Raw genomic sequence first — 57,671 nt, forward strand, 5'->3', positions numbered from 1 at the left:
TGTCCGGGGATGTATTTTCCAGGCGAATAAACAGGTCATCCATGTGCTTTTCCAGCACGTTACCTTTACTGGTGTTTGGAACCAGAGATAACCTGGCACAGCATACCATTACTCCCCAGAGAGACATCAATATTACCTGCTGAGAGAGCTGAGAGTTTTGACTGATTCGGTGGACAAGAGATTTGAACGTGGATTTAACCACGTTTAGCTCAACGAGCTCACCCAGTTTCGCAATGGCCCACAGCAGGTTGGTGATTTCCTGGGTATTAAATCGGTCTTTCTGTGCGTTCACGTGGGGCAACAGGGCGGCCACGGCCCTGTTGAGCCCTGGTGTTCGCTCCTGCCCGCTATCTACCAATTTCGCCATAGCCCACAGCAGGTTGGCGATTTCCTGTGGTTTAAAGTTAGCCTTCTGTGCGCTAACAAAGGGCAGCAGTGCGGCCACGGCCTCTTTGAGCTGTGGTATCCGCTCCAGCCCGTTGTCCCCCAGTTTCGCCATGGCCCACAGCAGGTTGGCGATATGCTGAGGAATAAATTGGCCTTTCTGTGCGTTCACGTAGGGCAACAGCGCGGCTACGGCCTCTTTGAGCCCTGGTGTCCGTTCCTGCCCGTTGTCTACCAGTTTCGCCATGGCCCATAGCAGGTTGGTGATACCCTGTGGTTCGAAGTTAGCTTTCTGTGTGTTCACGTAAGGCAACAGCGCGGTCACGACCTCTTTGAATTCTGGTGTCCGCTCCTGTCCATTGTCCACCAGTTTTGTCATGGCCCACAGCAGGTTGGCGATTTCCTGGGTATTAAATCGGTCTTTCTGTGCGTTCACGTGGGGCAACAGGGCGGCGACGGCCTCTTTGAGTCTTGGTGTTTGCTCCAGCCCGTTGTCCACCAGTTTTGCCATGGCCCATAGCAGGTTGGCGATATGCTGAGGAATAAATTGGTTTTTCTGTGCGTTCACGTGGGGCAAGAGCGCGGCCAGGGTCTCTTTGAGCCCTGGTGTCTGCTCCTGGCCGTTGTCCACCAGTTTCGCCATGGCCCACAGCAGGTTGGCGACACCCTGAGGAATAAATTGGTCTTTCTGTACGTTCACCTGGGGCAACAGCGCGGCCACGGCCTTGTTGAGCTCTGGTGTCTGCTCCTGGCCGTTGTCCACCAGTTTCGCCATGGCCCACAGCAGGTTGGCGATTCCCTGGGCATTAAATTGGTCTTTCTGTGCGTTCACGTGAGGCAACAGGGCGGCGACGGCCTCTTTGAGTCTTGGTATTTGCTCCAGCCCGTTGTCCACCAGTTTCGCCATGGCCCACAGCAGGTTAGGGATACCCTGGGCATTAAATTGGTCTTTCTGTACGTGCACGTAGGGTAACAGCGCGGCCACGGCCTTGTTGAGCCTTGGTGCCTGCTCCAGCCTGTTATCCACCAGTTTCGCCATGGCCCACAGCAGGGCGGCGATACCCTGTGGTTTAAAGTTAGCTTTCTGTGCGTTCACGTGGGGCAACAGCATGGCCACGGCCTCGTTGAGCCCTGGAGTTTGCTTTTGCCCGTTGTCCACCAGTTTCGCTATGGCCCACAGCAGGTTGGCGATTTCCTGTGGTTTAAAGTTAGCTTTCTGTACGTTCACGCAGGGCAACAGCGTGGCCACGACCTCGTTGAGCTCTGATGTCTGCTCCTGCCCGTTGTCCACCAGTTTTGCTATGGCCCACAGCAGGTTGGCGATTTCCTGCGGTTTAAAGTTCGTTATTTGTGCGTTTACGCGGGGTAACAGCGCGGCCACAGCTCCATTAAGCTCTGCTGACCACTCCCCGTTGTGCATGAGTTTCGCCAGGGCCCACAGCAGGTTGGCGATATGCTGAGGAATAAATTGGTCTTTCTGTACTTTTACGTGGGGCAACAGCGCGGCCACGGCCTCTTTTAACTCTGGTGTCAGCTCCTGTCCGTTATCCACCAGTTTCGCCATGGCCCACAGGAGGTTGGAGATTTCCTGAGCATCAATATCCCTGGCTTCAGGTTTTTGGTTGCAGTTAAATATTATTGCATCAAGTAGTGTTGATAATAATGCAGCTTGAGTAAGCTTAACACGCTCATCCATTGGGTTATGAGGGGTAAAAACACCCGCTGAAGTAAATGAATGAAGTGTTGTTGTCAGGCTTCGCCAATTCCAGCTCCGCGTTGCTGTGAAATTTTTCAGCAAACGCATCAGCTGGCTTTGTTCCGCTCGATTTAACGGTCTTTTAGCAGCTGATGTGTATTTTTTAATTGAGCTGGCATATTGACCGTGATTTCTCCCGTCATAGCGATGACCGAAACGATCCGATTTACTCACCAGACCAGCCATTATTTCCCGTTTGATGAGAGCATTAAAATCTTGAGCAGAGTTTACAGAACGCTGCAGTAGATATTGAGAAGAGCGTGCAGTAGAAGATTGGTGAAATTCATTGCGCTCCGGGATAGTGCGGCGGGGATTATCCCTTTGTCTGACTGGGCCATGTCTATATTGTACACGCCTTGAAGAAGGGCTATGGCCATTCGGTCGCTTGTAATCATTATCTGATCTTGTGTATTGACTACTGATACCAGCAGAGGTTCTGTGCATAATTATATTTCATTAATTCATGGAAATATAAAAAGCAGACTGTGGTTCTTTTCAGAAGTTCATTTTGCTGGAATGTTGATAAAGGTCAGCGATTGGGGAAACACGTCTACTCCTGACGCCACCCATCCATTATTTTCAAATCATTCGGGGCGGGATGTATGGGCAACAGGTGTTCAACACTGGCATTCCTTCCCGGAATGTGAAAACGGTTCTTGAGTCATGATGGGATGAAGGCGATTACTGGCTGTTTGTTTTCTTCCTCTTTGCTGGTTTACCGCCTTGCTCATCTGAATGTTCTTCGGCGGTCAAGTAACCGTGATCTGAGGGTTGCCTGCCTTTATCAGCAGTAACGTATGCCTCATCTGACCACTTTCTTTTAAGTGATACAGAGCCATGACCCTGTGGTGGGATGTCTATCCTGGTCTTTATTTGATCAATACATCGTTTCATTGAATCGCAGTTCCAAAGCATGTTAACCGGGATTTCCATGACCTCAAATCCTGCTTTTTGCAACAGTGCGATTTTCAGCAGAGTCGAACCCTTCCTGGTTTTGAAATCACCACCCACGTAATGAGACGGTCCCTGAACTTCAATCACCATGTTGTGATCTGGCAGTAGCAGGTCAACCGGAGGTAATGAATTCAGACTCTTTTCTTCTTCAATCCTCAAAGATGGAATGCATGATTGGAGTTGATTGCGGAATTCGGATTGACGTTTTGAAACGATTGTCTGGTAATGGGGTACGACCGGACACGGTCTCCCTAGCCAACTTGCGGCCATCGCAATGATGCGTTGGTCCTCTTCATTGTCCGGGGATGTATTTTCCAGGCGAATAAACAGGTCATCCATGTGCTTTTCCAGCACGTTACCTTTACTGGTATTGGGAACCAGAGATAACCTGGCACAGCATACCATTACTCCCCAGAGGGACATCAATATCGCTTGCTGAGAGAACTGAGGGTTGTCACTGATTCGGTCGACAAGCGATTTGAACGTGGAGGTTACCACGTTCAGCTCAATGAGTTCGCCCAGTTTCGCCATGGCCCACAGCAGGTTGGCAATATCCTGGGCATTACACTGGTTTTTCTGTGCCTTCACGTGAGGCAACAGCGCAGTCACGGCCTCATTGAACTCTGGTGTCTGCTCCTGCCCGTGGTCCACCAGTTTCGCCATGGCCCACAGCAGGTTGGCGATATGCTGAGGAATAAATTGGTCTTTCTGTACGTTCACGCGGGGCAACAGCGTGGCCACGGCCTCTTTGATTTCTGGTGTTTGCTCCTGCCCGTTATCCACCAGCTTTGCCATGGCCCACAGCAGGCTGGCGATATGCTGAGGAATAAACTGCTCTTTCTGAGTATTCACGTGGGGCAACAGTGCGGTCACGGCTTCTTCGATCTCTGGTGTCCGCTCCTGCTCATTGTCCACCAGCTTAGCCATGGCCCATAGCAGGTTGGAAATACCCTGGGCATTAAATTGCTCTATTTCCTTGTTTACCCGGTGCAACAACGCTGCCACGGTCTCTTTGAACTCCGGTGTCTGTCGCTGGCCATTGTCCACCAGTTTCGCCATGGCCCAAAGCAGGCTGGTGATATGCCGGGGAATGAATTGGGTTTTCTGTGTGTTCACGTGGGGCAACAGCGCGGCCGCGGCCTCTCTGAGCTCTGGTATCTGCTCCTGCCTGGTGTCCACCAGTTTCGCCATGGCCCATAGCAGGTTGGTGACAGCCTGGGCTTTAAATTGGTCTTTCTGTGCGTTCACGTGAGGCAACAGCGCGGCCACGGCCTCGTTGAAAACCGGTGTCCGCTGCAGGCCGTTGTCCACCAATTTCGCCATGGCCCACAGCAGGTTGGTGATACCCTGTGCATTAAATCGGTCTTTATAGGCGTTTACCCGGGGCAACAGCACGGCCACGGCCTCGTTGAACCCTGGTGTCCGCTGCAGGCCGTTGTCCACCAATTTCGCCATGGCCCACAGCAGGTTGACGATATGCTGAGGGTTAAATTGGTTTTTTTGCGCGTTTACGTGGGGCAACAGCGCGGCCACGGCCTCGTTGAAAACCGGTGTCCGCTGCTGGCCGTTGTCCACCAATTTCGCCATGGCCCACAGCAGGTTGGCGATATGCTGAGGATTAAATTGGTTTTTTTGTGCGTTCACTTGGGGCAATAGCGCGGCCACGGCCTCATTGAACTCTGGTGTCTGCTCCTGTCCGTTGTCCACCAGTTTCGCCATGGCCCACAGCAGGTTGGCGACATCCTGAGGCTTAAATCGGTCTTTCTGTGCTATCGCGTGGGGTAACAGCACGGCCACGGCCTCTTCGAGCTCTGGTATTTGCTCCTGCCCGTTGCCTGCCAGTTTCGCCATAGCCCACAGCAAGTTGTTGATTTCCTGAGGAATAAATTGGTTTTTCTGTGCCTCCACGTGGGGCAACAGCGCGGCCACAGTTACTTTGAGCCCGGGTGTCAACTCCTGCCCGTAGTCCACCAGCTTCGCCATGGCCCACAGCAGGTTGGCAATATGCTGAGGAATAAATTGGTCTTTATGTGCGTTCACGTGGGGCAACAGCGCGGCCACGGCCATGTTGAACTCGGGTGTCCGCTCCTGCCCATTGTCCACCAGTTTCGCCATGGCCCACAGCAGGTTGGCAACACCCTGGGCATCAATATCCCTGGCTTGAGGTTTTTGGTTGCACTTGAATATGATTGCATCAAGTAGCGTTGACAATAAGGCTGCTTGAGTAAGCTTGACACGCTCATCCATGGGTTTATGAGGGGTAAAAACACCCGCTGAAGTCAATGAATGAAGTGTTGTCGTCAGGCTTCGCCAATTCCAGCTCCGTGTTGCTTTAAAGTTTTGCAGTAGACGTATCAGCTGGCTTTGTTCCGCTCGATTTAACGGTCTTTTAGCAGCTGACGTGTATTTTTTAATTGAACTGGCATATTTACCGTGATTTCTCCCATCATAGCGATGACCGAAACGATCCGATTTACTCACCAGACCATCCATAATTTCCTGTTTGATGAGAGCATTAAAATCTTGAGCAGGGTTCACTGATCGGAACATTAGATTTTGAGAAGAGCATGCGTCAGAAAAGTGGTAAAATTCGTTACGCCCCGGGATAGTACGGAAGGGATTATCCCACTGTTCGACTGTGCCATGTCTATATTGCACACGCCTTGAAGAAGCGGCATGGTCATCCTGTCGGTTGAAATCATTATTTGATCTTGTGTATTGACCACTGATACCAGCAGAGTTTCTATCCATATTTATATTTCTTTAATTCATGAAAGTATAAAAAGCAGACTGCGGTTCTTTTCAGAAGTTCATTTTGCTGGAATGTGTGTAAACGTAACCGGTTGGGGAAACACATCTACTCCTGATGTCATCAATCCGTTATTTTCAAATTATCCGGGGCAACAGGTGTTTAACACTGGCATTTCTTTCCGGCATATGAAAACGGATCTTGAGTCATGATAGGAGGAAGGCAATTACTGGCTGGTTGTTTTCTTCCTCTTTGCGGGTTTACCGATTTGCTCATCTGAATGTTCTTCGGCAGTTAAGTAACCGTGATCTGAGGGTTGCCTGTCTTTATCAGCAGTAACGTATGCCGCATCTGCCCACCTTCTTTTAAGTGATACAGAGCCATGCACCTGTGCCGGGCAGCCTATCCTGGTCTTTATTTGATCAATGTATGGTTTCATTAAATACTGACTCAAGAGCATGTTAACCGGAATTTCAATGACCTCAAATCCTGATTTTCTCAGCAGTGCGATTTTCAGCAGAGTCGAACCCTTCCTGGTTTTGAAATCACCACCCACGTAATGATAGGGACCCTGAATTTCAATTACCATGTTGTGATCTGGCAGTAGCAGGTCAACCGGAGGTAATAAATTCAGACTCTTTTCTTCTTCAATCCTCAAAGATGGAATGCATGAGTGGAGTTGATTGCGGAAGTCGGATTGACGTTTTGAAACGATTGTCTGGTAATGGGGTACGACCGGACACGGTCTCCCAAGCCAACTTGCGGCCATCGCAATGATGCGTTGGTCCTCTTCATTGTCCGGGGATGTATTTTCCAGGCGAATAAACAGGTCATCCATGTGCTTTTCCAGCACGTTACCTTTACTGGTATTTGGAAACAGAGATAACCTGGCACAGCCTACCATTACTCCCCAGAGGGACATCAATATCGCTTGCTCAGAGAACTGAGGGTTGTCACTGATTCGGTCGACAAGCGATTTGAACGTGGAGGTTACCACGTTCAGCTCAATGAGTTCGCCCAGTTTCGCCATGGCCCACAGCAGGTTGGCAATATCCTGGGCATTACACTGGTTTTTCTGTGCCTTCACGTGAGGCAACAGCGCAGTCACGGCCTCATTGAACTCTGGTGTCTGCTCCTGCCCGTGGTCCACCAGTTTCGCCATGGCCCACAGCAGGTTGGCGATATGCTGAGGAATAAATTGGTCTTTCTGTACGTTCACGCGGGGCAACAGCGTGGCCACGGCCTCTTTGATTTCTGGTGTTTGCTCCTGCCCGTTATCCACCAGCTTTGCCATGGCCCACAGCAGGCTGGCGATATGCTGAGGAATAAACTGCTCTTTCTGAGTATTCACGTGGGGCAACAGTGCGGTCACGGCTTCTTCGATCTCTGGTGTCCGCTCCTGCTCATTGTCCACCAGCTTAGCCATGGCCCATAGCAGGTTGGAAATATCCTGGGCATTAAATTGGTCTTTCTGTACTTTCACGTGGTGCAACAGCGCTGCCACGGTCTCTTTGAGCCATGGTGACCACTCCTGCCCATTGTCCACCATTTTTGCCAAGGCCCACAGCAGATTGGCGATATGCTGAGGAAGAAATTGGTCTTTCTGTGCGTTCACGTGGGGCAATAGCGTGGCCACGGTCTCTTTGAGCCCTGGTGTCTGCTCCTGCCCGTTGTTCACCAGTTTCGCCATGGCCCACAGCAGGTTGGCGATACCCTGTGGTTTAAAGTGAGCTTTCTGTGTGTTCACGAGGAGCAACAGCCTGACAACGGCCTCGTTGAGTTCTGGTGTCTGCTCCTGCCCGCTGTCCACCAGTTTCACTATGGCCCACAGCAGGTTGGCGATTTCCTGTGGTTTAAAGTGAGCTTTCTGTGCGTTCACGCAGGTCAACAGCGCAGCCACCGTTTCGTTGAACTCTGGTGTCTGCTCGTACCCCTTGTCCACCAGTTTCGCCATGGCCCACAGCAAGTTGGCGACACCCTGAGGAATAAATTGGTCTTTCTGTACGTTCACGTGGGGTAACAGCGTGGCCACGGCCTCTTTGATTTCTGGTGTTTGCTCCTGCCCGTTATCCACCAGCTTTGCCATGGCCCAAAGCAGGTTGGCGATTTCCTGTGGTTTAAAGTTAGCTGTCTGTGCGTTCACGAGGAGCAACAGCGCGGCCACAGCCTCGTTGAGTTCTGGTGTCCGCTCCTGCCCGCTGTCCACCAGTTTCACTATGGCCCACAGCAGGTTGGCGATTTCCTGTGGTTTAAAGTGGGCTTTCTGTGCGTTCACGTGGGGCAACAGCGCGGCCACAGCCTCTTTGAGCTCTGGTGTCCGCTCCTGCCCGCTGTCCACCAGTTTCGCTGTGGCCCACAGCAGGTTGGCAATTCCCTGGGCATCAATATCCCTGGCTTGAGATTTTTGGTTGCACTTGACTATTATTGGATCAAACAGAGTGGACAATAAGGCAGCTTGAGTGAGCTGAACACGCTCATCAATGGGCTTATACGGGGTAAAAACACCCGCTGAAGTAAATGAATGAAGTGTTGTCGTCAGGCTTCGCCAATTCCAGCTCCGCGTTGCGGTAAAATTTTGCAGCAAACGAATCAGCTGGCTTTGTTCCGCTCGATTTAACGGTCTTTTAGCAGTTGACGTGTATTTTTTAATTGAACTGGCATATTGCCCGTGATTTCTCCCATCATAGCGATGACCGAAACGATCCGATTTACTCACCAGACCAGCCATTATTTCCCGTTTGATGAGAGCATTAAAATCTTGAGCAGAGTTTACAGAACGCCGCAGTAGATATTGAGAAGAGCGTGCAGTAGAAGAATGGTAAAATTCATTGCGCCCCGGGGTAGTGCGGAGGGGGTTATCCATCTGTCTGACCAGGCCATGTCTATATTGCATACGCCCTGAAGAAGAAGTGACATGGCCATCTGGTCGGTTGTAATAATTACCTGATCTTGTGTATTGACCGCTGATACCAGCAGAGCTTCTATCCATAATTATATTTCATTAATTCATGGAAATATGAAAAGCAGACTGCTGTTCTGTTCAAAAGTTCATTTTGCTGAAATATCTATAAACGTAAACGGTTGGGGAAACACATCTACTCCTGATGTCACCCATCCGTTATTGCCAAATCACCAGGGGCAAGATTCATGGGTAACAGGTGTTCAACGCTGGCACTCCTTCCCTGGAATGTGAATAAGGTTATTGAGTCATGATGGGAGGAAGGCGATTACTGGCTGTTTGTTTTCTTCCTCTTTGCCGGTTTACCGGTTTGCTCCTCCGAATGTTCTTCGGCAGTCAAGCAACCGTGATCTGAGGGTTGCCTGCCTTTATCAGCAGTAACGTATGCCTCATCTGTCCAGCCTCTTTTAAGTGATACAGAGTCATGACCCTGTGGCGGGATGCTTACCCTGATCTTTATTTGATCAATACATCGTTTCATTACATCTTTGTTCCAAAGCTGGTTAACCGGGATTTCAATAACCTCAAATCCTGATTTTTGCAGCAATGCGATTTTAAGCAGAGTCGAACCATTTCGGTTTTTGAAATCATTACTTAGGTAATGAGAGGGGCCCTGAATTTCAATAACAATGTTGTGATCTGGCAGTAGCAGGTCAACCGGAGGTAATGAATTCAGACTCTTTTCTTCTTCAATCCTCAAAGATGGAATGCATGATTGGAGTTGATCGCGGAAGTCGGATTGAAGTTTTGAAATGATGGTCTGGTAATGGGGGACGACCGGACATGCTCTCCCAAGCCAACTGGCGGCCATGGCAATGATGGATTGATTCTCTTTAGTACCTGGGGATGTATTATCCAGGCGGGTAAACAGGTCATGCATGTGCTTTTCAAGATTTTTACTGGCATTGGAGACCAGAGACAACCTGGCACAGCATACCATTACTCCCCAGAGAGACATCAATATTACTTGCTGAGAGAGCTGAGAGTTTTGACTGATTCTGTGGACAAGAGATTCGAACGTGGATTTAACCACGTTTAGCTCAACGAGCTCACCCAGTTTTGCCATGGCCCACAGCAGGTTGGCGATTTGCTGAGGAATAAATTGGTCTTTCATTGCGTTCACGTGGGGCAACAGCACGGCCACGGTCTCGTTGAGCCCCGGTGTCTGTTCCTGTCCGTTGTCCACCAGTTTTGCCATGGCCCAAAGCAGGTTGGCGATTTCCTGTGGTCCAAAGTTAGCTTTCTGTGCGTTCACGTGTGGCAATAGCGCGGTCAAGGCCTCTTTGAGCTCTGGTGTCCCCTCATGCCCTTTGTCCGCCAGTTTTGCCATGGCCCACAGCAAGTTGGCAATAGCCTGTGTCTTAAATTGGTCTTTCTGTGCGTTCACGTGGGGCAACAGCGCGGCCACGGCCTCGTTGAGCCCTGGTGCCTGCTCCAGCCCGTTATCCACCAGTTTCGCCATGGCCCACAGCAGGTTGGCGATACCCTGTGGTTTAAAGTGAGCTTTCTGTGCGTTCACATGGGGCAACAGCGCGGCCACGGCCTTGTTGAGCCCTGGTGTTCGCTCCTGCCCACTATCGACCAGTTTCGCAATGGCCCACAGCAGGTTGGTGGTTTCCTGTGGTTTAAAGTGAGCTTTCTGTGCGTTCACGTGGGGCAACAGCGCGGCCACGGCCTCGTTGAGCCCTGGTGTCTGCTCCTGCCCGTTGTCCACGAGTTTCGCAATGGCCCACAGCAGGTTGGTGGTTTCCTGTGGTTTAAAGTGAGCTTTATGTGCGTTCACGTGGGGCAACAGCGCGGCCACAGCCTCGTTGAGCCCTGGTGTCTGCTCCTGCCCGTTGTCCACGAGTTTCGCAATGGCCCACAGCAGGTTGGCAACACCCTGGGCATTAAATTGGTTTTTCTGCGCGTTCACTTGGGGTAACAGTGCGGCCACGGCTTCTTTAAGCTCTGGTGTCCACTCCTGTCCATTGTCCACGAGTTTCGCCATGGTCCACAGTAGGCTGGTGATTTCCTGAGGTTTAAAGTGAGCTTTCTGTACGTTCACGTCTGGCAACAGCACGGCCACGGTCTCGTTGAGCCCTGGTGTTTGCTTTTGCCCGTTGTCCACCAGTTTCGCCATGGCCCACAGCAGGTTGGCAATACCCTGTGTCTTGAATTGGTCTTTCTGTGCGTTCACGTGGGGCAACAGCGCGGCCACGGCATCGCTGAGTTCTGCTGTTCGGTTCTGCCCGTTGTCGACCAGTTTCGCCATGGCCCACAGCAGGTTGGCGATTTCCCGTGGGCTAAAGTTAGCTTTCTGTGCGATCACCCGGGGCAACAGCGCAGCCACGGTCTCTTTGAGCTCTGGTGTCAACTCCTGCACGTTGTCCACCAGTTTCGCCATGGCCCACAGCAGGTTGACGATCCCCTGTGGTTTAAAGTTAGCTTTCTGAGCGTTCACGTGGGGCAATAGTTCGGCCACTGCCTCGTTGAGCTCTTGTGTCTGCCCCTGCCCGTTGTCCACCAGTTTCGCCATGGCCCACAGCAGGTTGGCGATTTCCTGGGGGTTAAAGTTAGCTTTCAGTGTTTTTACGTGGGGCAACAGCGCGGCCATGGCCTCTTTGATCTCTGGTGTCCGCTCCTGCCCGTTGTCCACCAGTTTCGTCATGGCCCACAGTATGTTGGCGATATGTTGAGGAATAAATTGGTCTTTCTGAGCGTTCACATGGGGCAACAGGGCGGCCACGGCCTCGTTAAGCTCTGGCGTCCACTCTTGCCCTTTGTCCGCCAGTTTCGCCATGGCCCACAGCAGGTTGGCAATATGCTGGGGAATAAATTGGTCTTTATGTGCGTTCACGTGTGACATCAGCGCGGCCACGGCTATGTTGAGTTCTGGTGTCCGCTCCTGCCCATTGTCCACCAGTTTCGCCATGGCCCACAGCAGGTTGGCGACACCCTGGGCATCAATATCCCTGGCTTGTGGTTTTTGGTTGCACTTGAATATTATTGCATCAAGTAGCGTTGACAATAAGGCAGCCTGAGTACGCTTAACACGCTCGTCCATGGGTTTATGAGGAGTAAAAACACCGGCTGAAGTCAATGAATGAAGTGATGTCGTCAGGCTTCGCCAATTCCAACTCCGTGTTGCTGTGAAATGTTGCAGCAAACGCATCAGCTGGCTTTGTTCCGCTCGATTTAACGGTCTTTTAGCAGCTGACGTGTATTTTTTAATTGAACTGGCATATTGCCCGTGATTTCTCCCATCATAGCGATGACCGAAACGGTCCGATCTACTCAGCAGACCTTCCATTATTTCCTGTTGGGTGAGCCCATTAAAATCTTGAGCAGGATTTACTGAACGGCGCAGTAGATATTGAGAAGAGTGTGCGGCAGAAGAATGGTGAAATTCATTACGCCTTGGGGCTGTCCTGGAGGGAGGATCCCATTGTCTGACTGTGGTTTGTCTATATCGTCCGCGCCTTGAAGAAGCGGCATGGTCATTCGGTTGGTTGTAATCATTATTTGATCTTGTGTATTGACCACTGATACCAGCAGAGCTTATATCCATAATTATATTTCATTAATTCATGAAAATATAAAAAGCAGACTGCTGTTTTGTTCAAAAGTTCATTTTGCTGCAACGTCTATAAACGTAAACGGTTGGGGAAACACATCTACTCCTGATGCCATCAACCCGTTATTTTCAAATCATCCGGGGCAACAGGTGTACAACACTGGCATTCCTTTCCGGCATGTGAAAACGGATCTTGAGTCTTGATAGGAGGAAGGCAATTACTGGCTGTTTGTTTTCTTCCTTTTAGCGGGTTTACCGGTTTGATCCTCTGAATGTTCTTCTGCAGTCAGGTAACCATGATCTGAGGGTTGCCTGCCGTTATCAGCAGTAACGTATGCCGCATCTGCCCACCTTCTTTTCAGCGATACAGAGCCATGCTCCTGTGGCGGGAAGCCTGTCCTGGTCTTTATTTGATTAATGTATGGTTTCATTAAATCCTGATTACAAAGCCTGTTAACCGGAATTTCAATGACCTCAAATCCTGCTTTTTGCAACAGTGCGATTTTAAGCAGAGTCGAACCATTCCTGGTGTTGAAATCACCACCCACGTAATGAGAGGGCCCCTGAATTTCAATTACCATGTTGTGATCTGGCAGTAGCAGGTCAACCGGAGGCAGTGAATTCAGACTCTTTTCTTCTTCAATCTGCAAAGAGGGAAAGCATGATTGGAGTTGATCGCGAAAGTCGGATTGACGTTTTGACCTGGTAGTCTGGTAATGGGGGACGACCGGACACGCTCTGCCAAGCCAACTTGCGGCCTGGGCAATGATGCGTTGATCCTCTTCATTGTGCAGGAATGTAATTTCCGGACGGGTAAACAGGTCATCCATGTGCTTTTCAAGCCAGTTATTGTAATTGGAGTCCAGAGACAATCTGGCACAGCAAACCAGTACTCCCCAGAGAGACATCAATATGTCTTTCTGTGAGAGCTGAGGGTTTTCACTGATTCGGTTAACAAGCGATTCGAACACAGAGGTCACCAGGTTCAGCTCAACGAACTCACCCAGTTTCGCCGTGGCCCACAGCAGATTGGCGATTTCCTGTGGTTTAAAGTTAGCTTTCTGTGTGTTCACGTGGCGCAACAGCGCGGCCACGACCTCGTTGAGTTCTGATGTCCACTCCCCGTTCTCCATCAGTTTCGCCATGGCCCACAGAAGGTTGGCGATTCCCTGTGGTTTAAAGTTAGCTTTCGCTGCGTTCACGTGAGGCAACAGCGCAGCCACGGCCTCGTTAAACACTGATGTCCGCTCCTGCCCGTTATCCACCAGTTTCGCCATGGTCCACAGCAGGTTGGCGATACCCTGTGGTGTAAAGTTATCTTTCTGTGCGTTCACGTGTGGCAACAGCGAGGCCACGGCCTCTTTAAGCCCTGGTGTCCTATACTCCCCGTTGTCCAGCAGTTTCGTCATGGCCCACAGCAAGTTGGCGCTTTCTTGTGGTTTAAAGTCAGCTTTCGCTGCGCTCACTTGAGGCAACAGCGCGGCCACGGCCTCGTTGAGCTGTGGTGTCCGAACCAGTCCGTTGTCCACCAGTTTCGCCGTGGCCCATAGCAGGTTGGCGATTTCTTGTGGATTAAAGTTAGCTTTCGCTGTGTTGACGAGTGGCAACAGGGCGGACACGGTCTCTTTGAGCAGCGGTGTCCGCTCCAGCCCGTTGTCCACCAGTTTCGCCATGGCGCATAGCAGGTTGGCGATTTCCTGTGGTTTAAAGTTAGCTTTCTGTGCGTTCACGAATGGCAACAGCGCGGCCACGCCCTTGTTGAGCCCCGGTGTCTGCTCCAGCCCCTTGTCCACCAGTTTTGCCATGGCCCACAGCAGGTTGGCGATATGCTGAGGAATAAATTGGTTTTTTTTTGCGTTCACGTAGGGCAACAGTGTGGCCACAGCCTCTTTGAGCCCTGGTGTCCGCTCCTGCCCGTTGTCCATCAGTTTTGACATGGCCCACAGCAGGTTGGCGATACCCTGTGGTTTAAAGTTAGCTTTCGCTGCGCTCACGTGGGGCAACAGCGCAGCCAACGCCTCGTTGAACTCTGGTGTTCGCTTTTGCCCGTTGTCCACCAGTTTCGCCATGGCCCACAGAAGGTTGGCGATACCCTGTGGTGTAAAGTTAGCTTTCTGTGCGCTCACATGGGGCAACAGCGCGGCCACGGTTTCGTTAAACCCTGGCATCCTCTGTGGCCCGTTGTCCACCAGTTTCGCCATGGCCCATAGCAGGTTGGCGATACCCTGGGCATTAGATTGGTCTTTCTGCGCGTTAATATGGGGCAACAACACGGCCACGGCCTTTTTGAACTCTGGTGTTCGCTCCTGCCCGTTGTCCACCAGTTTCGCCATGGCCCACAGCAGGTTGGCGACACCCTGGGCATCAATATCCATGACGTGAGGTTTTTGGTTGCACTTGAATATGATTGCCTCAAGTAGCGTTGACAGTATGGCAGCCTGAGTTTGCTTAACACGCTCATCCATGGGTTGATGAGAAGTAAAAACACCGGCTGAAGTCAATGAATGAAGTGTTGTGGTCAGGCTTAGCCAATTCCAGCTCGGCGTTGCGGTAAAATTTTGCATCAAACGCATCAGCTGGCTTTGTTCTGTTCGATTTAACGGTCTTTTAGACGCTGACGTGTATTTTTTAATTGAACTGGCATATAGACCGTGATCTCTCCCATCATAGCGATGACCGAAACGATCCGATTTACTCACCAGACCATCCATGATCTCCTGTTTGATGAGACCATTAAAATCTCGAGCATTGTTTATTGAACGACACAGTAGATATTTAGAAGGGCGTGCAGCTGAAGAATGGTAAAATTCATTGCGCCCCGGGGTAGCGCGGAGGGGATTATCCCTCTGTCTGACTGGACCATGTCTATATTGAACACACCTTGAAGGAGAAATGGGATGGCCATCCTGTCGGTTGTAGTAATTATCTGGTCTTGTGTATTGACCACTGCTACCCGCAGAGCTTCTATCCATAATTATATTTCATTAGTTCATGGAAATATAAAAAGCAGACTGCGGTTCTTTTCAGAAGTTCATTTTGCTGAAATATCTATAAACGTAAAAGTAACAGAGATCTTGCCATCCTTTATCGGCAGTAAAATATGGGTGATCTGTGCCGTGTTTAAGTAATTGATACAAAGCCATGCCCCTGTGGCGGGATATCTGCCCTGGTCTTTATTTGATCAATACATCGTTTAATCGAATTCTGGCTCAAAAGCTGGTTAACCGGAATTTCAATGACCTCAAATCCTGCTTTTTGCAGCAGTGCGATTTTCAGCAGAGTAGAACCATTCCTGGTTTTGAAATCACCACCCACGTAATGAGACGATCCCTGAACTTCAATCACCATGTTGTAATCTGGCAGTATCAGGTCCACCGGAGGTAATGAGTTCAGACTCTTTTCTTCTTCAATTTTCAAAGAGGGAATGCATGATTGAAGTTGATTGCGGAAGTCGGATTGAGGTTTTGAAATGATGTTCTGGTAATGGGGGACGACCGGACAGGCTCTGCCAAGCCAACTTGCGGCCATGGCAATGATGCGTTGATCATCTACATTGTCCGGGGAGGTATTTTCCAGACGAGCAAACAGGTCATCCATGTACATTTCAAGCCTGTTATTTTTATTGTCATGGGAGACCAGAGACAACCTGGCACAGCATACCATTATTCCCCAGAGCGACATCAATATGTCTTTCTGAGAGAGCTGAGGATTTTCACTGATTCGGTAAACAAGCGATTCGAACGTAGAGGTAACCACCTTCAGCGCAACGAGTTCTCCCAGTTTCGCCACGGCCCACAGCAGGTTAGCAATTTCCTGTGGTTTAAAGTTAGCTTTCTGTGTGTTTATGTGGGGCAACAGCGCGGTGACGGCCTCTTCGAATTCTGGTGTCCGCTCCTGCCCGTTATTCACCAGTTTTGCCATGACCCATAGCAGGTTGGCGATATGCTGAGGAATGAACTGGTCTTTTTGTGTGTTTACGTGTGGCAACAGGGCAGTCACGGCCTCTTTAAGCTCTGGTGTCCACCCTTGTCCGTTGTCCACCAGTTTTGCCATGGCCCACAGGAGGTTGGTGATTTCCTGTAGTTTAAAGTTTGCTTTCTGTCTGTTCACGTGGGGCAATAGCACGGCCACGGCCTCGTTGAGCTTGAGTGTCCGCTCCTGCCCGTTGTCCACCAGTTTTGCCATGGCCCACAGCAGGTTGGCGATTTCCTGTGGTTTAAAGTTAGCTTTCTGTGCGTTCACCTGGGGCAACAGCATGGCCACGGCTTTTTTGATGTCTGGTGTCTGCGCCTGCCCGTTGTCCACCAGTTTCGCCACGGCCCACAGCAGGTTGGCGATATGCTGAGGCATAAATTGGTCTTTCTGTTCGTTCACGTGGGGCAACAGCGCGGCCACGGCCTTTTTGAGGCTTGGTGTCAAGTTCAGCCTGTTGTCCACCAGTTTTGCCATGGCCCAAATCAGGTTGGCGATTTCCTGGGGTTTAAAGTTAGTTTTCTTAGCGCTCACACGGGGCAAAAGCAGGGCCACGGCCTTGTTGAGCCCTGGTGTCCACTTCTGCCCGTTGTCCACCAGTTTCGCGATGGCCCACAGCAGGTTGGCGATGCCCTGGGTAATAAATTGGTCTATCTGTATGTTCACGCGGGGCAAAAGTAAAGCCAGGGTCTCTTTGAGCTCCGGTGTCAGTTTCTGCCCGCTGTCTACCAGTTTCGCCATGGCCCACAGCAGGTTGGCGATATGCTGGGGAATAAATTGGTCTTTCTGTGCGTTCACGTGAGGCAACAGGGCAGTTACGGTCCCATTGAGCCCTGGTGTCCAATCCTGCACGTTGTCTGCCAGTTTTGCCATGGCCCACAACACACAGGTGATACCCTGGGTATTAAATTGGTGTTTCTGCCTGTTCACGAGGGGCAACAGCGTGGCTGTGGCGTCGTTGATCTCTGGTGTCCGCTCCAGTCCGTTGTCTAGAAATTTCGCCATGGCCCACAGCAGGTTGGCGATATGCTGAGGAATAAATTGGTCTTTTTGTGTATTCATCTGGGGCAACAGTGCAGCCACTGCCGCTTTGAGCTCTGGCGTCAGCTCCTGCCCGTTGTCCACTAGTTTCGCCATGGCCCACAGCAGGTTGGTGATACCCTGTGGTGCAAAGTTGGCTTTCTGTGTATTCACGAGGAGCAACAGTGCGGCCACGGTCTGTTTGAGCCTTTGTGTTCGCTGCAGTCCGTTGTCCACCATTTTTGCAATGGCCCACAGCTGGTTGGCAATTTCCTGCGGTTTTTTAGCTTTCTGTGCGTTTACGTGGGGTAACAGCGCGGCTATGGCCTCTTTAAGCACTGGTGTCCATTCCTGCCCTTTTTCCACCAGTTTCGCCATAGCCCACAGAAGGTTGGTAATATGCTGGGCATTCAATTGGTCTTTCTGTGCGTTCACGTGGTGTAACAAAGCGACCACGGCCTGGTTGAACTCTGGTGTCCGTTCCTGCCCGTTGTCCAACAGTTTTGCCATGGCCCACAGCAGGTTGGCGACACCCTGGGCATCAATATCCCTGGCTGGAGGTTTTTGCCTGCACTTGGATATTATTGGATCAAGTAGCGTTGACAATAAGGCAGCTTGAGTACGCTTAACAACTTCATTCATGGGTTTATGAGGGATAAAAACGCCCGCTGACGTCAATGAATGAAGTGTTGTCGTCAGGCTCCGCCAATTCCAGCTCCGTGTTGCTGTGAAATTTTGCAGCAAACGCATCAGCTGGCTTTGTTCCGCTCGATTTAACGGTCTTTTAGCTGCTGATGAGTATTTTTTTATTGAACTGGCATACTGACCGTGATTTCTCCCATCATAGCGATGACCGAAACGTTCCGATTTACTCACCAGGTCAGCCACTATTTCCTGTTTGAGGAGGGCATTAAAATCCGGGGCCGGGTTTACAGAACGGCGCAGTAGATATTGAGAAGAGCGTGTGCCAGAAGACTGATAAAATTCATTGCGACCCGGTGCAGTGCGGGGGAGGGTATCCCATTGTCTGACTGTGGTATGTCTGTATCGCCCACGCCTTGAAGAAGGGGCATGGCCATTCGGTTGGTTGTAACCGTTATCTGGAGTTGTGTATTTGCCACTGATACCAGCAGAACTTCTATCCATAATTATATTTCATTAATTCATGAAAATATAAAAAGCAGACTGCTGTTCTGCCCAGAAGTTCATTGTGCGGAAAAGTTTACTTGAGTAATGGTGGGAGGAAGGCGATTACTGGCTGCTTGTTTTCTTCTTCTTTGCTGGGTTGGTTTGCTCTGCTAAATGTTCTTCGGCAGTAACGTGTGCAGCACCTGTCCACCTTTTTTTAAGTGGTACAGAGCCATGCTCCTGTGGCGTGATGCCTATCCTGGTCTTTATTTGATCAATGTATGGTTTCATTAAATCGTTGTTAAAAAGCTGGTTAGCCGGGATTTCAATGACCTCAAATCCTGCTTTTTGCAGCAGTGCGATTTTAAGCAGAGTCGAACCCTTCCAGGTTTTGAAATCACCACCTACGTAATGAGACGATCCCTGAACTTCAATAACCATGTTGTGATCTGGCAGAAGCAGGTCAACCGGAGGTAATGAGTTCAGACTCTTTTCCTCTTCGATCTTCAAAGATGGAATAGATGATTTGAGTTGATCGCGGAAGTCGGCTTGTGTTTTTGAAATGGTTGTCTGGTAATGGGGGACGACCGGACATGCTCTGCCAAGCCAACTTGCGGCCAGGGCAATGATGGATTGTTCCTCTTCATTGTCTGGGGAGGTATTTTCCAGGCGAGTGAACAGGTCATCCATGTGCGTTTCAAGCACACTATTTTTATTGGTATTACAGTCCATAGACAACCTGGCACAGCATACCATTACTCCCCAGAGGGACATCAATATCGTTTGCTGAGAAAGCTGAGGGTTGTCACTGATCCGGTAGACAAGTGATTCGAACGTAGAGGTAACCATGTTCAGCTCAACGAGTTCGCCCAATTTCGCCATGGCCCACAGCAAGTTGGCGATATTCTGAGGAATAAATTGATCTTTCTGTGCGTTCACAAGGGGCAACAGCGCGGCCACGGCCTCGTTGAACTCTGGTGTCTGCTCCTGCCCGTTGTCCATCAGTTTCGCCATGGCCCACAGCAGGTTGGCGATATGCTGAGGAATAAATTGGTCTTTCTGTGCGTTCACGTGAGGTAAAAGCGCGGCCAGGGTCTCGTTGAGTTTTGGTGTCTGCTCCTGCCCGCTGTCAACCAGTTTCGCAATGGCCCACAGCAGGTTGGCGATTTCCTGTGGTTTAAAGTGAGCTTTCTGTGTGTTCACGTGAGGCAACAGCGCGGCCACGGCCTCTTTGAACTCTGGTGTTTTCTTCAGCCCTTTGTCCACCAGTTTCGCCATGGCCCACAGCAGGTTGGCGATTTCCTGTGGTTTAAAGTTAGCTTTCTGTGTATTCACTTGGGGCAACAGCACGGCCACGGTTTTGTTAAGACCTGGTGACCGCTCCAGTCCTTTGTCCACCAGTTTCGCTATGGCCCACAGCAGGTTGGCGATATGCTGAGGAATAAACTGGTCTTTCTGTGCATTCACGTGGGGCAATAGCGCGGCCATGGCCTCGTTGAGCCCTGGTGTCCGCTCCTGCCTGTTGTCCACCAGTTTCGCCATGGCCCACAGCAGGTTGGCGATAGCCTGGGCATCAAATTGGTCTTTCTGTGTGTTCACATGGGGCAACAGGGCAGCCACGGCCTCGTTGAGCTCTGGTGTCGGCTCCAGCCCGTTGTCCACCAGTTTCGCCATGGCCCACAGCAGGTTGGCGATTCCCTGGGCATTAAACTGGTCTGTTTGTGCACTCACGCGGGGTAACAGCGCGGCTACAGTCTCTTTGAGTTCTGGTGTCCGCTGCTGGCCGTTGTCCACCAGTTTCGCCATGGCCCACAGCAGGTTGGCGATATGCTGAGGAATAAACTGGTCTTTCTCTGCGTTCACGTGGGGCAACATTACGGCCACAGCCTCTTTGAGCCCTGATGCCCACTTCTGCCCGTTGTCCACCAGTTTCGCCATGGCCCATAGCAGGTTATTGATTTCCTGTGGTTTAAATTCAGTTTTCTGTGCGTTCACGCTGGGCAACAGCGTGGACACGGTCTCGTTGAGCTCTGGTGTCCGCTCCTGCCCGATGTCCACCAGTTTTGCCATGGCCCACAGCAGGTTGGCGATTCCCTGAGGAATAAATTGTTTTTTCTGTGCGCTCACATGGGGCAACAACACGGCCACGGCATCTTTGAGTTTTGGTATCCGGTTCTGCCCGCTGTCCACCAGTTTCGCCATGGCCCACATCAGGTTGGCGATTCCCTGGGCATCAATATCCCTGGCGGGAGGCTTTTGGTTGCACTTGAATATTATTGCATCCAGTAGCGTCGACAATAAGGCGGCTTGAGTACGCTTAACACGCTCATCCATGGGTTTATGAGGGGTAAAAACACCCGCTGAAGTCAATGAGTGCAGTGTTGTCGTCAGGCTTCGCCAATTCCAGCTCCGCGTTGCTGTGAAATTTTGCAGTAAACGCATCAGCTGGCTTTGTTCCGCTCGATTTAAAGGCCTTTTAGACGCTGACGTGTATTTTTTAATTGAACTGGCATATAGGCCGTGATCTCTCCCATCATAGCGATGACCGAAACGATCCGATTTACTAACCAGACTATCCATTATTTCTGGTTTGATGAGGGCATTAAAATTTTGAGCAGGGTTTACTGAACGCCGCAGTAGATATTGAGAAGGTCCTGCGGCAGAAGAAAGGTAAAATTTATTACGCCCCGGGGTTGTGCGTGGGGTATTATCCCGCTGTCTGACTGTGGCTTGTCTATATCGCCCAAGCCTGGAAGCGGCATGGCCATTCGGTTGGTTGTAACCGTTATGAGATCTTGTGTATTTACCACTGATACCAGCAGAACTTCTATCCATAATTATATTTCATTAATGCATGAAAATTTAAAAAGCAGACTGCTGTTCTGCCCAGAAGTTCATTTTGCGGAAAAGTTTACTTGAGTCATGATGGGAGGAAGGCGATTACTGGCTGCTTGTTTTCTTCCTCTTTGCTGGGTTGGTTTGCTATTCTGAATGTTCTTCGGCAGTAATGTATGCAGCACCTGCCCACCCTCTTTTAAGTGATACACAGTCATGACCTTGTGACGCGATGCTTACCCTGATCTTTATTTGATCAATATATGGTTTCATTAAATCTTTGTTCAAAAGCTGGTTAGCCGGGATTTCAATGACCTCAAATCCTGCTTTTTGCAGCAGTGCGATTTTAAGCAGAGTCGAACCATTCCTGGTTTTGAAATCACCACCCACGTAATGAGAGGGGCCCTGAACTTCAATCACCATGTTGTGATCGGGCAGTAGCAGGTCAACCGGAGGTAATGAGTTGAGGCTCTTTTCTTCTTCGATCTTCAAAGATGGAATAGATAATTGGAGTTGATCGTGGAAGTCGGCCTGTTTTTTTGAAATGGCTGTCTGGTAATGGGGGACGACCGGACAGGCTCTGCCAAGCCAACTTGCGGCCTGGGCAATGGTGCGTTGATCCTCTTCATTGTGCAGGAATGTATTTTCCAGACGGGTAAACAGGTCATCCATGTGCTTTTCAAGCACGTTATTTTTATTGGCATTGGAGTCTAGAGCCAACCTGGCACAGCATACCATGACTCCCCAGAGAGACATCAATATCTCTTTCTGAGAAAACTGCTGGTTCTCACTGATTTGATAGACGAGCGATTCGAACGTAGAGGTAGCCACGTTCAGCTCAACGAGTTCACCCAGTTTGGCCGTGGCCCACAGCAGGTTGGCGATTTCCTGTGGTATAAAATTAGCTTTCTGTGCGTTTACGTGGAGCAACAGCGCGGCCACAGCCTCTTTAAACTCTGGTGTCCACTCTTGCCAGTTGTCCACCAGTTTCGCCATGGCCCACAGCAGGTTGGCGATGCCCTGGGCATTAAATTGGTCTTTCTGTGCGTTCACGAGGGGCAATAGCGCGGCAAGGGCCTCGTTGAGCCCTAGAGTCTGCTCCTGCCCGTTGTCCACCAGTTTCGCCATGGCCCACAGCAGGTTGGCGATGCCCTGGGCATTAAATTGGTCTTTCTGTGCGTTCACGAGGGGCAACAGCGCGGCCACAGCATCTTTGAGCTCTGGTGTTTTTTCCAGCCCGTTGTCCACCAGTTTCGCCATGGCCCACAGCAGGTTGGCGATACCCTGAGGAATAAATTGGTCTTTCTGTACGTTCACGTGAGGCAGCAGCACGGCTACGGCCTCATTGAACTCTGGTGTCCGCTTCTGCCCGTTGTCCACCAGTTTCGCCATGGCCCACAGCAGGTTGGCAATATTCTGGTTATCAAATTGGTCTTTCTTTGCGTTCACGTGAGGCAGCAGCACGGCTACGGCCTCATTGAGCTCTGGTGTCCGCTTCTGCCCATTGTCCACCAGTTTCGCCATGGCCCAAAGCAGGTTGGTGATACCCCGTGGTTTAAAGTTGGTTTTCTGTGCGTTCACTTGGGGTAACAGCGCGGCCACAGCCTCTTTGAGCTCTGGTGTCCGCTCCAGCCCATTATCCACCAGTTTCGCTATGGCCCACAGCAGGTTAGCAATTTCCTGAGCACCAATATCACTGGCTTCAGGTTTTTGGTTGCACTTGAATATTATTGCATCCAGTAGCGTCGATAATAAGGCAGCTTGAGTGTGCTGAACACGCTCATCTATGGGTCTATGAGGGGTAAAAACACCCGCTGAAGTAAATGAGTGCAGTGTTGTTGTCAGGCTTCGCCAATTCCAGCTCCGCGTTGCTGTGAAATTTTGCAGTAAACGCATCAGCTGGCTTTGTTCCCCTCGATTTAAAGGTCGATTAGACGCTGACGTGTATTTTTTAACTGAACTGGCATATAGGCCGTGATCTCTCCCATCATAGCGATGACCGAAACGATCCGATTTACTCACCAGACCAGCCATTATTTTCTGTTTGGTGAGAGCATGAAAATTTTGAGCAGGGTTTACTGAACGGTGCAGTAGATATTGAGAAGGGCCTGCGGCAGAAGAATGGTAAAATTTATTACGCCCCGGGGGTGTGCGTGGGGTATTATCCCACTGTCTGACTGTGGCTTGTTTATATAGCCCACGCCTGGAAGCGGCATGATCATTCGGTTGGTTGTAACCGTTATCTGATCTTGTGTATTGACCACTAATACCTGCAGAACTTCTATCCATAATTATATTTCATTAATTCATGAAAATATAAAAAGCAGACTGCTGTTCTGCTCAGAAGTTCATTTTGCGGAAAAGTTTACTTGAGTCATGATGGGAGGAAGGCGATTACTGACTGTTTGTTTTCTTCTTCTTTGCCGGGTTGGTTTGCTCTTCTAGATGTTCTTCGGCAGTCACGTATGCAGCATCTGTCCACCCTCTTTTAAGTGAAACAGAGCCATGACCCTGTGGCGGGATGCTTACCCTGATCTTTATTTGATCAATATATAGTTTCATTAAATCGTTGTTCAAAAGCTGGTTAGCCGGGATTTCAATGACCTCAAATCCTGCTTTTTGCAACAGTGCGGTTTTAAGCAGAGTCGAACCATTCCTGGTGTTGAAATCACCACCCACGTAATGAGAAGGTCCCTGAACTTCAATCACCATGTTGTGATCTGGCAGCAGCAGGTCAACCGGAGGTAATGAGTTCAAGCTCTTTTCTTCTTCAATCCTCAAATATGGAATGCATGATTGGAGTTGATCGCGGAAGTCGGCCTGGTTTTTTGAAATGGTTGTCCGGTAATGGCGGACGAACGGACACGCTCTGCCAAGCCAACTTGCAGCCATGATCATGTTGGATTGTTCTTCTTCATTATCTGGCGATGTATTTTCCAGGCGAGTGAACAAGTCATCCATATGCTTTTCAAACACGTTATTTTTATTGGCATTGGAGCCTGGAGCCAACCTGGCACAGCATACCATGACTCCCCAGAGAGACATCGATATCTCTTCCTTAGAAAACTGAAGGTTCTCACCGATTCGATAGACAAGCGATTCGAACGTAGAGGTAGCCACGTTCAGCTCAACGAGTTCACCCAGTTTGGCCGTGGCCCACAGCAGGTTGGCAATACCCTGGGCATTAAATTGGCCTTTCTGTGCGTTCACCCGGGACAACAACGCGGCCACGGCCTCGTTGAGCCCCTGCGCATTGTCCACCAGTTTCGCCATAGCCCACAGCAGGTTGGTGACACACTGGGCATTAAATTGGTCTTTCTGTTCGTTCACGCAGGTCAATAGCGCAGCCACCGCTTCGTTGAACTCCGGTGTCAGCTCGTACCTGTTGTCCACCAGTTTTGCCATGGCCCACAGCAGGTTGGTGATAGCCTGAGGAATAAATTGGTCTTTCTGTACGTTTACGTGGGGCAACAACACGGCCACAGCCTGTTTGAGCTCTGCTGTCCGCTCCTGACCGTTGTCCACCAGTTTCGCCATGGCCCACAGCAGGTTGGCGATTTCCTGGGCATTAAATTGGTCTTTGTGTGCATTTACGTGTGGCAACAGTGCGGCCACGGCCTCGTTGAGCCCGGGTGTTCGTTCCTGCCCGTTGTCCACCAGTTTCGCCATGGCCCACAGCAGGTTGGCGATTTCCTGGGCATTAAATTGGTTTTTCTGTGCGTTCACGCGGGGCAACAGCGCGGCCACAGCCTCTTTGAACTCTGGTGTCTGCTCCTGGCCGCTATCCACCAGTTTCGCCATGGCCCACAGCAGGTTGGCAATAGCCAGGGCATTAAATTGTTCTTTCTGTGCGTCCACGAGGGGTAACAGCGCGACCACGGCCCCATTGAGCTCTGGTGTCCGGTCTTGTCTGTTGTCCACCAGTTTCGCCATGGTCCACAGCAGGCTGGCGATATGCTGAGGAATAAATTGGCCTTTATGTGCGTTCACGTGGGGCAGCAGTGCGGCCATGGCCTCTTTGAACCCAGGTGTCTGCTCCATCCCGTTGTACAAAAGTTTCGCCATGGCCCACAGCAGGTTGGCGATTCCCTGTGGTTTAAAGTCAGCTTTCTGTACTTTCACGTGGGGCAACAGCGCGGCCACGGCCTTGTTGAAATCTGGTGTCTTCTCCTGCCCGTTATCCACCAGTTTCGCCATGGTCCACAGCAGGTTGGCGACACCCTGGGCATTAAATTGTTTTTTCTGTGTGTTCACCTGGGGCAACAGTGCGGTCACGGCCTCTTTGAGCTCTGGTGTTCGCTCATGCCCGTTGTCTATCAGTTTCGCCATGGCCCACAGCAGGTTGGCGATATGCTGAGGAATAAATTGGTCTTTCTGTGCGTTCACCCGGGGCAGCAGTGCGGCCACGGCCTCTTTGAGCTCTGGTGTCTGCTTCTGCCCATTGTCCACCAGTTTCGCCATGGCCCACAGCAGGTTGGCGATAGCCTGGGCATTAACATGGTCTTTCTGTGTGTTAATATGGGGCAACAGCGCGGCCACAGCCTCGTTGAGCTCTAGTCTCTGCTCCTGCCGGTTGTCCGCCAGTTTTGCCATGGCCCACAGCAGGTTGGCGATTCCCCGGGCATCGATATCCCTGTCTTCAGGCGTTTGGTTGCATTTAAATATTATTGCATCAAGTAGCGTTGACAATAAGGCAGCTTGAGTGAGCTTAACATGCTCATTCTTGGGTTTATGAGGGGTAAAAACACCTGCAGAAGTCAATGAATGAAGTGTTGTCGTCAGGCTTCGCCAATTCCAACTCCGTGTTATTGTGAAATTTTGCAGCAAACGTATCAGCTGGCTTTGTTCAGCTCGATTTAACGGTCTTTGAACAGCTGACGTGTATTTTTTAATTGAACTGGCATATTGCCCGTGATTTCGCCCATTATAGCGATGACCAAAACGATCCGATTGACTCACCAGATCATCCATTATTTCCTGTTTGATGAGGGCATTAAAATCTTGAGCAGAGTTTATTGAACGGCACTGTAGATGTTGAGTAGAGCGTGTGCCAGAAGACTGGTAAAATTCATTGTGACCCGGTGCAGTGCGGGAGGGATTATCCCATTGTCTGACTGTGGCATGCCTGTATCGCCCACGCCTTGAAGAAGGGGCATGGCCATTCGGTTGGTTGTAACTGTTATCTGATCTTGTGTATTGACCACTGATACCGGCAGAGCTTCTGTCCATAATTATATTTCATTAATTCATGAAAATATGAAAAGCAGACTACTGTTCTGCTCAGAAGTTCATTTTGCAAAAAAGTTTACTTGAGTCATGATGGGAGGAAGGCGATTACTGACTGTTTGTTTTCTTCTTCTTTGCCGGGTTGGTTTGCTCTTCTAAATGTTCTTCGGCAGTAACGTTGCAGCATCTGTCCGACCTCTTTTAGGTGATACAGAGTCATGACCCTGTGGCGGGATGCTTACCCTGATCTTTATTTGATCAATATATGGTTTCATTAAATCTTTGTTTAAAAGCTGGTTAGCCGGGATTTCAATGACCTCAAATCCTGATTTTTGCAGCAGTGCGATTTTAAGCAGAGTCGAACCATTCCTGGTGTTGAAATCACCACCCACGTAATGAGAGGGGCCCTGAACTTCAATCACAACGTTGTGATCTGGCAGTAGCAGGTCAACCGGAGGTAATGAGTTCAGACTCTTTTCTTCTTCGATCTGCAAAGATGGAATAGATAATTGGAGTTGATCGCGGAAGTCGGCCTGGTTTTTTGAAATGGTTGTCCGGTAATGGCGGACCACCGGACAGGCTCTGCCACGCCAGCTTGCGGCCATGATCATGATGGATTGATACTCTTCATTATCTGGCGATGTATATTTCAGTCGTGTCAACAGGTCATCCATGTACTTCTCAAGCACATTATTTTTATTGGCATTGGAGTCTAGAGCCAACCTGGCACAGCATACCATTACGGCCCAGAGAGACATCGATATCTCTTTCTGAGAAAACTGAAGCTTCTCACTGATTCGATAGACAAGCGATTCGAACGTAGAGGTCGCCACGTTCAGCTCAACGAGTTCACCCAGTTTGGCCGTGGCCCACAGCAGGTTGGCAATACCCTGGGCATTAAATCGGTCTTTCTGTGCGTTAACGTGGGGCAACAGCGAGGTCACAACCTCGTTGAGCCCTGGTGTCTGCTCCTGCCCGTTATCCACCAGTTTCGCCATAGCCCACAGCAGGTTGGCGATTTCCTGTGGTTTAAAGTTTGCTTTTTGTACGATTACGCAGGTCAACAGCACAGCCACCGCTTCGTTGAACTTTGGTGTCTGCTCGTGCCCGTTGTCCACCAGTTTCGCCATGGCCCACAGCAGGTTGGCAATACCCTGGGCATTAAATTGGTCTTTCTGTGCGTTAACGTGGAGCAACAACACGGCCACAGCTTCGATGAGCCCTGGACTCTGCTCCTGCCCGTTATCCACCAGTTTCGCCATGGCCCACAGCAGGTTGGTGATTTCCTGTGGTTTAAAGTGAGCTTCCTGTGCGTTCAGGTGGCGCAACAGCGCGGACACGATTTCTTTAAGCTCTGGTGTCAGCTCCTGCCCGCTGTTCACCAGTTTTGCCATGACCCACAGCAGGTTGGTGATTGCCTGTGGTGTAAAGTCAGCTTTCTGTGCGTTCACGTGGGGCAACAGCACGGCCGCGGCCTCCAAGAGCCCTGGTATCTTCTCCTGCCCGCTGTCCACCAGTTTCGCCATGGCCCATAGCAGGTTGGCGATTTCCTGTGGTTTAAAGTTAGCTTTCTGTAAGTGCACTTGGGGCAATAGCGCGGCCACAGCCTCGTTGAGCTCTGGTGTCCACTCCTGACCGTTGTCAATCAGTTTTGCCATGGCCCACAGCAGGTTGGCGATATGCTGAGGAATAAATTGGTTTTGCTGTGCGTTCACATAGGGCAACAGCGCGGCCACGGCCTCGTTGAGCCCTGGTGTCTGCTGCTGCATATTTTCCACCAGTTTCGCCATGGCCCACAGCAGGTTGGCGATGCCCTGAGGAATAAATTGGTCTTTCTGTGCGTTCACGTGGTGCAACAGCGCGGACACGACTTCTTTAAGCTCTGGTGTCAGCTCCTGCCCGCTGTTCACCAGCTTGGCCGTGGCCCACAGCAGGTTGGCAATACCCTGGGTATTAAATTGGTCTTTGTTTGCGTTCACGAGGGGCAACAGCGCGACCACAGCCTCGTTGAGCCCTGGTGTCTGCTCCTGCCCGTTATCCACCAGTTTCGCCATGGCCCACAGCAGGTTGGCGATATGCTGAGGAATAAATTGGTCTTTCTGTGTGTTCACGCAGGGCAACAGCGCGGCCACAGCCTCGTTGAGCTCTGGTGTCTGCTCCTGCCCGTTGTCCACCAGTTTCGCCATGGCCCACAGCAGATTGGCGATATGCTGAGGAATAAATTGGTCTTTTTGTGCATTAACGTGGGGCAACAACGCCGCCACGGCCTCTTTGAATTCTGGTGTCTGCTCCTGGCCGTTGTCCATCAGTTTTGCCATGGCCCACATCAGGTTGGCGATTTCCTGGGCATTAAATTGGTTTTTCTCTGCGTTCACGCGGGGTAACAGCGCGGCCACGGCCTCTTTGAACTCTGGTGTCCGCTTCTGGCCGCTATCCACCAGTTTCGCCATGGCCCACAGCAGGTTGGCAATGCCCTGGGCATTAAGTTGGTTTTTCTGTGCGTTCACGTGGGGCAACAGCGCGGCCACGGCCTCTTTGAGCTCTGGTGTCAGCTCCTGCCCGTTGTCCACCAGTTTCGCCATGGCCCACAGCAGGTTGGCGACAGCCTGATGAATAAATTGGTCTTTCATTGCGTTCACGTGGGGTAACAGCGCGGCCACGGTCTCATTAAGCTCTGGTATCTGCTCCAGCCATTTGTCCAGCAGTTTCGCCATGGCCCACAGCAGGTTGGTGATACCCTGTGGTTTAAAGTTAGTTTTCTGTGCGTTCACCTGGGGCAACAGCGTGGCCACAGCCTCTTTGAGCTCTGGTGTCCGCTCCAGCCCATTGTCCACCAGTTTCGCCATGGACCACAGCAGGTTGGCAATGCCCTGGGCATTAAGTTGGTTTTTCTGTGCGTTCACGAGGGGCAACAGCGTGACCACGGCCTCTTTGAGCCCTGGTGTCCACTCCAGCCCGTTGCCCACCAGTTTCGCCATGGCCCACAGCAGGTTGGCAATGGCCTGGGCATTAAATTGGTTTTTCTGTGCGTTGACGAGGGGCAACAGGGCGGCCACAGCCTCTTTGAGCTCTGCTGTACGCTCCTGCCCGTTGTCCAGCAGTTTTGCCATGGCCCACACCAGGTTGGTGACTTCCTGTGGTTTAAAGTGAGCTTTCTGTGCATTCACGAGGGGCAACAGCGCGGCCACGGCCACGTTGAATTCTGGTGTCTGATCCTGCTGCCCGTTGTCCACCAGTTTCGCCATGGCCCACAGCTGGTTGGCGATTCCCCGGGCATCAATGTCCCTGGCTTGAGGTTTTTGGTTGCACTTGAATATTATTGCATTAAGTAGTGTTGACAATAAGGAAGCTTGAGTTAGCTTGACACGCTCCTCCATGGGTTTGTGAGGGGTAAAAAAACCCGCTGAAGTCAATGAATGTAGTGTTGTCGTAAGGCTTCGCCAGTCCCAACGCCGTGTTACGGTAAAATTTTGCAGAAAACGTATCAGCTGGCTTTGTTCAGCTCGATTTAACGGTCTTTTAGCAGCTGATGTGTATCTTTTAATTGAATCAGCATACAGACCGTGATTTCTCCCATCATAGCGATCACCGAAACGATCCGATTTACTCACCAGATCATCCATTATTTCCTGTTTGATGAGCGAATTAAAATCTTGAGCAGGGTTTACTGAACGGCGCTGTAGATGTTGAGAAGGGCATGCGTCAGAAGAACGGTAAAATGTATTACGCCCCGGGTTAGTGTGTGGGGTGTAATCCCACTGCCTGACCGTGGAATGTCTGTATCGTCCACGCCTTGAAGAAGGAGCATGGCCATCCGGTCGGTTATAGTTATTATCTGATCTTGCGTATTGACCACTGATACCGGCAGAGCTTGTATCCATAATTATATTTCATTAATTCATGAAAATATCAAAAAGTAGACTGCTGTTTTGTTCAGAAGTTCATTTTGCAGAAAAGTTTACTTGAGTCATGATGGGAGGAAGGTGATTACTGGCTGCTTGTTTTCTTCCTCTTTGCTGGTTGACAGGTTTGCTCTTCGAACTGTTCTTCGGCAGTCACGTATGCAGCACCTGCCCACCCTCTTTTAAGTGATACAGAGCCATGACCCTGTGGCGGGGTGTTTACCCTGATCTTTATTTGATCAATATATGGTTTCATTAAATCGTTGTTCAAAAGCTGGTTAGTCGGGATTTCAATGACCTCAAATCCTGCTTTTTGCAACAGTGCGATTTTAAGCAGAGTCGAACCATTCCTGGTGTTGAAATCACCACCCACGTAATGAGAGGGTCCCTGAACTTCAATCACTATGTTGTGATCTGGCAGAAGCAGGTCAACCGGAGGTAATGAGTTCAAGCTCTTTTCTTCTTCAATCCTCAAAGATGGAATGCATGATTGGAGTTGATTGCAGAAGTTGGATTGACGTTTTGAAACGATTGTCTGGTAATGGGGAACGATCGGGCACTCTCTGCCAAGCCAACTTGCGGCCATGGCAATGATGCGTTGATCAACTTCATTGTCTGGGAATGTATTTTCCAGGTGAGTAAACAGGTCATCCATATGTTTTTCAAGCAAGTTATTTTTATTGGCATTGGAGTCTAGAGCCAACCTGGCACAGCATACCATGACTCCCCAGAGAGACATCGATATCTCTTCCTTAGAAAACTGAATGTGCTCACTGATTCGATAGACAAGCGATTCGAACGTAGAGGTAGCCAGGTTCAGCTCAATGAGTTCACCCAGTTTGGCCGTGGCCCACAGCAGGTTGGCAATACCCTGGGCATTAAATTGGTCTTTCTGTGCGTTCACGAGGGGCAACAGCGAGATCACAACCTCGTTGAGCCCTGGTGTCTGCTCCTGCCCGTTATCCACCAGTTTCGCCATAGCCCACAGCAGGTTGGCGATTTCCTGTGGTTTAAAGTTAGCTTTTTGTACGATTACACAGGTCAACAGCGCAGCCACCGCTTCGTTGAACTCTGGTGTCTGCCCGTGCCCGTTGTCCACCAGTTTCGCCATGGCCCACAGCAGGTTGGCAATACCCTGGGCATTAAATTGGTCTTTCTGTGCGTTAACGTGGAGCAACAACGCGGCCACAGCCTTGATGAGCCCTGGAGTCTGCTCCTGCCCATTATCCACCAGTTTCGCCATGGCCCACAGCAGGTTGGTAATTTCCTGTGGTTTAAAGTGAGCTTCCTGTGCATTCACGTGGCGCAACAGCGCGGACACGACTTCTTTGAGCTCTGGTGTCAGCTCCTGCCCGCTGTTCACCAGTTTTGCCATGACCCACAGCAGGTTGGTGATTGTCTGTGGTGTAAAGTCAGCTTTCTGTGCGTTCACGTGGGGCAACAGCGCGGCCGCGGCCTCCATGAGCCCTGGTATCTTCTCCTGCCCGTTGTCCACCAGTTTCGCCATGGTCCACAGCAGGTTGGCGATGTGCTGAGGAATAAATTGGTCTTGCTGTGCGTTCACGTGGGGCAACAGCGCGGCCACAGCCTCGTTGAGCTCTGGTGTCTGCTCCTGTCCGTTGTCCACCAGTTTCGCCATGGCCCACAGCAGGTTGGTGATTTCCTGTGGGTTAAAGTTGGCTTTCTGTGCGTTCATGTGGCGCAGCAGCGCGGTCACTGCTTCTTTGAGCTCTGGTGTTCGCTCCTGCCCGCTGTTCACCAGTTTCGCCATAGCCCACAGCAGGTTGGCGATTTCCTGTGGTTTATAGTTAGCTTTCTGTGCGTTCACTTGGGGCAACAGCACGGCCACTGCCTTGTTGAGACCTGGTATCCGCTCCAGCCCTTTGTCCACCAGTTTCGCCATGGCCCATAGCAGGTTGGCGATATGCTGAGGAATAAATTGATCTTTCTGTGCGTTCACGTGGGGCAACAGTGCGGCCACAGAATCTTTGAGCTCTGGTGTTTGCTCCAGCCCGCTGTCCACCAGTTTCGCCATGGCCCACAGCAGGTTGGCGATTTCCTGTGGTTTATAGTTAGCTTTCTGTGCGTTCACTTGGGGCAACAGCACGCCCACTGCCTTGTTGAGACTTGGTATCCGCTCCAGCTCTGTGCCCACCAGTTTCGCCATGGCCCATGACAGGTTGGCGATATGCTGAGGAATAAATTGGTCTTTCTGTGCGTTCACGTGGGGCAACAGCGCAGCCAAGGCCTCGTTGAACTCTGGCGTCTGCTCCTGCCCGTTGTCCACCAGTTTCGCCATGGCCCACAGCAGGTTGGCGGTTTCCTGTGGTTTAAAGTCAGCTTTCTCTGGGTTCACTTGTGGCAACAGCACGGCCACGGCCTCTTTGAGCTGCGGTGTCTGCTCTTGCCCGTTGTCCACCAGTTTCGCCATGGCCCACAGCAGGTTGGTGATATGTTGAGGAGTAAATCGGTTTTTTTGTGCGTTCACGAGGGGTAACAGGGCGGCCACGGCCTCGTTGAGCCCTGGTGTCCGCTCCAGCCGGTTGTCCACCAATTTCGCCATGGCCCACAGCAGGTTGGCAATGCCCTGGGCATCAAGTTGGTTTTTCTGTGTGCTCACGTGGGGCAGCAGGACGGCCACAGCCTCTTTGAGCCCTGGTGTCCGCTCCAGCCCATTGTCCACCAGTTTCGCCATGGACCACAGCAGGTTGACAATGCCCTGGGCATTAAGTTGGTTTTTCTGTGCGTTCACGAGGGGCAACACCGTGACCACGGTCTCTTTGAGCCCTGGTGTCCACTCCAGCCCGTTGCCCACCAGTTTCGCCATGGCCCACAGCAGGTTGGCAATGGCCTGGGCATTAAATTGGTTTTTCTGTGCGTTGACGAGGGGCAACAGGGCGGCCACAGCCTCTTTAAGCTCTGCTGTACGCTCCTGCCCGTTGTCCACCAGTTTCGCCATGGCCCACACCAGGTTGGTGACTTCCTGTGGATTGAAGTGAGCTTTCTGTGTGTTCACGTGGGGCAACAGCGCGGCCACGGTCTCGTTAAATTCTGGTGTCCGCCTCAGCCCGTTGTCCACCAGTTTCGCCATGGCCCACAGCAGGTTGGCGATTCCCCGGGCATCAATGTCCCTGGCTTGAGGTTTTTGGTTGCACTTGAATATTATTGCATCAAGTAGCGTTGACAATAAGGCAGCTTGAGTAAGCTTGACACGTTCATCCATGGGTTTATGAGGGGTAAAAACACCTGCAGAAGTCAACGAATGAAGTGTTGTCGTCAGGCTTCGCCAGTCCCAACGCCGTGTTATGGTAAAATTTTGCAGCAGACCTGTCAGCTGGCTTTGTTCAGCTCGATTTAACGGTCTTTTAGCAGCTGATGTGTATTGTTTAATTGAATTGGCATACAGGGCGTGATTTCTCCCATCATAGCGATGACCGAATCGCTCCGATTTACTCACCAGATCATCCATTACTTCCTGTTTGATTAGCGCATTAAAATCTTGGGCAGGGTTTACTGAACGGCGCTGTAGATGTTGAGAAGGGCATGCGTCAGAAGAACGGTAAAATTTATTACGTCCCGGGTTAGTGCGTGGGGTATCATCCCACTGCCTGACCGTGCTATGTCTGTATCGACCACGCCTGGAAGAAGTAGCATGGCCACCTGGTCGTTTATAATTATTATCTGATCTTGCGTATTGACCACTGATACCGGTAGAGCTTCTGTCCATAATTATATTTCATTAATTCATGAAAATATAAAAAGCAGACTGCTGTTTTGCTCAGAAGTTCATTTTGCGGAAAAGTTTACTTGAGTCATGATGGGAGGAAGGCGATTACTGGCTGCTTGTTTTCTTCCTCTTTGCTGGTTGACAGGTTTGCTCTCCGAACTGTTCTTCGGCAGTCACGTATGCAGCACCTGCCCACCCTCTTTTAAGTGATACAGAGCCATGACCCTGTGGCGGGGTGTTTACCCTGATCTTTATTTGATCAATATATGGTTTCATTAAATCGTTGTTCAAAAGCTGGTTAGTCGGGATTTCAATGACCTCAAATCCTGCTTTTTGCAACAGTGCGGTTTTCAGCAGAGTCGAACCCTTCCTGGTGTTGAAATCACCACCCACATAATGAGAGGGGCCCTGAACTTCAATCACCATGTTGTGATCTGGCAATAGCAGGTCAACCGGAGGTAATGAGTTCAGACACTTTTCTTCTTCAATCTTCAAAGAGGGAATGCATGATTGGAGTTGATCGCGGAAGTCAGTTTGAAGTTTTGATACGAAGGTCTTGTAACGGGGGACGATCGGACACGGTCTCCCAAGCCAACTTGCGGCCAGGGCAATGATGGATTGTTCATCTTCATTGTTTGGGGATGTATTTTCCAGGCGAGTAAACAGGTCATACAGGTTCTTTTCTAACACGCTACTTTTATTAGCATTGGAGGAATCTAGAGACAACCTGGCACAGCATACCATGACTCCCCAGAGAGACATTGATATCTCTTCCTGAGAAAACGGAGGGTTCTCACTGAATCGATTGACGAGCGATTCGAACGTAGAGGTAACCACGTTCAGCTCAACGAGTTCACCCAGTTTGGCCGTGGCCCACAGCAGGTTGGCGATTTCCTGTGGTTTAAAGTTAGCTTTTTTTACGATCACGCAGTTCAACAGAGCAGCCACCGTTTCGTTGAACTCTGGTGTCTGCTCGTGCCCGTTGTCCACCAGTTTCGCCATGGCCCACAGCAGGTTGGCAATCCCCTGAGGAACTAATTGGGCTTCCTGTACGTTTACGTGGGGCAACAACACGGCCACAGCCTCTTTGAGCTTTGCGGTCCGCTCCTGCCCGCTGTCCACCAGTTTTGCCATGGCCCACAGCAGGTTAGCGATAGCCTGAGGAATAAATTGGTCTTTCTGTGCGTTCACGTGGAGCAACAGGGCGGCCACGGTCTCGTTGAGCTCTGGTGTCCGCTCCTGGCCTTTGTCCACCAGTTTCGCTATGGCCCACAGCAGGTTGGCGATATGCTGGGGAATAAATTGGTCTTTCTGTGCATTCACGTGGGGCAACAGCGCAGCCACGGCCTCTTTGAGCTCCGGTGTTCGCTCCAACCCGCTGTCCACCAGTTTCGCCATGGCCCACAGCAGGATGGTGATTTCCTGTGGTTTAAAGTGAGCTTTCTGTGCGTTCACGTGGCGCAACAGTGCGGTCACTGCTTCTTTGAGCTCTGGTGTTCGCTCCTGCCCGCTGTTCACCAGTTTCGCCATGGCCCACAGCAGGTTGGCGATTTCCTGTGGTCTAAAGTGAGTTTTCTCTGCATTAACGTGGGGCAACAACGTGGCCACGGCCTCGTTGAGTTCTGGTGTTTGCTCCTGCCATTTGTCCACCAGTTTTGCCATGGCCCACAGCAGGTTGGCGATATGCTGAGGAATAAATTGGTCTTTCTGTTCATTCACGCGGGGCAGCAGCGCAGCCACGGCCTCGTTGAGCTCTGTTGTCCGCCTCAGCCCGTTGTCCACCAGTTTCGCCATGGCCCACAGCAGGTTGGCGATACCCTGGGCATTAAATTGGGCTTTCTGTGCGTTCACGTGGTGCAATAGCGCGGCCACGGCCTCTTTGAACTCTGGTGTCCGCTCCAGCCCGTTGTCCACCAGTTTCGCCATGGCCCACAGCAGGTTGACGATACCCTGAGGTTTAAAGTTAGCTTTTTGTACGTTCACGAGGGGCAACAGGGCGGCCACGGCCTTGTTGAGCTCTGGCGTTTGTTTCTGCCCGTTGTCCACCAGTTTCGCCATGGCCCACAGCAGGTTAGCGATTTCCTGGGCATTAAATTGATCTTTCTGTACGTTCACATGGGGCAACAGCGCGGCCACTGCCTCGTTGAGCCCTGGTGTTTGCTTCTGCCCATTGTCCACCAGTTTCGCCATGGCCCACAGCAGGTTGGCGATATGCTGAGGAATAAATTGGTCTTTCTGTGCGTTCACGCGGGGCAACAGGGCGGCCACAGCCTCTTTGAGTTCTGGTGCCTGCTCCTGCCCGTTGTCCATCAGTTTCGCCATGGCCCACAGCAGGTTAGCGATAGCCTGAGGAATAAATTGGTCTTTCTGTGCGTTCACGTGGGGCAACAGGGCAGCCACGGTCTCGTTGAGCTCTGGTGTCCGCTCCTGGCCGTTGTCCACCAGTTTCGCTATGGCCCACAGCAGGTTGGCGATCCCCTGGGTATTAAATTGGTCTTTCTGTGCGTTCACGCGGGGCAACAGCGCAGCCACGGCCGCGTTGAGCCTTGGTGTATGCTCCTGCCCGTTCTCCTGCTCGTTGTCTGCCATTTTCGCCATGGCCCACAGCAGGTTGGTGATAGCCTGAGGAATAAATTGTTGTTTCTGTTCATTCACGCGGGGCAGCAGCGCAGCCACGGCCTCGTTGAGCCCTGACGTTCGCTCCTGCCCGTTGTCCACCAGTTTCGCCATGGCCCACAGCAGGATGGCGATTTCCTGGACATTAAACTGGTCTCTTTGTGCCTTCACGCGGGGTAACAGTGCGGCTACGGTCTCTTTGAGTTCTGGTGTCCGCTCCTGGCCGTTGTCCATCAGTTTCGCCATGGCCCACAGCAGGTTGGTGATTCCCCGGGCATCAATATCCCTGGCTTCAGATTTTTGGTTGCACTTGAATATTATTGCATCAAGCAGAGTAAACAATAAGGCAGCCTGAGTAAGCTTAACACGCTCATCCACGGGCGTATGAAGGGTAAAAACACCCGCTATAGTAAATGAGTGAAGTGTTGTCGTCAGGCTTAGCCAATTCCAGCTCCGCGTTGCTGTGAAATTTTTCAGCAAACGCATCAGCTGGCTTTGTTCCGCTCGATTTAAAGGCCTTTTAGACGCTGACGTGTATTTTTTAATTGAACTGGCATACAGGCCGTGATCTCTACCATCATAGCGATGACCGAAACGATCCGATTTACTCACCAGACCAGCCACTATTTCCTGTTTGGTGAGGGCATTAAAATCTTGAGCACAGTTTACTGAACGGTGAATTAAATATTGAGAAGGACGTGTGCCAGAAGAATGGTAAAATTTATTGCGCCCCGGGGTTGTGCGTCGTGTATTATCCCACTGTCTGACTTGTCTATAACGCCCACGCCTGGAAGCGCCATGGTCATTCGGTTGACTGTAATCATTACCTGATCTTGCGTATTGACCACTGATGCCAGCAGAACTTCTGTCCATAATTATATTTCATTAATTCATGAATATATAAAAAGCAGACTGCTGTTCTGTTCAGAAGTTCATTTTGCAAAAAAGTTTACTTGAGTCATGATGGGAGGAAGGCGATTACTAACTGTTTGTTTTTTTCCTCTTTGCCGGGTTGGTTTGCTCTGCTAAATGTCCTTTGGCAGTAACGTTGCTGCATATGTCCGACCTCTTTCAGGTGATACAGAGTCATGACCCTGTGGCGGGATGCTTACCCTGATCTTTATTTGATCAATATATGGTTTCATTAAATCTTTGTTTAAAAGCTGGTTAGCCGGGATTTCAATGACCTCAAATCCTGATTTTTGCAGCAGTGCGATTTTAAGCAGAGTCGAACCATTCCTGGTGTTGAAATCACCACCCACGTAATGAGAGGGGCCCTGAACTTCAATCACAACGTTGTGATCTGGCAGTAGCAGGTCAACCGGAGGTAATGAGTTCAGACTCTTTTCTTCTTCGATCTGCAAAGATGGAATAGATAATTGGAGTTGATCGCGGAAGTCGGCCTGGTTTTTTGAAATGGTTGTCCGGTAATGGCGGACCACCGGACAGGCTCTGCCACGCCAGCTTGCGGCCATGATCATGATGGATTGATACTCTTCATTATCTGGCGATGTATACTTCAGTCGTGTCAACAGGTCATCCATGTACTTCTCAAGCACATTATTTTTATTGGCATTGGAGTCTAGAGCCAACCTGGCACAGCATACCATTATTCCCCAGATAGACATTGATATCTCTTCCTGAGAAAACTGAAGGTTCTCACTGATTCGATAGACAAGCGATTCGAACGCAGAGGTAGCCACGCTCAGCTCAACGAGTTCACCCAGTTTGGCCGTGGCCCACAGCAGGTTAGCAATACCCTGGGCATTAAATTGGTTTTTTTGTGCGTTCACGAGGGGCAACAGTGTGACCACAGCCTCGTTGAGCCCCGGTGTCTGTTCCTGCCCGTTGTCCACCAGTTTCGCCATGGCCCACAGCAGATTGACGATTTGCTGTGGTTTAAAATTAGCTTTTTTTACGATCACACAGGTCAACAGCGTAGCCACCGTTTCGTTGAACTCTGGTGTCCGTTCGTACCCGTTGTCCACCAGTTTTGCCATGGCCCACAGCAGGTTGGCGATACCCTGCGGTTGAAAGTTAGCTTTTTGTACGTTCACGAGAGGCAACAGGGCGGCCACGGCCTGGTTGAGCTCTGGCGTCCGCTCCTGCCCATTGTCCACCAGTTTTGCCATGGCCCACAGCTGGTTGGCGATTTCCTGAGGTTTAAAGTTACCTTTCTGCGTGTTCACGTGGCGCAACAGCGCGGCTACTGCTTCTTTGAGCACTGGTGTCCGCTCCTGCCAGTTGTCCACCAGTTTTGCCATGGCCCACAGCAGGTTGGCAATGTCCTGGGCATTAAGTCGGTTTTTCTGTGCGTTCAGGAGGGGCAACAAGGAGGTCACGGCCTCTTTGAGCCCTGGTGTCCGTTCCAGCCCGTTGTCCACCAGTTTTGCCATGGCCCACAGCAGGTTGGCGATAGCCTGAGGAATAAACTGGTCTTTCTGTACGTTTACGTGGGGCAACAACACGACCACAGCCTCTTTGAACTCTGCTGTGCGCTCCAGCCCGTTGTCCACCAGTTTTGCCATGGCCCACAGCAGGTTGGCGATATGCTGAGGACTAAATTGGTCTTTCTGTGCGTTCACGTGGGGCAACAGTGCGGCCACGGCCTCTTTGAGCCCTGGTGTCCGCTCCAGCCCGTTGTCCACCAGTTTTGCCATGGTCCATAGCAGGTTGGCAATACTCTGGGCATTAAGTTGGTTTTTCTGTGCGTTCACGAGGGGCAACAGGGCAGCTACGGCCTCGTTGAGTTCTGGTGTCTGCTCCTGCCCATTGTCCACCAGTTTCGCCATGGCCCACAGCAGGTTGGCGATATGCTGAAGAATATATTGGTCTTTCTGTGCGCTCACTAAGGGCAACAGGGCGGCCACGGCCTTGTTCAGTCCTGGTGTCCGCTCCAGCCGGTTGTCCACCAGTTTCGCCATGGCCCACAGCAGGTTGACAATGCCCTGGGCATTAAGTTTGTTTTTCTGTGCGATCATGTGGGGCAACAGCGCGGCCACGACCTCGTTGAGCCCTGGTGCCCGCTCCAGCCCGTTGTCTACCATTTTCGCCATAGCCCACAGCAGGTTGGCGATAGCCTGAGGAATAAATTGGTCTTTCTGTGCGTTTACGTGTGGCAACAACACGACCACAGCCTCTTTGAGCTCTGGTGTGCGCTCCAACCCCTTGTCCACGAGTTTCGCCATGGCCCACAGCAGGTTGGCAATATGTTGAGGAATAAATTGGTCTTTCTTTGCATTTACATGGGGCAACAGTGCGGCCACGGCCTCGTTGAGCCCTGGTGTTCGTTCCTGCCCGTTGTCCACCAGCTTCGCCATGGCCCACAGCAGGTTAGCGATTTCCTGAGCACCAATATTCCTGGCTTCAGGTTTTTGGTTGCACTTGAATATTATTGCATCCAGTAGCGTCGATAATAAGGCAACTTGAGTGAGCTGATCACGCTCATCCATGGGTTTATGAGGGGTAAAAACACCCGCTGAAGTAAATGAGTGCAGTGTTGTCGTCAGGCTTCGCCAATTCCAGCTCCGCGTTGCTGTGAAATTTTGCAGCAAACGCATGAGTTGGCTTTGTTCCGCTCGATTTAACGGTCTTTTAGACGCTGACGTGTATTTTTTAATTGAACTGGCATATAGGCCGTGATCTCTCCCATCATAGCGATGACCGAAATGGTCCGATTTACTCACCAGACCAGCCATTATTTCCTGTTTGGTGAGAGCATGAAAATTTTGAGCATGGTTTACTGAACGGCGCAGTAGATATTGAGAAGGGCCTGCGGCAGAAGAATGGTAAAATTTATTACGCCCCGGAGTTGTGCGTCGACTATTATCCCACTGTCTGACTGTGACTTGTCTATATCGCCCACGCCTGGAAGCGGCACAGTCATTTGGTTGGTTGTCATCATTACCTGATCTTGCGTATTGACCACTGATACCAGCAGAACTTCTATCCATAATTATATTTCATTAATTCATGAAAATATAAAAAGCAGACTGCTGTTCTGCTCAGAAGTTCATTTGGCGGAAAAGTTTACTTGAGTCATGATGGGATAAAGGCGATTAATGGCTGTTTGTTTTCTTCCTCTTTGCTGGGCTGGTTTGCTCTTCTAACTGTTCTTCGGCAGTAACGTATGCAGCAGCATCTGTCCACCTTCTTTTAAGCGATACAGAGTCATGCCCCTGTGGCGGGATGTCTACCCTGTTCTTTATGTGATCAATACATATTTTCATTGAATTCAGGTTCCCAAGCTCGTTAGCCGGAATTTCAATGACCTCAAACCCTGATTTTTGCAACAGTGCGATTTTAAGCAGAGTCGAACCATTCCTGGTTTTGAAATCACCACCCACGTAATGAGACGATCCCTGAACTTCAATCACCATGTTGTGATCTGGCAGTAGCAGGTCAACCGGAGGTAATGAGTTCAGACTCTTTTCTTCTTCAATCTGCAAAGATGGAATGCACAATTGGAGTTGATCGCGGAAGTCGGCTTGAGGTTTTGAAATGATTGTCTGGTAATGGGGGATGACCGGGCACGCTCTGCCAAGCCAACTTGCGGCCATGACAATGATGGATTGTTCCTCTTCATTATCCGGGGATGTATTTTCCAGGCGTGTCAACAGGTGATCCATGTGCTTTTCAAACACGTTGTTTTTATTGGCATTAGAGTCGAGAGCCAACCTGGCACAGCATACCATGACTCCCCAGAGAGACATCGATATCGCTTGCTGAGGGAGCTGAGAGTTTTCACTGATTCGGTAAACAAGCGATTCGAACATGGATGTAACCACATTCAGCTCAACTAGCTCACCCAGCTTCGCCATGGCCCACAGCAGGTTGGCGATATGCTGAGGAATAAATTGGTCTTTCTGTGCGATCACGCGGGGCAACAGCGCCGCCACAGTCTCGTTGAGCCTTGGTGTCAGCTCCTGCCCGTTGTCCACCAGTTTCGCCATGGCCCACAGCAGGTTGGCGATACCCTGTGGTTTAAAGTTAGCTTTCTGTGCGTTCACGTGGTGCAATAGCGCGGCCAGTGCCTCGTTGAGCCCTGGTGTCTGCTCCTGCCCGTTGTCCACCAGTTTCGCCATGGCCCACAGCAGGTTGGCGATACCCTGTGGTTTAAAGTTAGCTTTCTGTGCGTTCACGTGGGGCAACAGCGCGGCTACGGCTTCGTTGAGCTCTGGTATCTGCTCCTGCCCGTTGTCCACCAGTTTCGCCATGGCCCACAGCAGGTTGGCGATGCCCTGGGCATTAAATTGGTCTTTCTGTGCGTTCACGTGGGGTAGCAGCGCGGTCACAGCCTCGTTGAGCCTTGGTATCTGTTCCTGCCCGTTGTCCGCCAGTTTCGCCATGGCCCACACCAGGTTGGCGATTTCCTGTGGTTGAAAGTTAGCTTTCTGTGCGTTCACGTGGGGCAACAGCGCGGCCAAGGCCTCTTTGAGCCGTGGTGTTTGCTCCTGCCCGTTGTCCACCAGTTTCGCCATGGACCACAGCAGGTTGGCGATTTCCTGTGGTTTAAAGTTAGCTTTCTGTGCGTTTACGTGGGGCAACAACGCGGCCACAGCCTCTTTGAGCTCTGGTGACCACTCCCCGTTGTTCACCAGTTTCGCCATGGCCCACACCAGGTTGGCGATTTCCTGTGGTTTAAAGTTAGCTTTCTGTGCCTTCACTTGGGGCAACAGCGCGGCCAAGGCCTCTTTGAACCGTGGTGTTTGCTCCTGCCCGTTGTCCACCATTTTCGCCATGGCCCACAGTAGGTTGGTGATTTCCTGGGGTTTAAAGTTAGCTTTCTGTGCGTTCACATGGGTCAACAGCGCGGCTACGGCCTCTTTGAGCCCTGGTCTCAGCTCCTGCCCGTTGTCCACCAGTTTCGCCATGCCCCACATCAGGTTGGCGAGATGCTGAGGAATAAATTGGTCTTTCCGTGCGTTCACGTGGGGGAATAGCGCGGCCATGGCCTCTTTGAACTCTGGTATCAACTCCTGCCCGTTGTCCACCAGTTTCGCCATGGACCACAACAGGTTGACGATCCCCTGGGCAGTAAATTGCGCTTTCTGTGCGTTCACGTGGGGCAACAGTGCAGCCATGGCCTCTTTGAGTTCTGGTGTCCGCTTCAGCCCGTTGTCCACCAGTTTCGCCATGGCCCAGAGTAGGTTGGCGATTTCCTGTGGTTTAAAGTTAGCTCTCTGTGCGTTCACATGGGGCAACAGCACGGCCACGGCCTTGTTGAGTCCAGGTGTCCGCTCCTGCCCGTTGTGGACCAGTTTCGCCATAGCCCACAGCAGGTTGGCGATTTCCTGAGTGCCAATATCCCTGGCTTCAGGTTTTTGGTTGCACTTGAATATTATTGCATCAAGCAGAGTAAACAATAAGGCAGCCTGAGTACGCTTAACACGCTCATCTGTGGGTTTATGAGGGGTAAAAACACCTGCTGAAGTAAATGAGTGCAGTGTTGTCGTCAGGCTTCGCCAATTCCAGCGCCGAGTTGCGGTAAAATTCTTCAGGAAACGTATCAGCTGGCTTTGTTCATCCCGATTTAAAGGTCTTTTAGAAGCTGACGTGTATTGTTTTATTGAACTAGCGTATTGACCGTGATTTCTCCCATCATAGCGATGACCGAAACGATTCGATTTACTCACCAGGTCATCCATTATTTCTGGTTTGATGAGGGCATTAAAATCTTGAGCAGGGTTTACTGAACGGCGCAGTAGATATTGAGATGGGCTTGCGGCAGAAGAATGGTAAAATTTATTACGCACCGGGGTATTGCGGAGGGGATTATCCCTCTTTCTGACTGTGCCATGTCTGTATCGCCCACGCCTTGAAGTAGCGGCATGGTTATCCGATTGTTTGTAATCATTATCGGATCCTGCGTATTTACCACTTATACCAGCAGAGCTTCTATGCATAACTATATTTCATTAATTCATGAAAATATAAAAAGCAGACTGCGATGCTGTTCAGAAGTTCATTTTGCTGGAATTTTTGCAAACGTAATTGGTAGGGGAAATACATCTACTCTTGATGCCACCCATCCGATATTTTCAAATCATCCGGGGCGAGATGTATGGGTAACAGGTGTTCAACACTGGCATTCCTTCCCGGAATATGAAGAAGGTTCTTGAGTCATGATGTGAGGAAGGCGATTACTGGCTGCTTGTTTTCTTCCTCTTTGCTGGTTTACCGGTTTGCTCTCCTGACTGTTCTTCGGCAGTAACGTATGCAGCACCTGCCCAGCCCCTTTTAAGTGATACACAGTCATGACCCTGTGGCGGGATACTTACCTTGATCTTTATTTGATCAATATATGGTTTCATCAAATCTTTGTTCAAAAGCTGCTTAGTCGGGATTTCAATGACCTCAAATCCTGCTTTTTGCAACAGTGCGATTTTAAGCAGAGTTGAACCCTTTCTGGTGTTGAAATCACCACCCACGTAATGAGAGAGTCCCTGAACTTCAATCACTATGTTGTGATCTGGCAGAAGCAGGTCAACCGGAGGTAATGAGTTCAGACTCTTTTCTTCTTCAATCTTCAGAGATGGAATAGATAATTGGAGTTGATCGCGGAAGTCGGCTTGGGTTTTTGATATGGTTGTCTGGTAATGGCGGATGACCGGACAGGCTCTGCCAAGCCAACTTGCGGCCATGATCATGATGGATTTATCCTCTTCATTATCTGGCGATGTATTTTCGAGGCGAGTCAACAGGTCATCCATGTGCTTTTCAAGCACGTTATTTTTATTGGCATTGGAGTCTAGAGCCAACCTGGCACAGCATACCATGACTCCCCAGAGAGACATTGCTATTTCTTCCTGAGAAAACTGAAGGTTCTCACTGATTCGATAGACGAGCAATTCCAACGTAGAAGTAGCCACGTTCAACTCAACGAGTTCACCCAGTTTGGCCGTGGCCCACAGCAAATTGGCAATACCCTGGGCATTAAATTGGTCTTTCTGTGTGTTCACGATGGGCAACAGCGCGACCACAGCTTCGTTGAGCCCTGGTCTCCGCTCCTGCGCGTTGTCCACCAGTTTCGCCATTGCCCACAGCAGGTTGGTGATTCCCTGTGGGTTAAAGTTAGCTTTTTGTGCATTTACGTGGAGCAACAGTGTAACCACTGCCTCTTTGAACTCTCGTGTCTGCTTCTGCCCGTTGTCCACAAATTTTGCCATGGCCCACAGCAGGTTGGCGATATGCTGAGGAATTAATTGGTCTTCCTGTGCGTTCACGCAGGGCAGCAGAGCGGCCACGGCCTTGTTGAACTCTGGTATCCACTCCAATCCGTTGTCCACCAGTTTTGCCATGGCCCACAGAATGTTAGCAATATTCTGGGCATTAAATTGGACTTTCTGGGCATTTAAATGAGGCAACAGCACGGCCACGGCTTCTTTAAGCCCTTGTGTCCGCTCCTGCCCGTTGTCCACCAGTTTCGCTATGGCCCACAGTATGTTGGCGATATCCTGGGCATTAAATTGGTCTTTCCGAACGGTCACGTGGGGCAATAGCGCGGCCACGGCACCGTTGAGCCCTGGTGTCCGCTCCTGCCAGTTGTCTACCAGTTTCGCCATGGCCCACAGCAGGTTGGCGATATCCCGGGCATTGAGGTGGTCTTTCCGGGCGTGAAAGTGGGGCAATAGCGCGGCCACGGTCTCGTTAAGCCCTGGCGTTCGCTCCTGCCCGTTGTCCACCAGTTTCGCTATGGCCCACAGCAGGTTGGCGATATGCCGGGGAATAAATTGGTCTTTCTGTGCTTTCACGCGGGGTAACAGCACAGCCACGGCCTCGTTGTGATCTGATGTCCGCTCCTGCCCTTTGTCCGCCAGTTTCGCCATGGCCCACAGCAGGCTGGCGTTACCTTGGGCATTAAATTGGTCTTTCTGTATCTTCACGTGGGGCAACAGCGCGGCTAAGGTCTCGTTGAGCTCTGGTGTCTGCTCCTGCCCGTTGTCCACCAGTTTCGCCATGGCCCACAGCAGGTTGGCGATCCCCTGGGCATTAAATTGGTCTTTCTGTGCGTTCACGAGGGGTAACAGCGCGGCTGCGGTCTCTTTGAGCCCTGGTGCCCACTCCTGCCCGTTGTCCACCAGTTTCGCCATGGCCCACAGCAGGCTGGCGATCCCCTGTGGTTTAAAGTCAGCTTTCTGTGCGTTCACGTGGGGCAATAGCGCGGCCAGAGCCTCGTTAAACTCTGTTGTCTGCTCCTGCCCGTTGTCCACCAGCTTTGCCATGGCCCACAGCAGGTTGGCGATATGCTGGGGAATAAATTGGTCTTTCTGTACGATCACATGGTGCAACAGCGCGGCCACGGCCTCTTCGATGTCTGGTGTCCGCTCCTGCCCGTTGTCCATCAGTTTTGCAATGGCCCACAGCAGGTTGGCGATCCCCTGGGCATTAAATTGGTCTTTCTGTGCGTTCACGAGGGGCAATAGCGCGGCCACGGCCTCGTTGAGCCCTGGCGTCCGCTCCTGGCCGTTGTCCACCAGTTTCGCCATGGCCCACAGCAGGTTAGCGATATGCTGAGGAATAAATTGGTCTTTCTGTGCGTTCACGAGGGGCAATAGCGCGGCCACGGCCTCGTTGAGCCCTGACGTTCGCTCCTGCCCGTTGTCCACCAGTTTCGCCATGGCCCACAGCAGGTTGGCGATTTCCTGTGGGTTAAAGTTAGCTTTCCGTACGTTCACGAGGGGCAACAGCGCGACCACGGCCTTGTTGAGCCCTGGCGTCCGCTCCTGGCCGTTGTCCACCAGTTTCGCCATGGCCCACAGCAGGTTAGCGATTCCCTGAGGATCAATATCCCTGGCTTCAGATTTTTGGTTACACTTGAACCTTATTGCATCGAGCAGAGTAAACAATAAGGCAGTCTGAGTAAGCTTAACAGGCTCATCCACGGGTTTATGAAGGGTAAAAACACCCGCTGAAGTAAATGAGTGAAGTGTTGTGGTCAGGCTTCGCCAATTCCAGTTCCGGGTTGGCGTGAAATTTTGCAGCAAACGTATTAGCTGGCTTTGTTCCGCTCGATTTAACGGTCTTTTAGCAGCTGATGAGTATTTTTTAACTGAACTGGCATACTGACCGTGATTTCTCCCATCATAGCGATGACCGAAACGATCCGATTTACTGACCAGGTCATTCATTATTTCCTGTTTGATGAGGGTATTAAAATCTTGAGCACAGTTTACTGAACGATGCATTAAATATTGAGAAGGGTGTGTCCCGGAAGAATGGTGAAATTCATTACATCTCGGGGTAGAGCGGGGATGACTATCCCGCTGTCTGACTGGGGCATGTCTATATCGACCACGCCTTGAATAAGGGGCATGGCTATTTGGTTGGTTGTAACTGTTATTTGATCTTGTGCAATGACCACTGATACCAGCATAACTTCTATCCATAATTATATTTCATTAATTCATGAAAATATAAAAAGCAGACTGCTGTTCTGCTCAGAAGTTCATTTTGCGGAAAAGTTTATTTGAGCCATGATGAGAGGAAGGCGATTACTGGCTGTTTGTTTTCTTCCTCTTTGCCGGGTTGGTTTGCTCTGCTAAATGTTGTTCGGCAGTCACGCATGCAGCGTCTGTCCACCCTCTTTTAAGTGAAACAGAGCCATAGCCCTGTGGCGGGATGCTCACCCTGATCCTTATTTGATCAATGTATGGTTTCATTAAATCGTTATTCAAAAGCTGGTTAGTCGGGATTTCAATGACCTCAAATCCTGCTTTTTGCAACAGTGCGATTTTAAGCAGAGTCGAACCGTTTCTGGTTTTGAAATCACCACCCACGTAATGAGACGGTCCCTGAACTTCAATCACTATGTTGTGATCTGGCAGAAGCAGGTCAACCGGAGGTAATGAGTTCAGACTCTTTTCTTCTTCAATCTTCAGAGATGGAATAGATAATTGGAGTTGATCGCGGAAGTCGGCCTGGGTTTTTGAAATGGTTGTCTGGTAATGGCGGCTGACCGGACAGGCTCTGCCAAGCCAACTTGCAGCCATGATCATGATGGATTGATCCTCTTCATTATCTGGCGAAGTATTTTCCAGGCGACTCAACAGGCCATCCATGTGCTTTTCAAGCCCGTTATTTTTATTGGCATTGGAGTCTAAAGCCAAACTGGCACAGCATACCATTACTCCCCAGAGAGACATCAATATCTCTTGCTGAGACAACTGAATATTCTCACTGAATTGATAGACAAGCGATTCGAACGCAGAGGTAGCCACGTTCAGCTCAACGAGTTCACCCAGTTTGGCCGTGGCCCACAGCAGGTTGGCAATACCCTGGGCATTAAATTGGTCTTTCTGTGCGTTCACGAGGGGCAACAGCGCGTCCACGGCCTCTTTGAGCCCTGGTGTCTGCTCCTGTCCGTTGTCTACCAGTTTCGCCATGGCCCACAGCAGGTTGGCGATATCCTGGGCATTAAATTGGTCTCTTTGTATGTTCACTTGGGGCAACAACGCGGCCACTGCCTCGTTGAACTCTGGTGTCCGCTCCTGTCCGTTGTCCACCAGTTTCGCCATGGACCACAGGAGGCTGGCGATATGCTGGGGAATAAATTGGTCTTTCTGTCCATTCATGTGGGGCAACAGCACGACCAGAGGCTCTTTGAGCACTGGTGTCCGATCCAGCCCGTTGTCCACCAGTTTCGCCATGGCCCACAGCAGGTTAGCGATACCCTGTGGTTTAAAGTTAGCTTTCTGTGCGTTCACGTGGGACAACAGCGCGGCCGCAGCCTCTTTGAGCTCTGGTGTCTGCTCCTGCCCGATGTCCACCAGTTTCGCCATGGCCCATAGCAGGTTGGCGGTACCCTGGGCATTAAATTGGTCTTTCTGTGCTTTCACGCAGGGCAACAGCGCGGCCACGGCCTTTTTGAGCCTTGGTGTGTGCTCTTGCCCGTTATCCACCAGTTTGGCCATGGCCCACAGCAGGTTGGCGATATGCTGAGGAATAAACTGGTCTTTCTGTGCGTTCACGTGGGGCAACAGCGAGGCCACGGCCTCTTTGAGCTCTGGTCTCCGCTCCTGCCCTTCGTTCGTCAGTTTCGCCATGGCCCACAGCAGGTTGGCGATATCCTGGGCATTAAATTGATCTTTCTGTGCATTCACGTGGGGCAACAGCGCGGCTACGGCCTCTTTGAGCTCTGTTGTCTGCTCCTGCCCGTTGTCCACCAGTTTCGCCATGGCCCATAGCAGGTTGGTGATTTCCTGTGGTTTAAAGTTAGCTTTCTGTGTGTTCACGTGGGGCAACAGCGCGGCTATGGCCTCTTTGAACTCTGGTGTCCGCTCCAGCCCGTTGTCCACCAGTTTCGCCATGGCCCACAGCAGGTTAGCGATACCCTGTGGTGTAAAGTTGGCTTTCTGTGTGCTCACGTGGGGCAACAGCGCGGGCACGGTTTCGTTAAACCCTGGCGTCCACTGTGGCCCGTTGCCCACCAGTTTCGCCATGGCCCACAGCAGGTTGACGATACCCTGTGGTGTAAAGTTGGCTTTCTGTGCGCTCACTTGGGGCAACAGCACGGCCACGGCCTTGTTGAGCTCTGGGGTCAGCTCCTGTCCGTTGTCCACCAGTTTTGCCATGGCCCACAGCAGGTTGGCGATTTCCTGTGGTTTAAAGTCAGCTTTCTCTGGGTTCACTTGTGGCAACAGCACGGCCACGGCCTCTTTGAGCTGCGGTGTCCACTCCTGCCCGTTGTCCACCAGTTTCGCCATGGCCCACAGCAGGTTGGCGATATGCTGAGGAATAAATCGGTTTTTCTGTGCGTTCACGAGGGGCAACAGGGCGGCCACGGCCTCGTTGAGCCCTGGTGTCCGCTCCAGCCGGTTGTCCACCAGTTTCGCCATGGCCCACAGCAGGTTGGCAATACCCTGGGCGGTAAGTTGGTTTTTCTGTGCGTCCAGGAGGGGCAGCAGGGCGGCCACAGCATCTTTGAGCCCGGGTGTCCGCTCCAGCCCGTTGTCCACCAGTTTCGCCATGGCCCACACCAGGTTAGTGACTTCTTGTGGTTTAAAGTGAGCTTTCTGTGCGTTCACGCGGGGTAACAGCGCAGCCACGGCCTCTTTGAGCCTTGGTGTATGCTCCTGCCCGTTGTCTGCCATTTTCGCCGTGGCCCACAGCAGGTTGGAGATAGCCTGAGGAATAAATTGGTCTTTCTGTACGTTCACGTGGGGCAACAGAGCGAACATGGCCTCTTTGAGATCTGGTGTCTGCTCCTGGCCGTTGTCCACCAGTTTCGCCATGGCCCACACCAGGTTGGTGACTTCCTGTGGTTTAAAGTGAGCTTTCTGTGCGTTCACGTGGTGTAACAAAGCGACCACGGCCTCGTTGAACTCTGGTGTCTGCTCCTGGCCGTTGTCCACCAGTTTTGCCATGGCCCACAGCAGGTTGGCGACACCCTGGGCATCAATATCCCTGACTGGAGGTTTTTGGTTGCAGTTAAATATTATTGCATTAAGTAGCGTTGATAATAAGTTAGCCTGAGTAAGTTTAACTCGCTCATCCATCGGTTTATGAAGGGTAAAAACACCCGCTGAAGTAAATGAGTGAAGTGTTGTCGTCAGGCTTCGCCAATTCCAACTCCGTGTTGCGGTAAAATTTTGTAGCAAGCGTACCAGCTGGCTTTGTTCCGCTCGATTTAACGGTCTTTTAGCAGATGTCGTGTATTTTTTAATTGAACTGGCATATTGCCCGTGATTTCTCCCATCATAGCGATGACCGAAACGATACGATTTACTCACCAGATCATCCATTATTTCCTGTTGGATGAGGGCATTAAAATCTTGAGCAGAGTTTACTGAACGGCGCATTAAATATTGAGAAGGGCGTGTGCCAGAAGAATGGTGAAATTCATTGCGACCCGTTGCAGCGCGGGGGGTATTATCCCATTGTCTGACTGTAGCATGTCTGTATCGCCCACACCTTGAAGAAGGGGTATGGCCATTCGGTTGGTTGTAACCGTTATCTGATCTTGTGTATTGATCACTGATACCAGCAGAACTTCTATCCATAATTATATTTCATTAATTCATGAAAATATAAAAAGCAGACTGCTGTTCTGCCCAGGAGTTCATTTTGCGGAAAAGTTTACTTGAGTCATGATGGGAGGAAGGCGATTACTGGCTGTTTGTTTTCTTCCTCTTTGCCGGGTTGGTTTGCTCTCCTAACTGTTCTTCGGCAGTCACGTATGCAGCATTTGTCCAACCTCTTTTCAGTGAAACAGAGTCATGACCCTGTTGCGGGATGCTCACCCTGATCCTTATTTGATCAATGTATGGTTTCATTAAATCGTTATTCAAAAGCTGGTTAGTCGGGATTTCAATGACCTCAAATCCTGCTTTTTGCAACAGTGCGATTTTAAGCAGAGTCGAACCATTCCTGGTTTTGAAATCACCACCTACATAATGATGCGGTCCCTGAACTTCAATCACCATGTTGTGATCTGGCAGAAGCAAGTCAACCGGAGGTAATGAGTTCAGACTCTTTTCCTCTTCGATCTTCAAAGATGGAATAGATGATTTGAGTTGATCACGGAAGTTGGCCTGGTTTTTTGAAATGATTGTCTGGTAATGGCGGACGACCGAACAGGTTCTGCCAAGCCAACTTGCAGCCATGTTAATGATGGATTGATCCTCTTTATTATCTGGCGATGTATTTTTCAGGCGAATGAGCAGGTCATCCATGTGTTTTTCAAACACGTTATTTCTATTGGTATTGGAGTCTAGAAACAATCTGGCACAGCATACCATTAATGCCCAGAGAGACATCGATATCTCTTTCTTGGAAAACTGAAGGTTCTTACTGATTTGATAGAGAAGCGATTCGAACGTAGAGGTAACCAGGTTCAGCTCAACGAGTTCACCTAGTTTCGCAATGGCCCAAAGCAGGTTAGCGATTTCCTGTGGTTTAAAGTTAGTTTTTTGTGCGTTCACGAGGGGCAACAGGGCGGCCACGGCCTCTTTGAGACCTGGTGAGGGCTCCAGCCCATTGTCCACCAGTTTCGCCATGGCCCAAAGCAGGTTGGCGATACCCTGTGGTTTAAAGTTAGCTTTTTGTCCATTCACGAAGGGCATCAGCGGGGTCACGGCCTCGTTGAACCCTGGTGTCTGCTCCTGCCTGTTGTCTACCAGTTTCGCCATGGCCCAAAGCAGGTTGGCGATTTCCTGTGGGTTAAAGTTAGCTTTTTGTATGTTCACGAAGGGCAACAGCGCCGCCACGGCCTCGTTGAGTCCTGGTGTCTGCTCCTGCCCGTTGTCCACCAGTTTCGCCATGGCCCAGAGCAGGTTGGCGATATGCTGAGGAATAAATTGGTCTTTCTGTGCGTTCACCCGGGGCAACAGGGCGACCATGGTCTCGTTGAGCTCTGGTGTTTGCTCCTGCCCGTTATCTACCAGTTTCGCCATGGCCTGTAACAGGTTGGCGATGCCCTGGGCAGTAAATTGGTCTTTCTGTGCGTTCACGTGGGGCAACAGTGCGGCCACGGCCTTTTTGAACTCTGGTGTTTGCTCCTGCCCGTTATCTACCAGTTTCGCCATGGCCCACAGCAGGTTAGCGATATGCTGTGGATTAAAGTTGGTTTTTGGTACGGTCACGCAGGGCAACAGCGCAGCTACGGCTTCGTTGAACTCTGGTGTCTGCTCCAGCCCGTTGTCCACCAGTTTCGCCATGGCCCAAAGCAGGTTGGTGATTTCCTGGGGTTTAAAGTCAGCTTTCTGTGCGTTCACGTGGGGCAACAGTACGGTCAGGGTCTCGTTGAGACCTGGTGTCCGGTCCTGCCCGTTGTCCTCCAGTTTTGCCATGGCCCACAGCAGGTTAGCGATATGCTGAGGACTCAACTGGTCTTTCAGTGGGGTTACGAGGGGCAGCAGCGCGACCACAGCCTCGTTGAAACCGGGTGTCCGCTCCTGCCCGTTGTCCTCCAGTTTTGCCATGGCCCACAGCAGGTTGACGATATGATGAGGAATAAACCAGTCTTTCTTTGCGATCACGAGGGGTATCAGCGTGCCCAGAGCCTTGTTGAACTCTGGTGTCCGCTCCTGCCCGTTGTCCACCAGTTTCGCCATGGCCCACAGCAGGTTGACGATACCCTGTGGTGTAAAGTTAGCTTTTTGTACGTTCACGTGGGGCAACAGCACGGCCACGGCCTCGTTGAGACCTGGTGTCCGCTCCTGCCCTTTGTCCACCAGTTTCGCCATGGCCCACAGCTGGTTGGAGATTTCTTGGGCATTAAATTGGTTTTTCTGTGCGTTCACGTGGGGCAACAACACGGCCACAGTCTCTTTGAGCCCTGGTACCCACTTCCGATCGTTGTCCATCAGTTTCGCCATGGACCACAGCAGGCTAGTGATTTCCTGTGGTTTAAAGTCAGCTTTCTGTGCGTTCACGCGGGGCAACAGCGCAGCCACGGCCTCTTTCAGCTCTTGTGTTTGCTCTTGTCCGTTGTCCACCAGTTTCGCCATGGCCCACAGCATGTTGGCAATACCCTGGGCGTTAAATTGGTCTCTCTTTGCATTCAGTAGGGGCAGCAGGGTGGCCACAGCTTCTATGAGCCCTGGTGTCCGCTCCTGCCCGTTGTCCACCAGTTTCGCCATGGCCCACAGCAGGTTGGCGATTCCCTGAGGAATAAATTGTTTTTTCTGTGCGTTCACATGGGGCAACAACACGGCCACGGCCTCGTTGAACTCTGGCGTCCGCTCCTGCCCGTTGTCCACCAGTTTCGCCATGGCCCACAGCAGGTTAGCGATTTCCTGAGCACCAATATCACTGGCTTCAGGTTTTTGGTTGCAGTTGAATATTATTGCATCAAGTAGTGTCGACAATAAGGCAACCTGAGTGAGCTGAACACGCTCATCCATGGGCTTATGAGGGGTAAAAACACCCGCTGAAGTCAATGAGTGAAGTGTTGTCGTCAGGCTTCGCCAATTCCAGCTCCGTGTTGCGGTAAAATTTTGCAGCAAACGCATCAGCTGGCTTTGTTCTGTTCGATTTAACGGTCTTTGAGCAGCTGATGAGTATTTTTTGATTGAACTGGCATACTGACCGTGATTTCTCCCATCATAGCGATGACCGAAACGTTCCGATTTACTCACCAGACCAGCCATTATTTCTGGTTTGATGAGGGAATGAAAATTTTGAGCAGGGTTTATTGAACGGCACTGTAGATGTTGAGAGGAGCGTGTGCCAGAAGAATGGTAAAATTCATTGCGACCCGGTGCAGTGCGGGGGGGATGATTTTGTCTGACTGTGGCATGTCTGTATCGCCCACGCCTTGAAGAAGGGGCATGGCCATTCGGTTGGTTGTAACCGTTATCTGATCTTGCGTATTGACCACTGATACCAGCAGAACTTCTATCCATAATTATATTTCATTAATTCATGAAAATATGAAAAGCAGACTGCCGTTCTGCCCGGAAGTTCATTGTGCGGCAAAGTTTATTTGAGTCATGATGGGAGGAAGGCGACTACTGACTGTTTGTTTTCTTCCTCTTTGCCGGGTTGGTTTGATCTGCTAAATGTTCTTCACCAGTAATGTATGCAGTACCTGCCCACCTTCTTTTAAGTGGTACAGAGCCATGCTCCTGTGGCGTGATGCCTATCCTGGTCTTTATTTGATCAATGTATGGTTTCATTAAATCGTTGTCAAAAAGCTGGTTAGCCGGGATTTCAATGACCTCAAATCCTGCTTTTTGCAACAGTGCGATTTTCAGCAGAGTCGAACCATTCCTGATTTTGAAATCACCATCAACATAATGAGAGGGACCCTGAACTTCAATCACCATGTTGTGATCTGTCAGAAGCAGGTCAACCGGAGGTAATGAGTTCAGACTCTTTTCCTCTTCGATCTTCAAAGATGGAATAGATGATTGGAGTTGATCGCGGAAGTCGACTTGGGTTTTTGAAATGGTTGTCTGGTAATGGCGGACGACCGGACACGCTCTGCCAAGCCAACTGGCGGCCATGATCATGATGGTTTGATCATCTTCATTATCTGGCGAGGTATTTTCCAGGCGAGTCAACAGGTCATCCATGTGCTTTTCAAACACATTAATTTCATCAGCATTGGAGTCTAGAGACAGCCTGGCACAGCATACCATTAATCCCCATAGAGACATCGATATCTCTTTCTGAGAAAACTGAAGTTTCTCACTGATTCGATAGACGAGCGATTCGAACGTATAGATAGCCACGTTCAACTCAACGAGTTCACCCAGTTTGGCCGTGGCCCACAGCAGGTTGGCAATACCCTGGGCATTAAATTGGTCTTCCTGTTCGTTCACGAGGGGCAACAGCGTGATCACCGCCTCGTAGAGCCCTGGTGTTTGCTCCTGCCCGTTGTCCACCAGTTTCGCCATGGCCCACAGCAGGTTGACGATTTCCTGGGGGTTAAAGTTCGCTTTTTGTACGATCACGCCGGTCAACAGCACAGCCACCGTTTCGTTGAACTCCGGTGTCTGCTCGTGCCCGTTGTCCACCAGTTTCGCCATGGCCCACAGCAGGTTGCTGATTGCCTGTGGTGTAAAGTTAGCTTTCTGTGCATTCACGTGGGGCAACAGCGCGGTTACGGCCTCCATGAGCCCCGGTATCTTCTCCTGCCCGTTGTCCGCCAGTTTCGCCATAGCCCACAGCAGGTTGGCAATGCCCTGGGCATTAAGTTGGTTTTTCTGTGCGTTCACGAGGGGCAACAGGGCCGCCACGGCCTCGTTGAGCTCTGGTGTCTGCTCCTGCCCGCTGTCCACCAGTTTTGCCATGGCCCACAACAGGTTGGCGATGTGCTGAGGAATAAACTGGTCTTTCTGTACGTTCACGTGAGGCAACAGGGCAGCCACGGCCTTGTTGAGCTCTGGTGTCTGCTTCTGCCCGTTGTCCACCAGTTTCGCCATGGCCCACAGCAGGTTGGTGATTTCCTGAGGGTTAAAGTCAGCTTTCTGTGCGTTGACGAGGGGTAACAGCACGGCCACGGCCACGGCCTCGTAGAGGTTTAGTGTCCGCTTCTGGCCGTTGTCCACCAGTTTCGCCATGGCCCACAGCAGGTTGGCGATATCCTGGGAATTAAATTGGTCTTTCTGTGTGTTCACGCAGGGCAACAGTGCGGCCACAGCTTCTTTGAGCTCTGGTGTCTGCGCCTGCCCGTTTTCCACCAGTTTCGCCATGGCCCACAGCATGTTGGCGATATGCTGAGGAATAAATTGGTCTTTCTGCGCGTTCACGAGAGGCAACAGGGCGGCCACGGCCTCATTGAGCCCTGGTGTCTGCGGCTGTGTATTTTCCATCAGTTTCGCCATGGCCCACAGCAGGTTGGCGATACCCTGAGGAATAAATTGGTCTTTCTGTGCGTTCACGTGGGGCAACAGGGCGGCCACGGCCTCTTTGAACCCTGGTGTCCGCTTCAGCCCGTTGTCCACCAGTTTCGCCATAGCCCACAGCAGGTTGACAATGCCCTGGGCATTAAGTTTGTTTTTCTGTGCGTTCATGAGGGGCAACAGTGCGGCCACGGCCTCGTTGAGCACTGGTGTCCCCTCCAGCCCGTTGTCCACCAGTTTCGCCATGGCCCACAGCAGGTTGACAATGCCCTGGGCATTAAATTGGTTTTTCTGTGCGTTCATGAGGGGCAACAGCGTGGTCACGGCTTCGTTGAGCCCTGGTGTCTGTTCCTGCCTATTGTCCACCAGTTTTGCCATGGCCCACAGCAGGTTGGTGATGTGCTGAGGAATAAACTGGTCTTTCTGTGCGTTCACGCGAGGCAACAGGGCGGCCACGGCCTCGTTGAGTTCTGGTGTCCGCTCCAGCCGGTTGTCCACCAGTTTTGCCATGGCCCACAGCAGGTTGGCAATGCCCTGGGCGTTAAATTGGTCTTTCTTTGCATTCAGGAGGGGCAGCAGGGCGGCCACCGCATCTTTGAGACCTGGTGTCCGCTCCAGCCCGTTTTCCACCAGTTTCGCCATGGCCCACAGCAGGTTGACAACGCCCTGGGCATTAAGTTGGTTTTTCTGTGCGTTCACGAGGGGCAACAGCGTGGCCACGGCCTCGTGGAGCCCTGGTGTCCGCTCCAGTCCGTTGCCCACCAGTTTCGCCATGGCCCACAGCAGGTTGGCAATGGCCTGGGCATTAAATTGGTTTTTCTGTGCGTTGACGAGGGGCAATAGGGCGGCCACAGCCTCTTTGAGCTCTGCTTTACGCTCCTGCCCGTTGTCCAGCAGTTTTGCCATGGCCCATACCAGGTTGGTGACTTCCTGTGGTTTAAAGTGGGCTTTCTGTGCGTTCACGTGGTGTAACAAAGCGACCACGGCCTCGTTAAGCTCTGGTGTCCGTTCCTGTCCGTTGTCCACCAGTTTTGCCATGGCCCACAGCAGGTTGGCGATTCCCAGAGCATCAATATCCCTGGCTGGAGGCTTTTGGTTGCAGTTAAATATTATTGCATCAAATAGCGTTGACAATAAGTTAGCCTGAGTAAGTCTAACTCGCGCATCCATGGGTTTATGAAGGGTAAAAACACCCGCTGTAGTCAATGAGTGCAGTGTTGTCGTCAGGCTTCGCCAATTCCAGCTCCGCGTTGCTGTGAAATTTTGTAGCAAACGCATCAGCTGGCTTTGTTCAGCTCGATTTAACGGTCTTTGAACAGCTGACGTGTATTTTTTAATTGAGCTGGCATATTGCCCGTGATTTCTCCCATTATAGCGTTGACCGAAACGATCAGATTGACTTACCAGGTCATCCATTATTTCTGGTTTGATGAGGGCATTAAAATCTTGAGCAGAGTTTACTGAACGGTACTGTAGATGTTGAGACGAGCGTGTGCCAGAAGAATGGTAAAATTGATTGCGACCCGGTGCAGTGTGGGGGGGATGATTCCATTGTCTGACTGTGGCATGTCTGTATCGCCCACGCCTTGAAGAAGGGG

The 57,671-nt window shown here is 51.0% G+C and carries 20 protein-coding genes (1 of these 20 running past the window's edge); 2 read left to right on the forward strand and 18 right to left on the reverse strand.

Translation table 11 applies throughout. The annotated features are described in order from the left end of the window. On the reverse strand, positions 1-2,584 hold a 2,584-nt coding region (locus J7438_RS15760; protein ID WP_209277302.1), incomplete at its 3' end, for a DUF1601 domain-containing protein. Between J7438_RS15760 and J7438_RS15765 the strand changes: the two genes are divergently transcribed. After that, positions 2,579-2,800: a hypothetical protein gene (locus tag J7438_RS15765; protein WP_209277303.1), complete on the forward strand. Its 222-nt coding sequence runs from the start codon at positions 2,579-2,581 to the stop codon at positions 2,798-2,800. The genes J7438_RS15760 and J7438_RS15765 overlap by 6 nt on opposite strands. A gap of 21 nt (positions 2,801-2,821) precedes the next feature. On the opposite strand, the gene J7438_RS15770 is transcribed toward J7438_RS15765, so the two are convergent. The 13 genes from J7438_RS15770 to J7438_RS15830 form a co-directional block, all read right to left on the reverse strand. After that, positions 2,822-5,845: a DUF1601 domain-containing protein gene (locus J7438_RS15770; RefSeq protein WP_209277304.1), complete on the reverse strand. Its 3,024-nt coding sequence runs from the start codon at positions 5,843-5,845 to the stop codon at positions 2,822-2,824. 224 nt (positions 5,846-6,069) lie between these two features. Further along, a complete protein-coding gene (locus J7438_RS15775; protein WP_209277305.1) occupies positions 6,070-8,832 on the reverse strand; it encodes an RAP domain-containing protein in 2,763 nt (920 codons plus the stop codon). A gap of 238 nt (positions 8,833-9,070) precedes the next feature. Next, positions 9,071-12,352, reverse strand: coding sequence for an RAP domain-containing protein (locus J7438_RS15780; protein ID WP_209277306.1), 3,282 nt, complete (start codon positions 12,350-12,352; stop codon positions 9,071-9,073). 224 nt (positions 12,353-12,576) lie between these two features. Further along, the gene (locus J7438_RS15785; protein WP_209277307.1) at positions 12,577-15,330 is read right to left on the reverse strand and encodes an RAP domain-containing protein; all 2,754 of its coding nucleotides are present in this window, start codon (positions 15,328-15,330) and stop codon (positions 12,577-12,579) included. Positions 15,331-15,478: 148 nt separating this feature from the next. After that, the gene (locus J7438_RS15790) at positions 15,479-18,496 is read right to left on the reverse strand and encodes a DUF1601 domain-containing protein (protein ID WP_209277308.1); all 3,018 of its coding nucleotides are present in this window, start codon (positions 18,494-18,496) and stop codon (positions 15,479-15,481) included. A gap of 105 nt (positions 18,497-18,601) precedes the next feature. Further along, entirely contained in the window at positions 18,602-21,313 is a 2,712-nt protein-coding gene (locus tag J7438_RS15795) for a DUF1601 domain-containing protein (protein WP_209277309.1), read from the reverse strand. A gap of 147 nt (positions 21,314-21,460) precedes the next feature. Further along, a complete protein-coding gene (locus J7438_RS15800) occupies positions 21,461-23,602 on the reverse strand; it encodes an RAP domain-containing protein (protein ID WP_209277310.1) in 2,142 nt (713 codons plus the stop codon). A gap of 105 nt (positions 23,603-23,707) precedes the next feature. Then, the gene (locus J7438_RS15805) at positions 23,708-26,542 is read right to left on the reverse strand and encodes an RAP domain-containing protein (protein WP_209277311.1); all 2,835 of its coding nucleotides are present in this window, start codon (positions 26,540-26,542) and stop codon (positions 23,708-23,710) included. 152 nt (positions 26,543-26,694) lie between these two features. After that, positions 26,695-30,420, reverse strand: coding sequence for an RAP domain-containing protein (locus tag J7438_RS15810; RefSeq protein ID WP_209277312.1), 3,726 nt, complete (start codon positions 30,418-30,420; stop codon positions 26,695-26,697). Between the two features lie 106 nt (positions 30,421-30,526). Then, on the reverse strand, positions 30,527-34,168 hold the full coding sequence (locus J7438_RS15815; RefSeq protein ID WP_209277313.1) for an RAP domain-containing protein: 3,642 nt from the start codon (positions 34,166-34,168) through the stop codon (positions 30,527-30,529). A 105-nt stretch (positions 34,169-34,273) separates the two neighbouring features. After that, on the reverse strand, positions 34,274-37,657 hold the full coding sequence (locus tag J7438_RS15820) for an RAP domain-containing protein (RefSeq protein ID WP_209277314.1): 3,384 nt from the start codon (positions 37,655-37,657) through the stop codon (positions 34,274-34,276). Positions 37,658-37,809: 152 nt separating this feature from the next. After that, positions 37,810-40,737, reverse strand: a complete 2,928-nt coding sequence (locus J7438_RS15825; protein WP_209277315.1) for an RAP domain-containing protein — start codon at positions 40,735-40,737, stop codon at positions 37,810-37,812. A 105-nt stretch (positions 40,738-40,842) separates the two neighbouring features. After that, complete coding sequence (locus tag J7438_RS15830; RefSeq protein ID WP_209277316.1) at positions 40,843-43,689, reverse strand: DUF1601 domain-containing protein; 2,847 nt, start codon at positions 43,687-43,689, stop codon at positions 40,843-40,845. Here J7438_RS15830 and J7438_RS15835 point away from each other — a divergent pair. Then, a complete protein-coding gene (locus J7438_RS15835; protein ID WP_209204073.1) occupies positions 43,684-43,905 on the forward strand; it encodes a hypothetical protein in 222 nt (73 codons plus the stop codon). The two genes, J7438_RS15830 and J7438_RS15835, sit on opposite strands and share 6 nt — an antisense overlap. Before the next feature lie 21 nt (positions 43,906-43,926). Here the strand turns inward: J7438_RS15835 and J7438_RS15840 are convergent, their stop codons facing one another. The 4 genes from J7438_RS15840 to J7438_RS15855 all read right to left on the reverse strand — a co-directional run. Then, positions 43,927-47,172 (reverse strand): DUF1601 domain-containing protein, encoded by a 3,246-nt coding sequence (locus J7438_RS15840; RefSeq protein WP_209277317.1) that lies wholly within the window; start codon positions 47,170-47,172, stop codon positions 43,927-43,929. 105 nt (positions 47,173-47,277) lie between these two features. Further along, complete coding sequence (locus J7438_RS15845; RefSeq protein ID WP_209277318.1) at positions 47,278-50,784, reverse strand: RAP domain-containing protein; 3,507 nt, start codon at positions 50,782-50,784, stop codon at positions 47,278-47,280. A 105-nt stretch (positions 50,785-50,889) separates the two neighbouring features. Continuing rightward, entirely contained in the window at positions 50,890-54,129 is a 3,240-nt protein-coding gene (locus tag J7438_RS15850; RefSeq protein WP_209277319.1) for an RAP domain-containing protein, read from the reverse strand. A 105-nt stretch (positions 54,130-54,234) separates the two neighbouring features. Then, on the reverse strand, positions 54,235-57,671 hold the 3' portion of the coding sequence (locus J7438_RS15855; protein WP_209277320.1) for an RAP domain-containing protein. The gene runs 76 nt beyond the window's last position; only the last 3,437 of its 3,513 coding nucleotides appear in the window; its start codon lies beyond the right edge, outside the window — the gene reads right to left on this strand; it ends in the stop codon at positions 54,235-54,237.

The sequence above is a fragment of the Thalassotalea sp. G20_0 genome (assembly GCF_017744175.1).
Taxonomy (GTDB): domain Bacteria; phylum Pseudomonadota; class Gammaproteobacteria; order Pseudomonadales; family Endozoicomonadaceae; genus Endozoicomonas.

Coding starts and splice junctions, on each gene's coding strand:
- J7438_RS15795 (WP_209277309.1), bottom strand. CDS start 21,313: ATGGATAGAAGTTCTGCTGGTATCAGTGGTAAATACACAAGATCTCAT.
- J7438_RS15780 (WP_209277306.1), bottom strand. CDS start 12,352: ATGGATATAAGCTCTGCTGGTATCAGTGGTCAATACACAAGATCAAAT.
- J7438_RS15825 (WP_209277315.1), bottom strand. CDS start 40,737: ATGGATAGAAGTTCTGCTGGTATCAGTGGTCAATACGCAAGATCAGGT.
- J7438_RS15815 (WP_209277313.1), bottom strand. CDS start 34,168: ATGGACAGAAGCTCTACCGGTATCAGTGGTCAATACGCAAGATCAGAT.
- J7438_RS15805 (WP_209277311.1), bottom strand. CDS start 26,542: ATGGACAGAAGCTCTGCCGGTATCAGTGGTCAATACACAAGATCAGAT.
- J7438_RS15790 (WP_209277308.1), bottom strand. CDS start 18,496: ATGGATAGAAGTTCTGCTGGTATCAGTGGCAAATACACAACTCCAGAT.
- J7438_RS15845 (WP_209277318.1), bottom strand. CDS start 50,784: ATGGATAGAAGTTCTGCTGGTATCAGTGATCAATACACAAGATCAGAT.
- J7438_RS15840 (WP_209277317.1), bottom strand. CDS start 47,172: ATGGATAGAAGTTATGCTGGTATCAGTGGTCATTGCACAAGATCAAAT.
- J7438_RS15820 (WP_209277314.1), bottom strand. CDS start 37,657: ATGGACAGAAGTTCTGCTGGCATCAGTGGTCAATACGCAAGATCAGGT.
- J7438_RS15775 (WP_209277305.1), bottom strand. CDS start 8,832: ATGGATAGAAGCTCTGCTGGTATCAGCGGTCAATACACAAGATCAGGT.
- J7438_RS15800 (WP_209277310.1), bottom strand. CDS start 23,602: ATGGATAGAAGTTCTGCAGGTATTAGTGGTCAATACACAAGATCAGAT.
- J7438_RS15835 (WP_209204073.1), top strand. CDS start 43,684: ATGCATAACTATATTTCATTAATTCATGAAAATATAAAAAGCAGACTG.
- J7438_RS15770 (WP_209277304.1), bottom strand. CDS start 5,845: ATGGATAGAAACTCTGCTGGTATCAGTGGTCAATACACAAGATCAAAT.
- J7438_RS15785 (WP_209277307.1), bottom strand. CDS start 15,330: ATGGATAGAAGCTCTGCGGGTAGCAGTGGTCAATACACAAGACCAGAT.
- J7438_RS15850 (WP_209277319.1), bottom strand. CDS start 54,129: ATGGATAGAAGTTCTGCTGGTATCAGTGGTCAATACGCAAGATCAGAT.
- J7438_RS15830 (WP_209277316.1), bottom strand. CDS start 43,689: ATGCATAGAAGCTCTGCTGGTATAAGTGGTAAATACGCAGGATCCGAT.
- J7438_RS15810 (WP_209277312.1), bottom strand. CDS start 30,420: ATGGATACAAGCTCTGCCGGTATCAGTGGTCAATACGCAAGATCAGAT.